This is a genomic window from Streptosporangium sp. NPDC002544, from assembly GCF_040295965.1.
Taxonomy (GTDB): Bacteria; Actinomycetota; Actinomycetes; order Streptosporangiales; family Streptosporangiaceae; genus Streptosporangium.
Map to the genome: position 1 here is coordinate 166,659 of NZ_JBEOWJ010000015.1, position 56,752 is coordinate 223,410.

At 70.3% G+C, this 56,752-nt stretch carries 54 protein-coding genes and 1 pseudogene (1 of these 55 running past the window's edge); 21 read left to right on the top strand and 34 right to left on the bottom strand.

The window, feature by feature from the left end; translation table 11 throughout:
- Positions 1–45: 45 nt before the first annotated feature.
- Genes ABT061_RS23660 through ABT061_RS23685 form a run of 6 tightly spaced genes read right to left on the bottom strand, consistent with a single transcriptional unit; the run spans position 46 to position 6,536 of the window.
- A complete protein-coding gene (locus tag ABT061_RS23660) occupies positions 46–1,830 on the bottom strand; it encodes a serine/threonine-protein kinase (RefSeq protein WP_350921498.1) in 1,785 nt (594 codons plus the stop codon).
- Positions 1,831–1,867: 37 nt separating this feature from the next.
- On the bottom strand, positions 1,868–2,563 hold the full coding sequence (locus ABT061_RS23665; RefSeq protein ID WP_350921501.1) for an HAD family hydrolase: 696 nt from the start codon (positions 2,561–2,563) through the stop codon (positions 1,868–1,870).
- On the bottom strand, positions 2,553–3,650 hold the full coding sequence (locus ABT061_RS23670; RefSeq protein WP_350921503.1) for an ABC transporter ATP-binding protein: 1,098 nt from the start codon (positions 3,648–3,650) through the stop codon (positions 2,553–2,555). Before ABT061_RS23670 ends, ABT061_RS23665 begins: the two co-directional genes overlap by 11 nt.
- Positions 3,647–4,504, bottom strand: a complete 858-nt coding sequence (locus ABT061_RS23675; RefSeq protein ID WP_350921505.1) for an ABC transporter permease — start codon at positions 4,502–4,504, stop codon at positions 3,647–3,649. The genes ABT061_RS23670 and ABT061_RS23675 overlap by 4 nt, the downstream gene beginning before the upstream one ends.
- Entirely contained in the window at positions 4,492–5,370 is an 879-nt protein-coding gene (locus tag ABT061_RS23680) for an ABC transporter permease (RefSeq protein ID WP_350921508.1), read from the bottom strand. The genes ABT061_RS23675 and ABT061_RS23680 overlap by 13 nt, the downstream gene beginning before the upstream one ends.
- Positions 5,367–6,536: an ABC transporter substrate-binding protein gene (locus ABT061_RS23685; protein WP_350921510.1), complete on the bottom strand. Its 1,170-nt coding sequence runs from the start codon at positions 6,534–6,536 to the stop codon at positions 5,367–5,369. The genes ABT061_RS23680 and ABT061_RS23685 overlap by 4 nt, the downstream gene beginning before the upstream one ends.
- Positions 6,537–6,956: 420 nt before the next feature.
- On the opposite strand from ABT061_RS23685, the gene ABT061_RS23690 reads away from it, so the two are divergent.
- Together ABT061_RS23690 and ABT061_RS23695 are read left to right on the top strand one after the other, a co-directional pair.
- Positions 6,957–7,712, top strand: coding sequence for a GntR family transcriptional regulator (locus ABT061_RS23690; RefSeq protein WP_350921513.1), 756 nt, complete (start codon positions 6,957–6,959; stop codon positions 7,710–7,712).
- 6 nt (positions 7,713–7,718) lie between these two features.
- Positions 7,719–8,051 carry a DUF6504 family protein gene (locus ABT061_RS23695; RefSeq protein ID WP_350921628.1) on the top strand — a complete coding sequence of 111 codons (333 nt, stop codon included), beginning with the start codon at positions 7,719–7,721 and terminating at the stop codon, positions 8,049–8,051.
- Between the two features lie 132 nt (positions 8,052–8,183).
- Here the strand turns inward: ABT061_RS23695 and ABT061_RS23700 are convergent.
- Both ABT061_RS23700 and ABT061_RS23705 read right to left on the bottom strand, forming a co-directional pair.
- Positions 8,184–8,759: pseudogene (locus tag ABT061_RS23700) on the bottom strand (DUF4328 domain-containing protein); the annotation flags it as partial.
- A 110-nt stretch (positions 8,760–8,869) separates the two neighbouring features.
- Positions 8,870–9,520, bottom strand: coding sequence for a response regulator transcription factor (locus tag ABT061_RS23705; protein ID WP_350921515.1), 651 nt, complete (start codon positions 9,518–9,520; stop codon positions 8,870–8,872).
- A 175-nt stretch (positions 9,521–9,695) separates the two neighbouring features.
- Here ABT061_RS23705 and ABT061_RS23710 point away from each other — a divergent pair, with 175 nt between their 5' ends.
- A complete protein-coding gene (locus tag ABT061_RS23710) occupies positions 9,696–10,199 on the top strand; it encodes an RNA polymerase sigma factor (RefSeq protein WP_350921517.1) in 504 nt (167 codons plus the stop codon).
- A complete protein-coding gene (locus tag ABT061_RS23715) occupies positions 10,196–11,257 on the top strand; it encodes a hypothetical protein (protein ID WP_350921520.1) in 1,062 nt (353 codons plus the stop codon). The genes ABT061_RS23710 and ABT061_RS23715 overlap by 4 nt, the downstream gene beginning before the upstream one ends.
- A 75-nt stretch (positions 11,258–11,332) precedes the next feature.
- On the opposite strand, the gene ABT061_RS23720 is transcribed toward ABT061_RS23715, so the two are convergent.
- Positions 11,333–12,352 carry an LLM class F420-dependent oxidoreductase gene (locus tag ABT061_RS23720; protein WP_350921522.1) on the bottom strand — a complete coding sequence of 340 codons (1,020 nt, stop codon included), beginning with the start codon at positions 12,350–12,352 and terminating at the stop codon, positions 11,333–11,335.
- A 110-nt stretch (positions 12,353–12,462) separates the two neighbouring features.
- Here ABT061_RS23720 and ABT061_RS23725 point away from each other — a divergent pair, with 110 nt between their 5' ends.
- Entirely contained in the window at positions 12,463–13,953 is a 1,491-nt protein-coding gene (locus ABT061_RS23725) for a sulfatase family protein (protein WP_350921524.1), read from the top strand.
- On the opposite strand, the gene ABT061_RS23730 is transcribed toward ABT061_RS23725, so the two are convergent.
- Entirely contained in the window at positions 13,885–14,637 is a 753-nt protein-coding gene (locus ABT061_RS23730; protein ID WP_350921527.1) for a FadR/GntR family transcriptional regulator, read from the bottom strand. The two genes, ABT061_RS23725 and ABT061_RS23730, sit on opposite strands and share 69 nt — an antisense overlap.
- Before the next feature lie 72 nt (positions 14,638–14,709).
- On the opposite strand from ABT061_RS23730, the gene ABT061_RS23735 reads away from it, so the two are divergent.
- The 12 genes from ABT061_RS23735 to ABT061_RS23790 all read left to right on the top strand — a co-directional run bounded on the left by ABT061_RS23735 (position 14,710) and on the right by ABT061_RS23790 (position 31,100).
- Complete coding sequence (locus ABT061_RS23735; protein WP_350921529.1) at positions 14,710–15,498, top strand: (Fe-S)-binding protein; 789 nt, start codon at positions 14,710–14,712, stop codon at positions 15,496–15,498.
- The gene (locus tag ABT061_RS23740) at positions 15,495–16,907 is read left to right on the top strand and encodes a lactate utilization protein B (RefSeq protein WP_350921531.1); all 1,413 of its coding nucleotides are present in this window, start codon (positions 15,495–15,497) and stop codon (positions 16,905–16,907) included. The genes ABT061_RS23735 and ABT061_RS23740 overlap by 4 nt, the downstream gene beginning before the upstream one ends.
- The gene (locus ABT061_RS23745; protein WP_350921534.1) at positions 16,904–17,524 is read left to right on the top strand and encodes a LutC/YkgG family protein; all 621 of its coding nucleotides are present in this window, start codon (positions 16,904–16,906) and stop codon (positions 17,522–17,524) included. The genes ABT061_RS23740 and ABT061_RS23745 overlap by 4 nt, the downstream gene beginning before the upstream one ends.
- 279 nt (positions 17,525–17,803) lie before the next feature.
- On the top strand, positions 17,804–18,631 hold the full coding sequence (locus ABT061_RS23750; RefSeq protein WP_350921536.1) for a sirohydrochlorin chelatase: 828 nt from the start codon (positions 17,804–17,806) through the stop codon (positions 18,629–18,631).
- A gap of 54 nt (positions 18,632–18,685) precedes the next feature.
- Positions 18,686–19,768 carry a nicotinate-nucleotide--dimethylbenzimidazole phosphoribosyltransferase gene (gene cobT, locus ABT061_RS23755; protein WP_350921539.1) on the top strand — a complete coding sequence of 361 codons (1,083 nt, stop codon included), beginning with the start codon at positions 18,686–18,688 and terminating at the stop codon, positions 19,766–19,768.
- Between the two features lie 155 nt (positions 19,769–19,923).
- Complete coding sequence (cobA, locus tag ABT061_RS23760) at positions 19,924–21,156, top strand: uroporphyrinogen-III C-methyltransferase (protein ID WP_350921630.1); 1,233 nt, start codon at positions 19,924–19,926, stop codon at positions 21,154–21,156.
- 1,031 nt (positions 21,157–22,187) lie between these two features.
- A complete protein-coding gene (locus ABT061_RS23765) occupies positions 22,188–24,293 on the top strand; it encodes a dynamin family protein (RefSeq protein ID WP_350921541.1) in 2,106 nt (701 codons plus the stop codon).
- The gene (locus tag ABT061_RS23770) at positions 24,290–25,930 is read left to right on the top strand and encodes a GTP-binding protein (RefSeq protein WP_350921544.1); all 1,641 of its coding nucleotides are present in this window, start codon (positions 24,290–24,292) and stop codon (positions 25,928–25,930) included. The genes ABT061_RS23765 and ABT061_RS23770 overlap by 4 nt, the downstream gene beginning before the upstream one ends.
- 138 nt (positions 25,931–26,068) lie before the next feature.
- A complete protein-coding gene (locus ABT061_RS23775; RefSeq protein WP_350921546.1) occupies positions 26,069–26,875 on the top strand; it encodes a single-stranded DNA-binding protein in 807 nt (268 codons plus the stop codon).
- Positions 26,876–27,496: 621 nt separating this feature from the next.
- Complete coding sequence (locus ABT061_RS23780) at positions 27,497–28,810, top strand: GGDEF domain-containing protein (RefSeq protein WP_350921548.1); 1,314 nt, start codon at positions 27,497–27,499, stop codon at positions 28,808–28,810.
- 55 nt (positions 28,811–28,865) lie between these two features.
- Positions 28,866–30,530 (top strand): energy-dependent translational throttle protein EttA, encoded by a 1,665-nt coding sequence (ettA, locus tag ABT061_RS23785; protein ID WP_350921551.1) that lies wholly within the window; start codon positions 28,866–28,868, stop codon positions 30,528–30,530.
- 129 nt (positions 30,531–30,659) lie between these two features.
- A complete protein-coding gene (locus tag ABT061_RS23790) occupies positions 30,660–31,100 on the top strand; it encodes an acyl-CoA thioesterase (RefSeq protein WP_350921553.1) in 441 nt (146 codons plus the stop codon).
- 75 nt (positions 31,101–31,175) lie between these two features.
- Here ABT061_RS23790 and ABT061_RS23795 read toward each other — a convergent pair whose 3' ends face one another.
- The 4 genes from ABT061_RS23795 to ABT061_RS23810 form a co-directional block, all read right to left on the bottom strand.
- Positions 31,176–32,711 (bottom strand): glycoside hydrolase family 13 protein, encoded by a 1,536-nt coding sequence (locus tag ABT061_RS23795; RefSeq protein WP_350921556.1) that lies wholly within the window; start codon positions 32,709–32,711, stop codon positions 31,176–31,178.
- 30 nt (positions 32,712–32,741) lie between these two features.
- Positions 32,742–33,140, bottom strand: a complete 399-nt coding sequence (locus ABT061_RS23800; RefSeq protein WP_350921557.1) for a globin — start codon at positions 33,138–33,140, stop codon at positions 32,742–32,744.
- Positions 33,141–33,159: 19 nt separating this feature from the next.
- Complete coding sequence (locus tag ABT061_RS23805) at positions 33,160–34,152, bottom strand: mechanosensitive ion channel family protein (RefSeq protein ID WP_350921559.1); 993 nt, start codon at positions 34,150–34,152, stop codon at positions 33,160–33,162.
- A 591-nt stretch (positions 34,153–34,743) separates the two neighbouring features.
- The gene (locus ABT061_RS23810; protein ID WP_350921562.1) at positions 34,744–35,028 is read right to left on the bottom strand and encodes a hypothetical protein; all 285 of its coding nucleotides are present in this window, start codon (positions 35,026–35,028) and stop codon (positions 34,744–34,746) included.
- A gap of 341 nt (positions 35,029–35,369) precedes the next feature.
- Between ABT061_RS23810 and ABT061_RS23815 the strand changes: the two genes are divergently transcribed.
- On the top strand, positions 35,370–36,941 hold the full coding sequence (locus ABT061_RS23815) for an NsdA family TPR-like regulatory protein (RefSeq protein WP_350921564.1): 1,572 nt from the start codon (positions 35,370–35,372) through the stop codon (positions 36,939–36,941).
- Entirely contained in the window at positions 36,938–37,432 is a 495-nt protein-coding gene (locus ABT061_RS23820) for a GNAT family N-acetyltransferase (RefSeq protein ID WP_350921566.1), read from the top strand. The genes ABT061_RS23815 and ABT061_RS23820 overlap by 4 nt, the downstream gene beginning before the upstream one ends.
- Positions 37,433–37,708: 276 nt before the next feature.
- Here ABT061_RS23820 and ABT061_RS23825 read toward each other — a convergent pair whose 3' ends face one another.
- Positions 37,709–38,167 carry an NUDIX hydrolase gene (locus ABT061_RS23825; RefSeq protein WP_350921569.1) on the bottom strand — a complete coding sequence of 153 codons (459 nt, stop codon included), beginning with the start codon at positions 38,165–38,167 and terminating at the stop codon, positions 37,709–37,711.
- 165 nt (positions 38,168–38,332) lie between these two features.
- On the opposite strand from ABT061_RS23825, the gene purU reads away from it, so the two are divergent.
- On the top strand, positions 38,333–39,187 hold the full coding sequence (purU, locus tag ABT061_RS23830) for a formyltetrahydrofolate deformylase (RefSeq protein ID WP_350921571.1): 855 nt from the start codon (positions 38,333–38,335) through the stop codon (positions 39,185–39,187).
- 192 nt (positions 39,188–39,379) lie between these two features.
- Here purU and ABT061_RS23835 read toward each other — a convergent pair whose 3' ends face one another.
- The 16 genes from ABT061_RS23835 to ABT061_RS23905 all read right to left on the bottom strand — a co-directional run bounded on the left by ABT061_RS23835 (position 39,380) and on the right by ABT061_RS23905 (position 51,287).
- A complete protein-coding gene (locus ABT061_RS23835) occupies positions 39,380–39,760 on the bottom strand; it encodes a hypothetical protein (protein ID WP_350921574.1) in 381 nt (126 codons plus the stop codon).
- A 29-nt stretch (positions 39,761–39,789) separates the two neighbouring features.
- Positions 39,790–40,929, bottom strand: a complete 1,140-nt coding sequence (gene hypE, locus ABT061_RS23840) for a hydrogenase expression/formation protein HypE (RefSeq protein ID WP_350921576.1) — start codon at positions 40,927–40,929, stop codon at positions 39,790–39,792.
- Entirely contained in the window at positions 40,926–42,053 is a 1,128-nt protein-coding gene (gene hypD, locus ABT061_RS23845) for a hydrogenase formation protein HypD (protein ID WP_350921578.1), read from the bottom strand. Before hypD ends, hypE begins: the two co-directional genes overlap by 4 nt.
- 6 nt (positions 42,054–42,059) lie before the next feature.
- Positions 42,060–42,311, bottom strand: coding sequence for a HypC/HybG/HupF family hydrogenase formation chaperone (locus ABT061_RS23850; RefSeq protein WP_350921581.1), 252 nt, complete (start codon positions 42,309–42,311; stop codon positions 42,060–42,062).
- Complete coding sequence (locus ABT061_RS23855) at positions 42,286–42,678, bottom strand: hydrogenase maturation nickel metallochaperone HypA/HybF (RefSeq protein WP_350921583.1); 393 nt, start codon at positions 42,676–42,678, stop codon at positions 42,286–42,288. The genes ABT061_RS23850 and ABT061_RS23855 overlap by 26 nt, the downstream gene beginning before the upstream one ends.
- A 30-nt stretch (positions 42,679–42,708) precedes the next feature.
- Positions 42,709–42,813, bottom strand: coding sequence for a DUF6893 family small protein (locus ABT061_RS48395; RefSeq protein WP_451955767.1), 105 nt, complete (start codon positions 42,811–42,813; stop codon positions 42,709–42,711).
- The gene (locus tag ABT061_RS23860; RefSeq protein ID WP_350921585.1) at positions 42,807–43,310 is read right to left on the bottom strand and encodes a hydrogenase maturation protease; all 504 of its coding nucleotides are present in this window, start codon (positions 43,308–43,310) and stop codon (positions 42,807–42,809) included. The genes ABT061_RS48395 and ABT061_RS23860 overlap by 7 nt, the downstream gene beginning before the upstream one ends.
- A complete protein-coding gene (locus ABT061_RS23865; RefSeq protein ID WP_350921588.1) occupies positions 43,307–44,794 on the bottom strand; it encodes a hypothetical protein in 1,488 nt (495 codons plus the stop codon). The genes ABT061_RS23860 and ABT061_RS23865 overlap by 4 nt, the downstream gene beginning before the upstream one ends.
- Entirely contained in the window at positions 44,791–45,423 is a 633-nt protein-coding gene (locus tag ABT061_RS23870) for a DUF6084 family protein (RefSeq protein ID WP_350921590.1), read from the bottom strand. Before ABT061_RS23870 ends, ABT061_RS23865 begins: the two co-directional genes overlap by 4 nt.
- A complete protein-coding gene (locus tag ABT061_RS23875; protein ID WP_350921592.1) occupies positions 45,416–46,090 on the bottom strand; it encodes a DUF5947 family protein in 675 nt (224 codons plus the stop codon). The genes ABT061_RS23870 and ABT061_RS23875 overlap by 8 nt, the downstream gene beginning before the upstream one ends.
- On the bottom strand, positions 46,087–46,677 hold the full coding sequence (locus ABT061_RS23880) for a NifU family protein (RefSeq protein WP_350921595.1): 591 nt from the start codon (positions 46,675–46,677) through the stop codon (positions 46,087–46,089). The genes ABT061_RS23875 and ABT061_RS23880 overlap by 4 nt, the downstream gene beginning before the upstream one ends.
- Positions 46,678–46,734: 57 nt before the next feature.
- Entirely contained in the window at positions 46,735–48,516 is a 1,782-nt protein-coding gene (locus tag ABT061_RS23885) for a nickel-dependent hydrogenase large subunit (RefSeq protein WP_350921597.1), read from the bottom strand.
- A 1-nt stretch (position 48,517) separates the two neighbouring features.
- Positions 48,518–49,594: an NADH-quinone oxidoreductase subunit B family protein gene (locus tag ABT061_RS23890; protein WP_350921599.1), complete on the bottom strand. Its 1,077-nt coding sequence runs from the start codon at positions 49,592–49,594 to the stop codon at positions 48,518–48,520.
- 64 nt (positions 49,595–49,658) lie between these two features.
- Complete coding sequence (locus tag ABT061_RS23895; RefSeq protein WP_350921602.1) at positions 49,659–50,384, bottom strand: D-sedoheptulose-7-phosphate isomerase; 726 nt, start codon at positions 50,382–50,384, stop codon at positions 49,659–49,661.
- Positions 50,371–50,619, bottom strand: coding sequence for a HypC/HybG/HupF family hydrogenase formation chaperone (locus ABT061_RS23900; protein WP_350921604.1), 249 nt, complete (start codon positions 50,617–50,619; stop codon positions 50,371–50,373). The genes ABT061_RS23895 and ABT061_RS23900 overlap by 14 nt, the downstream gene beginning before the upstream one ends.
- Entirely contained in the window at positions 50,616–51,287 is a 672-nt protein-coding gene (locus ABT061_RS23905) for a D-sedoheptulose-7-phosphate isomerase (RefSeq protein ID WP_350921606.1), read from the bottom strand. Before ABT061_RS23905 ends, ABT061_RS23900 begins: the two co-directional genes overlap by 4 nt.
- Before the next feature lie 169 nt (positions 51,288–51,456).
- Here ABT061_RS23905 and hypF point away from each other — a divergent pair, with 169 nt between their 5' ends.
- On the top strand, positions 51,457–53,751 hold the full coding sequence (gene hypF, locus ABT061_RS23910; RefSeq protein WP_350921609.1) for a carbamoyltransferase HypF: 2,295 nt from the start codon (positions 51,457–51,459) through the stop codon (positions 53,749–53,751).
- Between the two features lie 31 nt (positions 53,752–53,782).
- Here the strand turns inward: hypF and ABT061_RS23915 are convergent, their stop codons facing one another.
- From ABT061_RS23915 to ABT061_RS23925, 3 genes are all read right to left on the bottom strand, one after another.
- Positions 53,783–54,130 carry a VOC family protein gene (locus ABT061_RS23915; RefSeq protein ID WP_350921611.1) on the bottom strand — a complete coding sequence of 116 codons (348 nt, stop codon included), beginning with the start codon at positions 54,128–54,130 and terminating at the stop codon, positions 53,783–53,785.
- 74 nt (positions 54,131–54,204) lie between these two features.
- The gene (locus tag ABT061_RS23920) at positions 54,205–55,011 is read right to left on the bottom strand and encodes a helix-turn-helix domain-containing protein (protein WP_350921614.1); all 807 of its coding nucleotides are present in this window, start codon (positions 55,009–55,011) and stop codon (positions 54,205–54,207) included.
- A gap of 85 nt (positions 55,012–55,096) precedes the next feature.
- A protein-coding gene (locus ABT061_RS23925; protein WP_350921616.1) for a prolyl oligopeptidase family serine peptidase crosses the window boundary here: on the bottom strand, positions 55,097–56,752 show its 3' portion. It continues 417 nt past the right edge of the window; the window shows 1,656 of its 2,073 coding nt (coding positions 418–2,073); its start codon lies beyond the right edge, outside the window; the stop codon is at positions 55,097–55,099.

Here is a 56,752-nt window from a genome sequence, read left to right on the forward strand (position 1 = left end):
TCGATCTGTCAGTGTCCCGATCGTCCCCGACACCGGGCGGATCACTCAGGGCTGCCCGGTGACGGCGGGGCCGTGCAGGGTGAAATTGTCGAACGCGGTCCTGAGCACGGCGTCGCTGTTCTCGCCGACCCGGGCGATCACGCCCACCAGGCCGTTGGGCAGCGGGTTGGTGTCGAGGAAGGACTGCGTCCGATCGCCGTTGACCCACATGTTGAGCTGCACACCCCCGTCGACCCCGGTGCACTCGGCTTGAAGGCGGGCGGTCTTCCCCTTGGGCAGGTCGACCTTGACGGGTTTGGTGAGCTCGCCCCCGGCGCTCTTGACGGTCTTGCGGATGCGGGCGTTCCCCGCGGTGTCGAGCAGGAACTCGTACCGGGTCGCCTTGTTGTCGTCCTCGCCCCGGCAGAACAGTCCGTACTCGCCCATGCCGACGCTGCCGGAGCGGATCGTGATATCGGTGCCGAGCAGGATCCGGCTCGGCGTGACCGGTGTGGGGCTCGCTGTGGGGTCGGGGGTGGCGGGGGGTGTGGGCACGAAGGGGATCGGGGCCTGTTCCCGCTTGATGGGGGAGTAGCCGCTGACGTCGATGGCGTAGTAGCCGTCGGGGGCGTAGCCGTAGCCGTAGGTGTCGGCGAGCGGATTGTAGGTGCCGCCGCTCCAGCCGGTGCCGCTCTGGGTGAAGTCGTCCTGGTAGAGCAGGGTGAGATTCTCCGGGGGGCCACCGGGGGAGAGGGCCAGACTCAGGCCGAACGCGCCGGCCACCACCAGGGCCGCCGCGGCCGCTCCGATGACCAGCTTGCGGCGCTTGGCCGACTGTTCACGCGGAAAGATCCCGAGATCGCTCTGCGGACTCAGGAGCGTGTGGCCGGGGCCCGTCTGCGGGTTGCCGGAGAACGTGTAGCCGGGCTGGGAGGACATCGAGGTGGGGGTCCACCGGAGGTCGTCGGTCCCCGGGGCGTTCGCGGGCCCGGCCGGCTGCCCCTGCCAGGAGGCCTGAACCGAGTGGGCGGTCTGCTCGGGCGCGGCGGAGCGGCCCACCAGGTGGTCGAGGAGCTGCTGGGAGGTGGGCCGGTGCCGCGGGTCCTTGGCCAGGGCGTAGCCGACCAGCTCGCGCAGCGCGGGCTCCATGCCCTCCAGGGTGGGCTCGGTGTTGAGCACCTGGTACAGCACCGCGGGCAGCGCCTCGCCGCCGAACGGAGCTCGCCCGCTCGCGGCGAAGGCCATCAGGCAGCCCCACGAGAACACGTCGCAGGCGGCCGAAACCGGCTCGCCGCGGAGCACCTCGGGCGCCATGTAGCGGGGGGTGCCGAGGATCTCACCGGTCCCGGTCATCCCGCTGAGCGTGTCCAGCGCGCGGGCGATGCCGAAGTCGATCACGCGGGGGCCGACCGGGGAGAGCAGCACGTTGGAGGGCTTGAGGTCGCGGTGCACCACCCCGGCGGCGTGGATGGCGGTCAGCGCGGTCGCCACCCCGACGGCCAGCGCGTCCAGGCTGGAGCCGTGCAGCGGCCCGCCGGACTCCACCGCCTCCTCCAGGTTGGGGCCGGTGACGTACTCGGTGACGACGTAGAGCTGGTCGCCGTCGAGCGCCGCCTCGATGACCGCGGCCGTGCAGAACCTGCGGACCCGCTGCGCGGCGTCGGCCTCCCTGCGGAACCGCATCCGGAACCGCTCGTGCTGGCTGTACTCCGAGTTGATGACCTTGATGGCGACCTGTTGCCCGTCGGGGGACTCGCCGAGATAGACCGTGCCCATCCCGCCGCGGCCCAGCCTGCTGAGCAAGCGGTATCGGCCTATCTGTAGTGGTTCGTCGGGACTGAGGTTGTTCACCTTTGTACCTAACCGCGTACGCCATCACATGAGTGGTTCAGCCTATCGATCTCTGGCCGCTCGCCAGCTGTCGCAACAGCGGAAGGTCCACTTTTTCCAGGCCGTCCACGGCCAGCACGCCCTCCCGCGCCATGCCGCCGGTGACCGACACCACCCGGCATCCGGCCGCGCGGGCCGCCGCGAGCCCGGTCGGGCTGTCCTCCACCGCCACGCACTCGCCGGGGTCGACGCCCAGCTCGGCGGCCGCCCGCAGGTAGGGGTCCGGCAGCGGTTTGCCGCGCGCGGTGTCCTCGGCGGCCACGACCAGGGTGAACCGCTCGGCCCCGACGGTCTGGAGCACCATGTCCACGATGCGCCGGGGGGAGGCGCTGACCAGCGCCGCGGGTACGCCACCCGCGCCCAGGTCGTCCAGCAGCCGGATCGCACCGGGCAGCGGCGTCACCCCGCCCGCGATCCGCTCGGCGAAGGCGTCGGTGAGCCGCGCCCCCACCCGTTCGACGGTGTCCGCTCCACCGGGGAGCGCGGACGCGCCGGAAGCGGTGGACGAGGCGCGCCTTACCAGGTGGGCGGCCACGTACTCGACCGGGCGGCCGAGCACGTGGCCGGCGTCGGCCTCGGCCAGTTCCAGACCCGACTCCGCGGCGACCGCCGCGCACGCCTGCCACCACATTCCCTCGGTGTCCACGAGTGTGCCGTCCATGTCGAACAGGACGGCGCGGAGTTCACCCGACACCCGCGGGATCCTCCGACGCCTCGGACGCATCCGGCCCCGAGGGCTCCGGGAGAGCGGGAACGGTGCGCGCCGCGACGAGGACGGGCCGCTGCACGAGGGCGACGTCCACCCGCGTGCCCGGCGCCAGCCGCACCGCGTCGTGTCCCGGTACGTCGCTGAGGATCTCCAGCTCGCCCAGCCGCACCCGCAGCCGCGCGACCGAACCGCGGAAGGAGGAGGCCACGATCGTGGCACTTCCCTCGGGGGAGGGCGTGACCAGCACCGCCTCGGGGCGGACCAGCACGTCGACGTCGGAGGCGGAGGGCAGCGGGCCGTCCACCGGCATGAGCCGGCCCAGGACCGTGACCTCCTGACCGGACAGGTGGCCGGGGACGTGGTTCATCGTGCCGACGAACTCCGCGACGAACGGGGTGGCGGGCCGGTCGTAGACCTCGGCCGGGGGACCGCACTGCTCCAGCCGCCCGGCGCGCAGCACCGCGACCCGGTCGGCGACCGACAGGGCCTCCTCCTGGTCGTGGGTGACGAAGATGGTGGTGATGCCCAGTTCGAGCTGGAGCCGGCGGATCTCCTCGCGGAGCGTGACACGGACCTTGGCGTCCAGCGCGGACAGCGGCTCGTCGAGCAGCAGCACGCGCGGCTCCAGCGCCAGCGCCCTGGCCAGGGCGACGCGCTGCTGCTGGCCGCCGGAGAGCTCGTGCGGGTAGCGCTGGGCGTGCGTCGGCAGGCCGACCAGCTCCAGCAACTCGGCCGCCCGCGCGTGCCGTCTGGCGGTGGGCACCTTGCGGACCCGGAGCCCGAAGGCCACGTTGTCCCTGGCGTTGAGGTTGGGGAACAGGCTGTAGGACTGGAAGACCATGCCCGCGTCCCGCCGGTTGGCGGGGACCCGGGTGATGTCCTTGCCGTCCACCAGCACCGCCCCGGCGTCGGGGTGCTCGAACCCGGCGACGCAGCGCAGCGCCGTGGTCTTCCCGCAGCCCGACGGGCCGAGCAGGGCCATCAGCTCGCCCTGCTCCACGGTGAGGTCCAGGCCGTCCAGCGCGACCGTACGGCCGAACGCGCGGCGCAGTCCTCGGAACTCGACGGTCACGAACGCTTCCTTCCCGCACCCGAGAGGGTGAGCAGCAGCAGCCAGATGAGGAGCAGGCTGATGATCGACAGTGCCACGGAGAGCTGCCCGTCGTTCCCGGAGATGGTGACGATCCAGACCGGGAAGGTCTGGTAACCGAGCAGGGCGGCGACCGTGTACTCGCCGAGCACCAGCGCGAGGGTGAGGAACGAGGCGCTGGCGATGGCGGAGCGGATGTTGGGGATGATCACCCGGAACAGCACGTACGGCCACGAGGCGCCCAGGTTGCGGGCCGCCTCCACCAGGGTCCGCACGTCGATCGCGCGCAGCCCGGCGTCCAGCGACCGGTAGGCGAACGGCAGCGTCAGCACCACGTACGCCAGCACCAGGACGACCGGGAACCGCTCGTCCTGGATGGCGATCAGCGTCGCCCAGAGCGGTGTGGCGGCCAGCGCGTCGATGCCGCCGCGCAGCGCCGTGCTGATGCCGACCACGTAGGTGATCGGCGGCACGACCAGCGGGAGCGTGGCGATCAGCTCCAGCACCGGCCCCAGCCTCGACGCGCCGAGCCGTACGGCCAGCATCGCCGGAAGGGTCAGCAGCAGCACCGCGACGATGGTGGCGGCGGCCAGCCCGAGGGAGAGCAGCAGGCTGGACAGGAAGCCGGGCGCCGACAGGATCCGGCCGTAGGCGGCGAGCGAGAAGCCCTGCCCCTCGGAGTAGACGGTGAACCAGAACGACACGGCCATCGGCACGACGAAGTAGAGCGCCGCGACGACCAGCACGACCCCCCGCCAGGCCCGTCGCTGCCCGGGGCGGGCGGCGGGGCCCGGACCGCCGGGAGTGACGTCGGGCAGGGTGGCTACCGCAACCATCGGGAACTCCTCCTCTGCAGCGGCAGGTAGACCGCCATCACCAGCAGCGCGATGACGATCATGTCGAGGCTCAGGGCGAGCGCGATGTTCTCGTAGCCGATGAGGACGTCACCGGTGAGCGCGTCGGCGATCTGCAGGGTGACCAGCGGGACCGTGCTGCCGACCATGGCGGCGGCGGTGGCGTAGGCGGCGAACGCGCCGCCGAACAGCAGGACGACGCCGCCGAGCAGCGCGGGGGTCAGCACCGGGATGCCGACGTGGCGCCAGAACTGCCAGGTGGTGGCGCCGCTGTTCTGCGCCGCCTCCCGCCACTGCGGGCGCAGGCCGTCCAGCGCCGGGGTCACCACGAGCACCATCAGCGGCACCGAGAAGTACAGGTAGACCAGGGCCAGGCCCCAGAAGTTGTACAGCGTGCCGGGGCCGATGCCCAGCGCGGTGGTGAGCACCCCCGAGTTGCCCAGGGTGGCGATCCAGATGAAGGCCAGCGGCACGCCGCCGAAGTTGGCCAGCACGCCGGAGAAGGTCAGCACCGCCTCGCGCAGCGCCGTGAAGCGAGAGGTGATCACGGCCTGGGCCAGGAACGTCCCGAGGACCGCGGCGACCACCGCCACCACCGCCGACAGTTGCACGCTGCTGAGCAGCGCGTTGAGGTAGGCGCCCTGCAGGCTCCTGGACAGGTTGGCGGTGCCGATGGACGACACCCTGGTCGCCGGGTCCCTGACGGTGAACGCCCCGACGAGCAGGGTGACCGCCGGGATGCCGAACGCCACGGTCACCACGACCAGCAGCGGCAGGGCGCCCAGCCAGTTCTTGGATCGGCCGTGGCCGCCGCGCGGGGCGGCGGCCGTGACCGTGCTCTCCGTCATCCCGAGACCGCGGCGCCCCAGCCGTTCGCCAGGACCTCCTTGGCCTTGTTGACCTGTGCCTCGGACGGGAAGGTGGGCTCACCCTCGACCGGCGGGAGGTTGGCCTCGGCGGCCTTGTCGACCGTACCGTCGGCCTGCATGGCGGGCAGCAGGACCGGGCGGGCGAAGCCCCCGAGGTAGAGGTTCTGGCCCTCGGTGCTGTAGAGGAACTCCTGCCACAGGCGCGCGGCGGCCGGGTGCGGGGCGTCCTTGTTGATGGCCTGGGCGTACAGCTGGAAGTACTCGCCGTCGCTGGGGATGACGGTCTTCCAGTCGATGCCCTTCTCCGCCATCTTGGGGGCGTAGGCGGCGTTGTTGTAGTCCCAGTCGATGCTGATCTGGGTCTCGCCCTTCTCGATGGTGGCCGGGGTGGTCTCCACCGGGTTGAAGTTCCCGCTCTCCTTGAGCTTCTTGAAGAAGTCCAGGCCGGGCTGGATGTCGTCGAAGGAGCCGCCGTTCGCGAGGGCCGCCGCGTACACGCCCGCGAACGCCGAGCCGGACTTGGTCGGGTTGCCGTTCAGGGCGATCTTGCCCTTGTACTCGGGCTTGAGCAGGTCGGCGTAGGTCTCCGGGCACTTGTCGATCTTCTTGGCGTCGCAGCCGATGGAGATGTAGCCGCCGTAGTCGTTGAACCAGAGGCCGGAGGGCTCCTTCTGGTTCTCGGGGATCTTGTCCCACGTCTGGACCTTGTACGGCGCGAACAGGCCCTCGGCGGCGCCGCTGATCGCGAAGGACTGGCCGATGTCGAGAACGTCGGGGGCGCGGTCCTGGCCCTTGCGGGTCTTCACCGCGTTGATCTCGTCGGCGCTGGCGGCGTCGGGCGTCTCGCTCTCGATCTCGATGCCGTACTTCGTCTTGAACGCCTCGATGATCTTTCCGTAGTTGGCCCAGTCCGGCGGCAGGGCGATGACGTGGAGCTTGCCCTCCTTCTTGGCGGCCTCGACGAGCTTGTCCAGCCCGCCGAAGTCGGCCGCGGAGGTGGCGGTTCTGGCGTCCACGCCGGCCGCGGAGCCTCCGTCGGAGGCGGCTCCCGACGGGGTCGACGTGCCGGGGGCGGCCCCGCACGCGGTGGCTCCCACCAGGAGGAAAGCGGCCAGACCTGCAAGGCGAACTCGGGATGCGATCACTGTGTCTCCCAAGGGGGTGTCGCGCAATATTTCACGAAAGTAGACGAACTTGTACAAACAAGCTAGACCTCGTATGCCGTGAATAAGTTGCTGTTTGGTGAACGCATGGAGTACGTGGGTGAAATGCGAAAATCGCAGCTATGTGGGTGATTCAGGGGTGTTTAGGGTGGAGGTCGGTCTCGTCGGTCGGTGCGCGCAGCCAAGCATCGCACCCACCATCGGGAACAGGGGCGGAACAGGAGCGGGAACCGCGGTGGGAACAGAATCGGACGTCGGGCCGAATACGAGGGCGGTTCTGAGAGGCGAGGCGGGATTGCGTGGTAACCGGACGTTCGCGAGTGTCCTGAAGGGGGCGCGGGTGTTGGAAGGCGCACGGGAAGGAATCCCGTCGTTCGGGGGCTCGGGAGAAAGGAGCCGGGTGTGACCCCCCGTTACCTGGGCATCGCGGAGAGGCTGCGCGACGCGATCATGCGAGGCGAGTACGCCGTGGGGGCACAGTTGCCCTCGGAGGCCGATCTGGCCACCCGCTTCGCGGCCTCCCGGGGCACGATCCGCCAGGCCGTCGCGGTGCTCGCCACCGAGGGCCTGGTCGGCTCCCGGCAGGGGGCCAGGCGCATCGTGCTCGGCCGCGAGCGCAGCCAGAGCTTCGCCGAGCTGCACAGCTTCGCCCAGTGGGCGCGGGCGATGGGCTACCGGGTCAGCGGGCAGGTGCTGCAACAGCGTCGCAGGGGCGCCGACGCCACCGAGGCGGCCCGGCTGGCGCTCCAGCCGGGCGAACCGGTGCTGTCGGTGCTGCGGCTTCGTTCCCTGGAAGGCGAGCCGGTGATGCTGGAGCGCACGACCTACGCCGGGTGGATCGCCCCGGCCGTCGAGCGGATCGAACCCGGCTGCGAGTCGATCACCCGGGCCCTCTACGACAGCGTCGGCCTCGTCTTCGCCTACGGCGAGCACCTCATCGACGCGGTGGCCGCCGGCGTGCAGGACTCCAGGCTGCTGGCGGTGCGCAGGGGCAGCCCGCTGCTGCGTCAGCGCCGGGTCACCACCACCCACGAGGGCCGGCCCGTCGAGTGGTCCGACGACCGCTACCGCGCGGGCAGCGTGACCTTCAGCATCCGCAACTCGGTGGACGCCAACCCGCTGGTACGGCAGATGGGTGACTTGCGCCCGGCTCGATGAGAACGTATGTTCGATACGACAGGCCCGCCTTCCCCCGGGCACTCATCCGAAGCCGCGGGGAGAAGAGGCGTCTTGAACCGACTCTACGGCGACCCTGTCGAGGTGTGGACCCGCGAGGGACGGCCCGTCCAGTTCGTCTGGCGAGACCAGCTCTACACGGTCCACCGGATTCTCGACCACTGGGTTGTCGCGCGCGAGTGGTGGAAGGTCTCCGACAGTGATCCGGGCGAGCGCCGGTTCTGGCGAGCCGAGGCCGCCACCGGTGGCCAGGTCGGCACCTACGAGCTCCGCTTCGACACCGCGGGCGAGGGCTGGCTGCTGATCAGGGCCTGGGACTGACTCCCCGCCCCAGGCCGCGGCCACGCTCCAGGACCCCACCCCGCCCCGGCGTCCGGCAGGCTCCGGACGGTGCGCCGGGATCCGGCGCCGGTGCTTGGCGCCCGCGGTCTGGATCCCGGTGATCTGCCGGACCGTCGCCGCGCAGAGCAGTGCGGCGACCGTGACGGCGGTCAGCTCGGGCGGGCCGAAACCGGTCAGGCCGGTGCCCGCCCGGGACACGCCCGGCCAGAGCCGTACCAGCACCAGCGTGAGCGCGACCAGCCAGCTCAGCCACCAGGCGGCGAGCAGCACCCGCCAGCGCGGGCGGCGGTCGGCCGGCGGACGGGAGGCCCGCCACAACCGGTCGACCAGCACGACGGGGGCGACGAGGTTGACCACCGGCACGAACCAGCTCGCCAGGACGGTGGCCACCGCGGGCCGGTCGGCGCACCGCCGGGCACGGAGCAGCCAGTTCAGGTACGCGACGACGGCGGCGATCACGGCCGTGGCGAAGAAAATGATCAGGATGGCGAAGACCGTCACCGCGCCGAAGATCGCGTCGGCACCGGGGGCGTGGGGGTCGCCGCCGAGTTTCGAGATCTCCAGGACGAGGCGCCGGCCACGGGCCTGTTCGAACACCGCCAGGGCGGCGGTCGCGACCACCAGGGTGGTAAGGGTGAAGTAGACGGCCGAAGCCGACCTTTTCTGTAGAGATGGGATAGAGCGCATGTATATCTCCCCCCGCCATGCGCTGAGGACCTGCCCTTTTTCTATCCCGTCAGCCCTTTCGCTAATCAGCCCACTCGGACCACTCTGTCCACTTGGCCAACTCGGCTCGCTCAGCTCACGGTGCCCGACTCCCAGGCCCACGCGGCGATCTCCACCCGGTTCCTGGCGCCGAGCTTCGTCTGGATGCTTCCCAGGTGCGTCTTCACCGTCGACAGCGACACGAACAGCTCGGCGGCGACCTCCTGGTTGGTCCGTCCCCTGGCCACCAGGCGTACGACGTCCAGCTCGCGCTCGGTGAGGGGCTCGCGGGGCGGCCGGCGGGCACCGGCCCGCGGGTGGGCCAGGTGTTCGAGCAGGCGTACGGTCACCGAGGGCGACACCAGCGCGTCCCCCGCCGCCGCGGCCCGGATCGCCTCGATGAGCAGGGTCGGCCCGCTGTCCTTGAGCAGGAAGCCGGTCGCTCCGGCGCGCAGCGCCCCGTAGACGTACTCGTCCAGGTCGAAGGTCGTGACGATGACCACCTTCATCGGGTTGGGCACCCCCGGTCCCGCCAGGAGGCGGGTGGCCTCCAGGCCGTCCAGCTTGGGCATCCGGATGTCCAGCAGGCAGACGTCGGGCCGCAGCCTCCGCGCCAGCTCGACGGCCTCGGCTCCGTTGGCGGCCGTCGCCAGGACCTCCATGTCCTCCTGGGCGTCCAGAATCATCTGGAACCCGGTCCGCACCAGTTCCTGGTCGTCAGCGATGAGCACTCGAATCGTCACCTGACGGATTTTGCCAGTTCCAGACCAGGGTGAAATCGGCAGTCCGGTCAATGCGTCCCGGCCGACCACGGCCGGGGAGGGCGCCGGCGGGTCCGCGCGGCACCATGGAAGCGGGCGCATCGGACAATTTTTCGGCCGGCCGGTGATCGGAGCCCCGGGAAAGGCATTACTGGGTGTGGATGATCCAGAAGCGCGATTCACCGCGCTGTACGACCGGCACTATCGCAGCGTGCTCGGCTACGCGCTGCTGCGGGCCGAACGACAGGCGGCCGAGGACATCGCGAGCGAGACGTTCCTGATCGCCTGGCAGCAGCTGGAGCGGCTGCCGGAGGCGCCGCTGCCGTGGCTGCTCGGCATCGCCCGCAACCTGCTGCGCAAGCAGTGGCGTTCCGGGCTGCGACGGCAGGCGCTGGCGGACCGGCTGGCCGACCTCTCCCCCGAGGGAGACGTGGCCGAGCAGGTCACCGAGCGCGAGGCGGCGCTCGCGGCGCTCGCCGGGCTGTCCGAGCTGGACGCCGAGGCCGTGGTCCTGGCCAGTTGGTACGGCCTCGCCCCGGCCGAGGCCGCCAAGCTCGTGGGCTGCTCGGCCCGCGCGTTCACGGTCCGTCTGCACCGCGCTCGCCGCCGCCTGTCCCAGGCATTCGATTTCACCCCCATCACCCTGCAGGAGCAGTCATGAACGACGTTGACGAGCGCATCCGCGCGCTGCGCCCCGACGCCCTCACCGACGACGCCTACCGGCGTCGCCGCGAGGCCGACCTCGCCCGCGCCTTCGCGACGGCCAAGCCTCGCCTCCGCCCCGTGTCCCGCCTGCGTCTCAGGCCGCGGCTCGTGCTGACCGGCGCCCTCATCGGGCTGGCCGCCGCAGTGGCGGTACCGGCGGTCATGACGGGCACGATCGGGCTGCGGGGACCGGGGGGCGGCCGGAGCGAGGGGGCCGTTTCCTCCGTCGCAGCCCCAGACAGGTCCCCGGCGGAGAAATCCTCCGTGACGCTCGACGCCCGGTCGTTCCTGCTGGCGAGCGCGAAGACGGTGGCGAGCGAGAGCACCCCCGAGGGCCGGTACTGGTTCGACCGCACCCGGACCTTCGAGCCCGTCGGGGCCGGCGCGGTCGTCGCCCACACCGACGAGATCTGGTCCGACGGCCGAAAGGGGCGGAGCTCGTCCAATCAGGACGTCAAGATCACCTTCGAGACCTCCTCCGACGAGGCGGCGTGGAAGGCCAAGGGATCCCCGTCCCTGTGGCCCTCCCCTGAGACCAGTGACTTCGCCATGATCCTGCAAATAGGGCTCGGTGCCAAGACACTGACCGTGGGGAAGGAGCAGAAGCTGCCCGGCGACGTCGAGGGGCTTGAGCGCTGGCTCCGCTCGGCGCACCGCGAGGGGCCGTTCGCGGACTTCGCCTTCGATGCGGCGCGCCACCTGCTCTCCATGCCGACGAGCGCGGCCACGCGCGCCTCGATGCTGCGCATCCTGGCCGCCCAGCCGGGACTCGTCCTGAAGCAGGGCGTCCTCGACCCGCTCGGCCGCACGGGCACCGCGGTCACCACGGCCAACGGCCACCACACCCTGGTCATCGACGAGTCGGGGGCGCGCCTGCTGGCCTTCCTCTACGACGGCCCGGACGAGAAGCCCCGCGCCACCGACTCCCGCACCGTGTTCATCCCCGCTCGTAAGGGGCTCAAGGTCGCGTACGAGAGCTCCGGCTGGGTCAACGAACTCGGCGCCCGGAAGTGATCTCCCGCCCCGCCGCCCCGGAGGGGGGCGGCGGGGCACCCGGCGGGTCCGCCACCCCGGCGGGGGCGGGGTGGCTCAGCCGAGGACCAGGTCCCGGATCGTCTTCAGGGAGGTCTCGTCGCGGGGACCCATCACCAGGAGGTTGCTCACCGGGCTCTTGCGCCACAGCTCCAGGCGTTCGCGGATGCGGCCCACCGGGCCGACCAGGGAGATGCCGTCGGCCAGCTCGTCGGGGATCGCGTTGAACGCCTCGTCCCTGCGCCCGGCCAGGTAGAGCGCCTGGATCTCCTCGGCGGCCTCGGCGTAGCCCATCCTGCCGATGATGTCGGCGTGGAAGTTGCGGCTCTTGGCGCCCATGCCGCCGATGTAGAGGGTCAGCATCATCTTCACCCCGTCCAGCGCCGCCCTGACGTCGTCGGTGATCAGTGTCATGACCATGGCGGCGATGTCGAAGTCAGGCCCGGCGCCGGCGAGCGAGGGGCCGTACATCCGCTCGATCTTCTCGGGGAACACGAAGAGCGGCAGCCAGCCGTCGGCGATCTCGGTGGCGAGCGCGACGTTTTTCGGGCCCTCCGCGCCGAGATAGAGGGGGATCTCGCCGCGGAGCGGGTGGGTGATCAGCTTCAGCGGCTTGCCGAGGTTCGCGCCGCCCGGGTAGGGCAGGGGGTAGTGCTCGCCGTCGCTGGTCACCGGCTCCTCGCGGCGCCAGACCTTGCGCATGATCTCGACGTACTCGCGGGTGCGGGCGAGCGGCTTGGGGAACGGACGACCGTACCAGCCCTCGACCACCTGGGGGCCGGACGCGCCGATGCCGAGCAGCAGCCGCCCGCCGGTGAGATGATCGAGGGTCATCGCGGTCATCGCGGTCGCCGCCGGGGTCCTGGCGGAGATCTGCACCACCGATGTGCCCAGTTTGATGCGGGACGTCCGCGCGCCGTACCAGGCCAGCGGGGTGAAGGCGTCGCTACCGTAGGCTTCCGCGGTCCAGACGGACTCGTACCCCAGCCGTTCCGCGGCCTGGACGAGTTCGGTGGCGTCGTCGGCGTCGCGCTGCCAGTAGCCGAGGTTCAGGCCGAGTTTCAGGTCGGTACTCACCGGGTCTCCTCGCAACGTAAGGCCGGACACGCTCCGCAATTAGAACACGTTCTACATTGGTCGGTCGAGTGTGAGGTGTCGAAATTCGGTCTCCCGGGAAGCGTTCATCTGTGCTCTATGCAGCTCGCAAGCTCCTCTCCCTGATCTTTCTCCTTGCCCTCGCCGTCGCGGGAGCGATCCCGGCCGTGGCGCACGCGGCGGGGCGGCCCAACATCGTGCTGGTTCTCGTTGACGACCTGGATGCGGGGGATCTCCAGAAATTTCCCAACATCTCAAACCTCCTTGCCAGGGGTGGCACCAGCTTCGACCGGTTCTTCGTGCCGAACTCCTGGTGTTGCCCGTCGCGCGCGTCGATCATGCGCTCCCAGTACGTGCACAGCCACGGAGTGCTGACCAACACCGCTCCCGAGGGCGGCTTCACCAAGTACTACACAACCGGCCTGGAACGTTCCACGCTCGGGACCTGGATGAAGTCGGCCGGATACCGCACCGGCCTGATGGGCAAGTACCTCAACCACTACCCCGGCGGCGCCACCGCCGCCACCTACGTGCCGCCCGGCTGGGACGAGTGGGACGTGCCGGTGCGCAGGCTCTACGAGGAGTACGGCTACACGCTCAACGAGAACGGCGCGTTGCGGGCCTACGGCTTCGCGCCGGAGGACTACCTGGCCGACGTGCTCAGTGCGAAGGCGGGGGCGTTCGTCTCCCAGCCGGGCGCCGACCCGTTCTTCCTCTACCTCGCCCCGATCGCCCCGCACAACCCGGCCAACTACGCCCCCCGGCACGAGGCCGCCTTCGCCGGAGCGGTGGCCCCGCGCACCCCGTCCTTCAACCAGCCGGATGTCAGTGCCGAGCCACTCTGGCTCAGGTCGCTTCCGCAGTTCGACGCCAGGAAGGTCCAGAAGATCGACCGGCACTACCGCGACCGGCTCCGGGCGATGCTCGGCGTGGACGACATGGTGGGTGCCCTGATCGAGTCCCTCAGGGTCTCCGGCAAGCTGGATGAAACGTATATCTTTTTCGCCTCCGATAACGGGTTCCACCAGGGCCAGCACCGGCTCGCCCAGGGCAAGACCACCCCCTTCGACGAGTCGATCAAGGTGCCGCTCCTGGTCCGCGGCCCCGGTGTGCCGGCGGGCCACGTCATCGGCGACATGGCCTCCACGGTGGACCTGGCCCCGACGTTCGCCCAGCTGGCCGGTGTCACGCTCCCCGACTTCGTCGAGGGCCGCTCCCTGCTGCCGCTCCTGCAGGGCCGCACGCCGCCCTCGTGGCGCCAGAACGTGCTGCTGGAGTTCAACCGCCCGACGGACCCGGGCTCGGCCCGCCAGACTCCGGTCCCGGCCTACCAGGGCATGCGGACCGCCTGGCACACCTTCGTCCGCTACTCAACCGGCGAGTACCAGCTCTACGACCTCGTCGCGGATCCCTACCAGCTCCGCAACATCGCCGCCGAGACCCCGCTCTCCGTGATCGCCCAGTTCAACCAGCAACTCGACGCCCTGGTCTCCTGCTCGGGCGCCACCTGCAGGTCAGCCGACTCGGTCAAGCCGCCCGTGCTGCCCGTCAGGCCCCTCTTCCTCGGCCCGTGGGGACCGTGAGATGCCGGGGTAGGCCCGCAGCAGGTGGGCCTCGACGGCGGCGGCGGCCCCCGCCGCGTCCCCGGCGACGATGGCCCGGTGGATCCGATGGTGATCGGCCATCAGCCCTGCCGTGTCGCCGAGGCGCTCGACCGCGCCGACCGCGTAGCGGCGGAGCGAGTCACGCAGCGAGAGCATCATGGCGGTGGTCAGCCTGTTGCCCGACGCCTCGGCGATGGCCACGTGGAAGGCCGTGTCGTGCTCGACGAACTCCTCCGCGGTCGTCGAGGCGTCCATCCGCTCCAGCGCGGCGGTCAGGGCCGACAGGTCCGCCCCGTGTGCCGCGGCGTGCGCGGCGGACCACTTTTCGATCATCAGCCGGGCGTCGACGACCTCCGCCAGCGACAGGTTCGACAGCCCGAGGTGGAGTCTGAGCAGGTCGCTCAGGGCGTCCGCGGGCCTGGAGATGAGGCAGGCCCCCGCGTCCGGCCCCCGCCCGACCTGCGACGACACCACGCCCAGCGTCTCCAGAACCCGCATCGCCTCGCGTACGGACGACCGGCTCACCCGCAGTTGCTCGGCGAGTTGCCGCTCGCCGGGCAGGCGGTCGCCGACCGTGAGCCCGTCGTCCGCGATGCGCCGCTCGATCTGGGCGATCACGTCCTCGAACGCCCGGGTGCGCCGGACCGGCTGCCAACCGCTCAAGGGGGCCTCCTCTTGTGAGGGAATATGGTCAGACCATACTATGGTCTGACCATACGAGCGTAAAGGAGTGCCGTGCGCGTCGCCCTGTTCATCACCTGCGTGAACGACACGCTCTTTCCCGGCACCGGGCGAGCGGTCGTCACGCTGCTGCGCCGCCTCGGGTGTGACGTCGAGTTCCCGCGGGCGCAGACCTGCTGTGGCCAGATGCACGTCAACACGGGGTACCCCGAGGAGGGCAGCCGGCTCGCGCGGCACTTCGTGGACGTCTTCGCCGAGTACGACGCGGTCGTCGCGCCGTCCGGGTCGTGCGCCGCGATGGTCCGCGAGCAGTACCCGCGTCTCGCCCGCACCCCGGCCGCCGCCGGAGCCCCCGCGGGGGAGAGGCCCCCGCCCGGCTCGTTCGCCGCGGAGGTGGCCGAGACGGTGCCGAAGGTCTACGAGCTCTCGGAGTTCCTCGTCGACGTCCTCGGTGTCACCGACGTCGGCGCCTACTTCCCGCACCGGGTGACCTACCACCCGACCTGCCACTCGCTGCGCGGCCTCCGCTTGGGAGACCGGCCCACCCGCCTGCTTGAGCAGGTCAGGGGCCTGGAGCTGGTCCCGCTCCCCGGAGCGGACGAGTGCTGTGGTTTCGGCGGCACCTTCGCGGTGAAGAACCCGGCGATCTCCGCCGCCATGTGCGCGGACAAGGTGCACAATGTCGCGACCACCGGTGCCGAGGTGCTGTGCGCCGCCGACAACTCCTGCCTGATGCACATCGGCGGCACCCTCAGACGCCAGCGCACCGGTGTACGGATCATGCACCTCGCCGAGATCCTCGCCGCCACGGAGAGCGGCGACGGCAGGGCGGTGCGCGGATGAGCGGGGGCGCCACGTTCCTCGGCATGCCGGCCTTCCCCGCGAACGCCGCGGTCGCCGTGCAGGACTCACAGCTCAGGTACAACCTCCGCAAGGCCACCCACACGATCCGCGGCAAGCGGGCCGCCGTGGTCGGCGAGCTGCCCGACTGGGCCAAGCTCCGGCGGGCGGGCAAGGAGATCAAGGACCATACCCTGCGCAACCTGGAGCGCTACCTGGTGCGCATGGAGGAGGCGGTCACCGCGGCGGGCGGCCACGTTCACTGGGCGGCCGACGCCAAGGAGGCCAACCGGATCGTCGCCGACCTGGTCAAGGCCACCGGCGAGACCAGCGTGGTCAAGGTCAAGTCGATGGCGACCCAGGAGATCGGCCTCAACGAGGCTCTCGAACTGGAGGGCATCACCGCGTACGAGACCGACCTGGCCGAGCTGATCGTCCAGCTCGGCGACGACTGGCCCTCGCACATCCTGGTCCCGGCGATCCACCGCAACCGCGCGGAGATCCGCGAGATCTTCCGGGAGAAGATGGCCGACTGGGGGCGTGCCGCGCCGGCGGACCTGACGGACGACCCCCGCGCCCTCGCCGAGGCCGCCCGGCTCCACCTGCGCGAGCGCTTCCTTTCCACCAGGGTCGCGATCTCCGGCGCCAACTTCATGATCGCCGAGACCGGCACGCTGGTGGTGCTGGAGTCCGAGGGCAACGGGCGGATGTGCCTCACCCTGCCCGAGACGCTGATCAGCGTGGTCGGCATCGAGAAGCTGCTGCCCAGCTGGCAGGACCTGGAGGTCTTCCTCCAGCTGCTGCCCAGGAGCTCCACCGGCGAGCGGATGAACCCCTACACCTCCACCTGGACCGGCGCGGTCGAGGGGCAGGAGTTCCACCTGGTGCTGCTCGACAACGGCCGGACGAACGTGCTGGCGGACGAGATCGGCCGTCAGGCGCTGCGCTGCATCCGCTGCTCGGCCTGCCTGAACGTCTGCCCGGTCTACGAGCGGGCCGGAGGCCACGCGTACGGCTCGGTCTATCCGGGACCGATCGGGGCGATCCTCACCCCGCAACTGCGCGGCACCGCCTCGAAGCTGGACGCGTCGCTGCCGTACGCCTCGACCCTCTGCGGCGCCTGCCTCGACGCCTGCCCGGTCGCGATCGACATCCCCGAGGTCCTGGTCCACCTGCGTGGCAAGGTCCGCCACGCGCGCGTCGAGCGCCTGGGCATGCGTGCCGCCGGATGGGTGTTCAACCGCCCCGCGCGGCTGGCACGTGCTCAGCGGCTCGGCGGCCGCCTGCGCAGGTTCGTCCCCGGGCGCCTGCCGGGCCCGCTGTCGGCCTGGACCGACACGCGCGACATTCCCGATATTCCTCCCGAGTCATTCCGTGACTGGTGGGACCGTACAGACGGAGGCGTTCAATGACCGCTGCGGGCAGCAGGGAGCTGATCCTGTCGCGGATCCGCTCCGCGGTGGCCGGGGCCGGCGAGGTCGAGATCACCCGCGCCTACCGCACCTCACCGGACCCGGCCCGCGCGACGGGCCTGGTGGAACTGCTCGCCGAGCGGGTGGCCGACTACCGGGCCGTCGTGCACGTGGTGGACGAGGGGGAGGCGGCCGCGACGATCGCGGCGGCGCTGGCCCGCCGGGGCGCCACCCGGTTGGTCGTCCCCGAAGGACTGCCACCCGAGTGGGCCCCCGGAGAGCCGGTCACCGACGATCCGCCGCTGAGCGCGGCCGAGCTGGACGGGGTGGACGGGGTCGTCACCGGGTGCGCCGTGGCGATCGCGGAGACCGGCACGATCGTGCTGGACGCCGGCCCCGGGCAGGGGCGCCGGGCGCTGACCCTGGTACCGGACTACCACCTGTGCGTCGTGCGCGCCGGGCAGATCGTGGCCGGTGTTCCCGAGGCCGTCGGCAGGCTCGACCCGTCCAGGCCGCTGACCTGGATCAGCGGTCCCTCCGCGACCAGCGACATCGAGCTGAACCGGGTGGAGGGCGTGCACGGCCCGCGCGCGCTGGAGGTCGTCGTCATCCGCTGATCCGGCGGGGGGAGGCGCGTCGGGCGCGAAACACGGACGTGGCCGTGCTGGACGTCTACGGCATGCCCGGCTAGCGTGCCATGGCGTGTGATCCACAGGGCTCGGCCGGCGGACGGTTGTCGCCCGCCGGGGTCGATCCGATCCTCGCCGTCCATCAGGCCCGCAGGAGAAAAGGCGGAATTTACCGATCCGTTACCTGCCCACGTGGTGTCATTATCGGATATTGTCGCGAGTCGTTACTGCGTAACCCCAGGTCAAGGTCATTGGAGTCCTGTTTCCATGAAACCGCCGCTGCTGCTCATCGGGCAGGGCTCGCACGACGACAACGGATCCGCTGAATTCGGTAGGTTCATCCACCGGCTCCGCTGTCGCCTGGACCAGACGGCGGCCGACGTCTCCGGCGGCTACATCGCCAAGGCCAGGCCACGCCTCAGTGACTCCGTCGCATCGCTGGTCGCGCGCGGGCACCACCGGATGGTGGCCCAGCCCATGAGTCTCACCGGCGGTACGTGGCTCGGCACGGACATCCCCTCCGCGATAGCCCGCGAGCGGGAGAGACATCCCATGCTCACCTGCGACTACGGCCGTTCCCTGGGCTCCGACCCCCGTATCCTCGCGCTGCTCGCCGAGCGGCTGGCCGACGCCGCCGCCGAGGTCGCCAGTCTCCGGCTGGTCCCCGCCGCCGCCGGGCCGCTCGACGAGGAACCCGAGCACATCGAGATCGGCGAGACCGCCGTCGTCCTGGTCGGTGACGGCTCCACCAGCCCCGAGACCAACGCCGACGTGCACCGGGTCTCCCGGCTCTTCTGGGAGACCCACGCCCACGAGTACATGACCGTGGAGACGGCGTTCGTCTCCCTCACCCCGCCCGGCGTCCCCGGCGGCATCGAGCGCTGCCGCCGCCTCGGCGCCAAGCGCGTGATCGTCGTGCCCTACCTGCTCTTCGCCGGCGGCCTGCTCGACCGCGTCTGGGCTCAGGCCATGGCCTACGCCGCAGGCCACTCGAACCTGGACGTCCGCTGCGCCGACGTCATCGGTGACTGCGAGGGCCTGGCCGACGTGGTCATCGAGCGCTATGAGGAGGCGCTCAGCGGCATCGCCTGGTGATCCCGTGATGGTTTTGGTGTTTTTCCGACTGGTTTCTGGAGGAGACTGAAGCGCATGACCATCCTCGAGGAGACCATCGCGGCGATCCGTCCCGCCGACCCGGCGGCCGTCGCCGAGGCCCGAGCCCACCAGGACCGCCTGACCAAGCCCAGGGGCGCGCTGGGCGCGCTGGAGGACGTGGCGATACGGCTGGCCGGGGCCGCGGCGGTCAGCCCGCCGCCACTCCCGGTTCCCGCGGCTCTGGCGATCTTCGCCGCCGACCACGGTGTCCACGCCAGGGGCGTGACCCCGTGGCCGCAGGAGGTCACCCTGCAGATGGTCGGCAACTTCCTCGCGGGCGGCGCCGTGGCCAACGCCTTCGCCGCCCAGGTAGGCGCCTCGGTGACGGTCGTCGACGTCGGTGTGGCCGCCGACCTCGACCCCGCGCCAGGACTGACGATCAGTAAGGTCGCGTACGGTACGGCCGACCTGTCCCGCGGACCGGCGATGACCCCCGAGCAGGCGGTCGCGGCCCTGGAGGCCGGGATCGCCCATGCCCGCGATCTCGTCGACGGAGGCGCCCGCTGCCTGATCACCGGAGACATGGGCATCGCCAACACCACCGCCTCGGCCGCGTTGATCTGCGCGTTCACCGGGCACGAAGCGGCGGCCGTGACCGGCAGGGGCACCGGTATCGACGGCGAGACCCTGGAACGCAAGGTCGAGGTGGTCCGCGAGGCACTCCGGGTGAACGGCCTGGAGCGCGAGCCGGGTGCCGCCTCCTCGGTGTCCGCCCTGGAGACGCTGGCCGCGGTCGGCGGCCTGGAACACGCGGCGATCGCCGGATTCGTCCTCGCCGGGGCCGCTCTGCGGGTGCCGGTCATCCTGGACGGTGTCATCGCGGGGGCGGCGGTACTGGCGGCGGCGGCGATGGCGCCCGACGTCGTCGACCACTGCGTGGCCGGGCACCGCTCGGCCGAACCCGGTCACGCCGCAGCCCTGGATCACCTGGGCCTGCGCCCCCTGGTGGAGTTGGAACTCCGGCTCGGCGAGGGCACCGGCGGCCTGCTCGCCCACCCGCTCGTCTGCGCCGCGGCCAGGGTGATGCACGAGGTCGCGACCTTCGATTCCGCCGGTGTGACGGACAAGGAAGCCTGACCTGCGGAAGTCTTGAAGCCGACCGGTTGACAACAGTCAGCCGTCTCTTGACACCTGTTAACACAGGTGCAGCAAAGAGAGCGTCGTTAGCCGGTAGGTTTACCTCTTAAGCACGTCATGATTCACAATTCCTCGTGAACGGGAGATCGGTCGCCATGTCGCCCTACCTGCTCGGCTTGCGCCTCTCCGGGCGGCGGGTACTCGTCGTGGGCGGTGGACGCGTCGCCCAGCGGCGTGTGCCGGCGCTGCTCGACGCGGGCGCACTGGTCACCATCGTCTCGACGAGCGTCACGCACGCCCTCGACGATCTCATCGCGACAGGTCGCGTGACCTGGGAGGCCAGGCGCTACCAGGCCGGCGACGTCGACGGGGCCTGGCTGGTACAGGCCTGCACGGACAACCCCGAGGTGAACGCCGCCGTGGCCGAGGAGGCCGAGGCGAAGCGGATCTGGTGCGTGCGCGCCGACGACAAGGACGCCTCCGCGGCCTGGACCCCCGCCAGCGGCAAGGTGGACGAGATCAGTGTGGCGATCACCGCCGGAGGCGATCCCCGGCGCGCCGCCGGGATCAGGGACGCCGTCGTGGGCGCTCTCAGGGACGGTACGGTCGACGCCCGGCGCAACCGTACCAAGCTCGTGGGCGTCGCCCTGGTCGGTGGCGGTCCCGGCGACCCCGGCCTGATCACGGTCCGTGGACGGCAGTTGCTGGCCCAGGCCGACGTGGTCGTCGCCGACCGTCTCGCCCCGCAGGCCCTGCTCGACGAACTCTCCCCGGACGTCGAGCTGATCGACGCCGCGAAGATTCCCTACGGTCGCTACATGGCCCAGGAGAGGATCAACGAGCTGCTGATCGAGCACGCCAGGCAGGGCAAGTTCGTGGTCCGGCTCAAGGGAGGCGACCCGTTCGTCTTCGGCCGCGGTGGCGAGGAGTTGCTCGCCTGCGCCCGCGCGGGCATCCCGGTGGTCGTGGTCCCCGGCATCACCAGCCCGGTCGCGGTGCCGGCCGCCGCCAACGTGCCCGTGACGCATCGCGGCGTCAGCCAGGAATTCCATGTGATCTCCGTACACGTCCCGCCGGGCGACGAGAGGTCCACGGTCGACTGGCCCAATCTGGCCAGATCCGGCGGCACGTTGGTGCTTATGATGGCGGTCGAACGGATCGGGGTGATCGCCGAAACGCTGCTCCATAACGGACGTTCGCCGGAAACTCCCGTAATGGTGGTACAGGACGGTACCCTTCCGACCCAGCGCGCTCTTTACGCCACGCTCTCCACCGTGGCGGAGCGCGTAAGCGCGGCTGAGATTCGGCCCCCTGCGATCGTGATCGTCGGTGATGTCGTGAAGGTCGGCCAGGAGGTCGAGATGGTTCGAGCGGAGCGAGTACCGTGAAATCGGCTTCCAACAGGCCTCCCCATTCGGGTGGTGGCCGTGACCCTCGCCTCGCCGGCACCCCCCAGGAGCCATCTGGCGGCCCCCCGCCGGATGACCAGGAATCCCCCGGCGAGCAGACGGTGACCTTCGGCGCCATCCGTCCAGACGATGACGCCGCCTCCATCCGCGCCCGCCCCCAGCCCGCCGCCGGGGCGGCCGGTCCCGCCGCGCCCCCCGGCAGAACAGCGGGTCCCGCCACGCCTCCGGGCAGGAGGGCCGGTCCGGCCGCCCCGGGCGAGGCGGCCGATCCAGCCGCCCCGCCCGCTTCGGCGGAGGCGATGGCGGCCTTCCACGCCGCCGCGGCCGCCGCCCAGGCCACGATCGCCGCCATCACCACCTCCCGGGAGGTGGCCAAGCCCGCCTCCGCCGACGCCCCGGGCAGCCGTCCTCCGGGTGCCGCCCGCAGCGGCCCCGCCACGGCCTCGCCCGGTGCGGCCTCCGGTCCGAACGCCTCCCCGGCCGCTTCCCGCGGCGGTGCCCCCGCCCCGCAGCGGGCCCCCCGTGGTGGCGCTCCCGCCCCGCCGGGGGCGGCCCCGGGTCAGGGTGTCCCTCCTTCCCCCGGCGCTTCGCGTGGTGGTGGCCCTGCCACCACTTCTCCCGGTGTCCCTCCGAGGCCGGGTGTTCCCGCCTCCCAGGGGGGTTTTGCGGGAGCTGCTCGCGGGGACGGCCCCGCCGAGGGCTCTCGCGGTGCGGCTTTCCGTCCGGGGCCCGCTTTCCCGAGCGCTCCCCGTGCCGGTGGTGGCCCCGTCACACCTTCTCCCCAGGCCGGTCCCGGTGCGCTCTTTTGCCCAGGTGCCCCCGTTCCCCCGAGCGCTCCCCGCGCCGGTGCCCCCGCCACTCCCGCACCCGGCGCTTTCGGGGGTTCCGTCCCTGGAGAAGGTGCCGCAGGCTCCTCCCGTACGGCCGATGAGGGCTTCTCCCCCCGGGCCGAGGGGGGCGGGCCCGCCCCCGGAGTCCCCGGCACCGAGGCCGCCGCTCCGCCCCTTCGGGTGAGCAGACCCCAGGAGAAGCAGGAGGAGCCCGGGAAGGGCGCCGAGTCCGACGAGGTCGTCGTCCTCCTCGCGGATGACGGTGAGATCGGGGACGCGCGGCGGGAGGGGCGTCGCGAGGGGCCGGAAAACGAAGCGGAGAGCGACGCCGGGATGCCTGGCGCCGGCGGAGCCGAGGATGGCGGCGAGGCCGGAGAGCGGGCCCTGGCCGGCGACGGGGCTCAGCGCGACGCCGAGCCCGCCGAGATCGATGAGCAGGCTCCGCGGGAGGACGAGACCGATGAGACCGGCGAAGAGACCCAGCGCGACGGCGAGGCCGGCGCCGAGGTCCTGGACGGGGCCGGCGACGCGGACGGGAACGACGGGAACGAGAAGGCCGGAGGCGAGGAGGACGCGGGGTCGCCGGGCGACCGGATGCGGGAGACGCCGCTTCCCGAGGCCGTCTCCGAGGCCCTGAGCAGCGCGCTCACCGCCGTACGCACCGGTGTCACCGACCTCGGTTTCGGCCTGGACATCCCCGGGGCCGAGGAGGCCAGGCGGGTCCGGAGTGAGATCCTGGCTCAGCTCGACGACTACGTGATCCCCCGCGTCCACACGAGCACCGCGCCCGCCCTCGTCGTGGTCGCGGGCTCCACCGGCGCGGGCAAGTCCACTCTCCTCAACACGCTGGCCAACGCCAGGGTCAGCGCGACCGGCGTGCGCCGTCCGACGACCGGAACGCCTGTCCTGGCCTGCCACCCCGACGATCACGAGTGGTTCGCCAAGGGTGACCTGCTCGGTAGCCTCCGGCGGCTCAGCGAGCCCGACCCCGAGGCGGCCTCCGACGGCCTAGTGCTCGTCTCCACCGAGCGCCTACCTCCCGGTGTGGCACTGCTCGACACCCCCGACATCGACTCGGTGGTCGAGGAGCACCACGAGATCGCGCACCGCATGCTCGACGCGGCCGATCTGTGGATCTTCGTCACCACCGCCGCCCGCTACGCCGACGCCCCGGCCTGGCGGCTGCTCCGCCTGGCCAAGGAGCGCGGAGCCAAGCTGGCCATCGTGCTCTCCAGGGTGCCGCCCAAGTCCAGAGAGGTGATCACCAAGCACTTCGTCAGGATGCTCACCGAGTACGGTCTCGGCGAGGTCGACCGGTTCGTCGTCAACGAGGGCAAGGTCACCGACGGCATGCTCCCCGACCACGAGGTGAGCGAGCTGCGCCTCTGGCTGACCGAGCTGTCGGTTGACGAGCGGCGTCGCGAGCAGGCCGTGCGGGCCACCCTGGACGGGGTGCTGAACAGCTTCCGCACTCGTGTCCCCGCCCTGGCCAAGCAGCTGGAGATCCAGGTCGCCTTCCGCAGAGACCTCCGCGCCGACGTGGAGAGCGCCTATGCCCAGGCACTGGTCGAGATCGACGAGAGCACCGGCGACGGCTCGCTGCTCCAGGGTGAGGTCCTCGCCCGCTGGCAGGACTTCGCCGGTTCCGGCGATCTCATGCGTACCCTCCAGCTGCGCAAGCCCGGTCGTCTCGCGGGCAAGGCGAGCCATCAGGCACCCGAGCGGCTCAGCGCGCTGAGATCCGCGCTGCGGACGGGGTTGGAGTCGGTGGTCGTCTCGGCGGCGCAACGGGCCGCGGAGGAGGCCGCCTCGCGCTGGTCGAACCGTCCGGGCGCGCAGGAGGTCCTGGCGACGGCCGCCGAGCTCGGGCACGCGTCCGACGATCTCCCGCGCAGGGCCGGCCGGACCATCGCGGCCTGGCAGGAGCACATCACCGAGCTGATCCGCACCGAGGGGGTGACCAAGCGATCGGTGGCCAGGGTGATCTCGTTCGACGTCGAGTCCCTGTCGCTGATCCTGACCATCGGGCTGCTCGGTTACGGCGCCTCGGAGGCGCGGAACGGCGCCGGTGCGCTGCCGCAACGGCTGGTACACGCGCTGCTCGGCGCGGAGTCGCTGCGCAACATCGGGGTGAAGGCCCGAAGCGATCTCCGCGCCCGGATCGGCATGCTCTTCGACGACGAGACGGCGCGTTACATCCAGGCTCTCGATGGCGCCGGCATACCGGATGAATCCGCCGCCACCCGCCTTTACCAGGCAACGTACAACCTTGAGGTCGCCCGATGAGTGTTGGCACCACCCAGTCACGCCAAGGGCTCGGCAGCCGGCTCGCCGCGCTGGCTCGGATCGTGGAGCTGGGGCCGGGCAGGGTCGAGCCCAAGCTCCTCACCGATTCGGGGCAGCTGCTGCTGCGTGCCGGTGACAGGCTCAAGCTCTCCTCCGACCACACGGTGGTCGCGCTCGCGGGGGGCACGGGCAGCGGCAAGTCGACGCTGTTCAACTCGATCTCCGGCCTGGAGCTGTCGCCGACGGGAGTACGCCGCCCGACCACGGCCCGCACCCACGCCTGCGTCTGGGGCCTGGACGGCGCGGGCCCGCTGCTCGACTGGCTGCAGATCCAGTGGCGCCACCGCTTCGCGCGGGCCAGTGCCCTGGACCGCGGGGAGAGCCGACTGCACGGGCTGATCCTGCTCGACCTGCCCGACCACGACTCCATCCGGGCGCTGACCGACACCGAGGCCGACCGGCTGATCCAGGTCGCGGACCTCGTCGTGTGGGTGCTCGACCCGCAGAAGTACGCCGACGCCTCCACGCACCGGCGCTACGTGACCGACCTGGCCGGGCATGAGGCGGTGACGGTCTTCGTGCTCAACCAGTCCGACCGGCTCGACGAGGAGGAGCTGACCGAGTGCGTCGCGGACCTGGAGGACCTGCTGCACCGCGAGGGGGTCGAGCACCCCGTGGTCGTCACCACCTCGGCGATCACGGGTACGGGCGTGGACGACCTCAAGGCGGTCCTCGCCGAGACCGTGTCCAGGCGCAGGGCCGCCACCCAGCGCCTGGAGGCCGACCTCGACCGGCTGACGCTCCGCCTGGCGAAGGTCATGCCCGCCGACGGCACCCCGGCGTCGCCCTCCTCCATTGACGACGCCCGCCGGATCGGCCTCACCGACGCCCTCTGCGACGCGGCCGGAGTCCCCGCCGTCGGCGAGGCGATGGAGAACGTCTACGCCGCGAGGTCCGGTGAGTGGGTCGGCTGGCCCTACACCCGCTGGGCGGCCAAGCTTCGTCCTGATCCGCTGAACAGCCTGCGCCTGGGCGATCTGCGAGACGAGATCCGCGGCCTGACCGGTGGCTCGGTCAGCGCGCAGCCGGCCGAGGTGGACACCGCCGTCCACGCCCTGGCCGACGGCCTGACCTCCGGCATGCACGAGGCGTGGCAGAGCGGGATCAGGGACGCCGCGCGCTCCCGCTCGGCGCAGCTGCCCCAGGTGCTGTCGGAGGAGCTCTCAGAGGTCGCACCGCGCCTGGACAGGGTGCCCGGCTGGTGGCGGCTGCTTCTCGCCTGGCAGTACCTGCTGGTCCTGCTCTTCGTCGCGGGCCTCGCCTGGGTCGGTACGGCTCTGGTCTACGGCGTGTTCGGCACCGGGAAGCCGCCGGCGGGGCTGGAGGTGTTCGGCGACGCCGCCTCGCTGCCGTGGGTGGGGCTGATGATGCTCTCGGTACTCGGGCTCGGGTTGCTCACCGCGGTGGCCAGCCGCAACTTCATCGTGCTCGGCGCGGGCAACGAGCGTGACGCGCTGGAGCGCGAGATGCGCCGCAGGGTCGCCGGGCTCGCGGAGAGCATGGTGATCGAGCCGGTGGAGCGTGAGCTGACCCGCTACAACGAGTTCTACTCGGCCATGCGGAGCCTGCGAGGCTGATTCCCGGGGTTGTCCACAGCCTGGTCGAGTGTCCGGCGGTTGTCCCCAGAGCGCGATTCGGTGACTCGCGAGGGGTACGGCTCGGACCATCGTGTCTTTCACGCCGCCGGCACTCGGCCGGCTCTCATGGGAGGCACGATGAACGACATCTACGTCACGCTGACCGGTAACGTCGCGGCCACGCCGCGCCAGCACACCTTCCCCGACGGCTCCCGGGTCACCTCGCTCAAGATCGCCTCGACGAGTCGCTACTTCGATCGGGAGAACCAGCAGTGGCGCAACGGTGAGACGACCTACTTCGGAGTCCGCTGCTTCCGCGGGCTCGCCGACAACGTCGCCCAGTCGGTCCAGCTGGGCCAGCCCGTCGTCGTTCAGGGACGGTTGCGGATCCGCGAGTTCACCCACGAGGGTGAGCGCCGATTCATGCCCGAGGTGGAGGCCAACTCGCTCGGACACGACCTGCGCTGGGGGCTCGGGAGTTTCAGCAAGCCACAGCGCGGCGGCCCGGTCGCGGCCCTGGGCAGCGCGGAGCGGATCGAGCTCGATCGCGAGACGTCCGACTGGGCCATGAGCGGCGGTGCCCCCGTCGAGGCGGGGGCTCCCGGCGCCCTGCCCCCGCTGCGGGCCGGTCTCGACGACGAGCGGGTCGCGCCGGGCGGCGGGCCGGCCGAGGGGGGTGCGATTCACGGAGAGGCCGCAGAGGCCGCCTCGCGTGCGGTGGATCACGGCTCCGCCGGGGAGGAGCCGGCGATGGGAGAGGTCGTAACCAGGAGGAGGAAGGCGGCGAAGGGCACGACGAGGCGAGTGCAGGCGGTGGGTGCCGACGACCCGGCCGCGGGGGTCACCGGGGAGGAAACGGCCGGGGCCGTGCCGGGCGCGGTGAAGATCCACCCAGATGTGAGCGATGAGGCGCCCTGGCCGACACGGGAGCGCGTGGCGGCCTGAGCCGCCTCCCGTTGGGAGGCCCGGGCCGCGGGCCTCCCAACCCGATCGGCTGTTCGGAACCGGAGGGGTGGGTGGAGGAATCGTTCGAGGTGGACAGGGAGTCGAATTCGGGCAGGGGGATAGGCGCGGGTCCGCGCAGGGGAAGAACGCGGACAGCGGGATGGGGCGGATTCGAACACAAGACTTGGAACGGAAGATTCAGCGGAGAAGATTTCGGACGGGAGATGAGGACGGGCAGGCGTCCGGTGAAGTGCGGACTTCGCAGGGGCGGGATGTCTGACGGAAGTTCAAGGCCTCGCACGGTGATAGGGCCTGGTTCGGGCGGAGTGAGGGGGCATCGGCCGGACGCGGTCGGTGTCTCACCACGGAAGCGCGGGGACGCCGAGATAACCAGCCGATGGTCTTGCCCGTGTCAGATGCCCAGGACACCTGTTTAGGTCCAGGTCACGCCCCGCAGCATGGCTTGCTCCTTTCCCACACGGCCCGCTCGCGAGGGAGCGGTTTCCAAAACGTAGGTCAACCGGTGGGCTGGCCCACTCCGCCAAAGGTAGCGGTTCCCATCGCGCGTCGCACACTCCGCAACTATTGTGTTACACATCGTTAGTCGGAGAGGGGGACGACATGGCGGCTCCCAGCCACACCTCGGTCAAACCGCGCGACGGCATGACACCCTTGGCCGATCGCTGGCCCCTGCTTGGACAGCGTCGCCCGCTGGTCGGCTACCTCTGCGGGGTAGTAGCGCTGGATCTCGCCGCGATCGTGTTCTTCCTGGCATCCGGGGTCTTCCGCTGGTCCGATCTACTGACCTTCACAGCGCTGATGGCGTGTGGAGCCGTGTGCATCGAGGCGACCCGGAGGCTCGGCATGCCGGCCGGTGTCCACCGGGACCTGCTCTCCGCCTGGTGGCTGCCCGCCGCGCTGCTGCTCCCGCCGCTCTACGCGCTTCTGGCGCCCATTCCGCTCCAGTTCCTGCTGCAGAGGCGGGTGCGTGCGACGGTCGTCTACCGGCGGGTCTTCAGCTCGGCGGCGATCGGCCTGGCCGGATGTGCGGCCTCCCTGCTCTTCCATGCCGCGGTCGGTGACCTGAACGCGCTGACCAGGGGCGAGGGCGGGCCGATCCTGGTGGCCGTCGGCTGCGCGGTCCTGTTCACGGTGATCAACACCGCGTTGATCGCCATCGCGGCGCACACCGCCGATCCCGACAGCCGCTGGCGGGAGGTCCTGTGGAACCGGGAGAACCTGCTCCTCGACGTCGTCGAGCTCTGCCTCGGTGTCATCATCTCCATCACCTGCGGGCTCAATCCGGCTCTGCTGGTCCTGGCGCTGCCCCCGGTGGTGCTGCTCCAGCGCAGCCTGCTTCACGCCCAGCTTCAGGCCGCGGCCCGCACCGACCTCAAGACCGGCCTGCTGAACGCCGCGGCCTGGCAGCGAGAGGCCGACACCGAGATCGTCAGAGCGCGTCGCACAGGGGAGACACTCGCGCTTCTGATCGTCGACATCGACCACTTCAAGCGGGTCAACGACACCTATGGTCACCTGATCGGCGACCAGGTCCTCGTCGGGGTGGCCGACACCATCCGCAGCCAGCTGCGCGACTACGACGTGGTGGGCCGGTTCGGCGGTGAGGAGTTCGTCGTCCTGCTGCCCAGGGCCGACGTGACAGAGGCCCGCAGGGTTGCCGAGCGGCTGCGCTCCCGGGTGGGACGGATGGCGCTCCCGGCCGACGACAACATGATCACCGTGACCATCTCGGTCGGTGTCGCGATCATGAGTGTGCACGGGGACGACCTGATCGAACTGCTCGCCGCGGCCGACCTCGCCCTCTACCGTGCCAAGGAGCTCGGCCGCGACCGGATCTGCCTGTCGGCCACCATCGTGCCTCCGGCCCGCAGGCCCGGATCCGAGGCCGCCCCTAGATCGGCTTCTCAGCCCTGAAGGCCCGAGGTTCCTCGGAAGCACTGTTGAACTTTCCAGGCCCTAAACTAAAGGCATGCCGGAGTACATCTACACACTGCAGCGCGTGCGCAAGGCGCACGGCGACAAGGTCGTCCTCGACGACGTGACGCTGTCGTTCCTGCCGGGCGCCAAGATCGGTGTCCTGGGTCCCAACGGCACCGGAAAGTCGACGCTGCTGAAGATGATGGCGGGCCTGGAGCAGCCGTCCAACGGCGACGCCCGGCTCATGCCCGGCTTCACCGTCGGCATGCTCCAGCAGGAGCCCCCCCTCAACGAATCCAAGACCGTCCTCGGTAACGTCGAAGAGGGCGTCGCCGAGACCAAGGCGATGCTCGACCGCTTCAACGAGATCGCCGAGCTGATGGCCACCGACTACAGCGACGAGCTGCTCGACGAGATGGGCAAGCTCCAGGACGCCCTCGACCACCGCAACGGCTGGGATCTCGACAGCCAGCTGGAGCAGGCGATGGACGCCCTCCGCTGCCCCCCGCCGGACGCCGAGGTGACTCAGCTCTCCGGTGGAGAGCGCCGCCGGGTCGCCCTCTGCAAGCTGCTCCTGGAGCAGCCCGACCTGCTCCTGCTCGACGAGCCCACCAACCATCTCGACGCCGAGAGTGTCCAGTGGCTCGAGTCCCACCTGGAGAAGTACCCGGGCACCGTCCTGGCCGTCACCCACGACCGTTACTTCCTGGACAACGTGGCCAACTGGATCCTGGAGCTCGACCGCGGCCGTTGCCACGCGTACGAGGGAAACTACTCCACCTACCTGGAGGCCAAGACCGCGCGGCTCAGGCTCGAAGGTCAGAAGGACGCCAAGCGCAAGAAGCGCCTGGAGGAGGAGCTGGAGTGGGTCCGCTCCAACGCCAGGGCCCGCCAGACCAAGAGCCGGGCGCGCCTGCAGCGCTACGAGGAGATGGCCACCGAGGCCGACAAGTACCGCAAGCTCGACTTCGAGGAGATCCAGATCCCGCCGGGCCCGCGTCTGGGCACCACGGTGATCCGGGCCGAGAAGCTCACCAAGGGCTTCGAGGAGCGCGTCCTGATGGAGAGCCTCTCCTTCGACCTGCCGCGCAACGGCCTCGTCGGCATCATCGGTCCGAACGGTGTCGGCAAGACCACCCTGTTCCGGATGATCACCGGTAGCGAGACGCCGGACAGCGGTGAGATCGTCGTCGGTGACACCGTCAAGATCTCTTATGCCGACCAGAGCCGGGGCGGGATCGACCCGACGAAGAACGTCTGGGAGGTCGTCTCCGACGGGCTCGACTACATCAAGGTCGGCCAGGTCGAGATGCCGTCGCGCGCCTACATCGCCGCGTTCGGGTTCAAGGGCCCGGACCAGCAGAAGAAGGCGGGCATCCTGTCCGGCGGAGAGCGCAACCGGCTCAACCTGGCGCTCACCCTCAAGCAGGGCGGCAACGTGCTCCTGCTCGACGAGCCCACCAACGACCTCGACACCGAGACACTCTCCAGCCTGGAGAACGCGCTGCTGGAGTTCCCCGGCTGCGCGGTCATCACCTCGCACGACCGGTGGTTCCTGGACCGCATCGCGACCCACATCCTGGCCTGGGAAGAGGGCTCGAACTGGTTCTGGTTCGAGGGCAACTACGCCGACTACGAGAAGAACAAGATCGAGCGTCTGGGTGCCGACGCGGCCCGGCCGCACCGCGTCACCTATCGCAAGCTCACCCGCGACTGACCCCGGTTTCCGGGACGGGCAGGGGGCACCTGGCACGGGCCGTGTCAGGTGCTCTCCCGGTCGCGACCGAACGAGCCTCCGGGTGCCCCGCCGTACGACGGGCAGCGGGGGCTCGCTACGGTTCTGGGTGTGTTTGGACAGAGCGTCGCGGACGAGGTCGGCCATGGCCACCGACATGTGTTCCCCAGGACTGTCAGGTTCGCCGATATCGACTCGCTGGGTCATGTCAACAACGTGCGGTTCCTCGACTATCTGGAGGACGCGCGGATGGGGATGTTCCACATCGACCCCCATCACGAGGGGAACGCCCCTTTCGCCGGGCTGGTGATCGCCCGGCATGAGATCGACTACCGGCGCCCCCTCACCTTCCGTCCCGACCCGGTCCGGGTGGAGTCGTGGGTGACGGAGATCCGTCCGGTACGGTTCACCCTCGCGTACGAGATCCGCGACGATGACGAAATCTTCGTCAAGGCCCGCTCGGTGATCGTGGCCTATGACGTGGAGAGTGCCTCCCCCCGGCGGCTGAGCCAGGACGAGACCGCCTACCTGCGCAGGTTCGCGGCGGACTGAGGCCTTGTCCGGCCTCGGCAACCCGTACCCGGATCGACGGGCGGTGGACGCCCGTCCACCGCCCGCCGAAAGCCGTCAGACCTCGGGGGCGTACAGCCAGACCGCGCTGTCCGGCAGGAGCAGGTGGCCCTCCACCGGGGCGCTGCCGATCAGGACGCGGTCGTGCGGGGGCAGTCGCACCGGTTGGGAACCGCAATTGACGGCGCAGATCAGGGAACCCCGATTGAAGATGAGGGCCTCCTCGGCGCCCTCCTGCCAGCTGATCTCTTCGGGCAACGTGCCGCGGAGGTCGCGGCGGACCCGCAGGACCTCCTGGTAGAAGCTCAGCGTTGAGCCGGGGTCGTTCGACTGGCGCTCGGCGGAGAGCACGGCCCACTCGACGGGCTGGGGCAGCCAGGACCGTGTTCCATCGGGCGAGAAGCCGTACGGTTCGGCCATGCCGGACCAGGGGATGGGAACCCGGCAGCCGTCGCGGCCGGGCAGCTCTCCATTGGAACGGGCGAAGATGGGGTCCTGACGGGTCTGTGGGGGAAGATTCTTCACCTCGGGGAGGCCCAGTTCCTCCCCCTGGTAGAGATATGCGGAGCCCGGTAGGGCGAGCATGGCGAGCAGCGCCGCGCGGGCGCGGGCCAGGCCCGTGGTGGAGTTGGTCAGGCCGTCGCCGTACCGGGTCACATGGCGGACCACGTCGTGGTTGGAGAGCACCCAGGTGGGAGCGGTCACCGCGGCCAGTGTGTCATCGATGATCTTCTTGAACGCGGGCCCGGACCAGGGGGCCTCCAGCCAGGCGAAGTTGAAGCTCTGATGGAGCTCGTCGGGGCGGAGGTAGAGCGCGAGATCCTCGACGGAGTCGGTCCAGACCTCGCCGACCGCGACCCGCTCGCCGTCGTAGGAGTCGAGCACCTTGCGCCAGGCGCGGTAGACCTCGTGCACCTCGGGTCGTCCCCAGATCGGCGACTCGGCCTTGAACGCCTGATCCTGCGGCGGGGTGTCCGGCAGATCCTCGGCCTTGTACAGGCCCATCGCCACGTCGATCCTGAACCCGTCCACCCCCCGGTCGAGCCAGAACCGCAGCACGTCGAGGAACTCGGCGTGCACCTCGGGGTTGCGCCAGTTGAAGTCAGGTTGTTCCGCGGCGAAAAGGTGCAGGTACCACTGTCCGTCGGGGGTCCTGGTCCAGGCCGGGCCGCTGAAGGTCGACCGCCAGTTGTTGGGAGGCAGATCGCCGCCGTCACGGAAGATGTAGCGATCGCGTCCCTCACCGCGCAGCGCGGCCTGGAACCACTCGTGAGCCGAGGAGCTGTGGTTCGGGACGATGTCCACGATCACCCGGAGACCGAGCCGATGCGCCTCGGCGACGAGCTCGTCGAAGTCGGCGAGCGTGCCGAAGAGGGGGTCGACGTCACGGTAGTCGGCCACGTCGTAGCCGCCGTCGGCCATGGGGGAGCGGTAGAAGGGGGTCAGCCAGATCGCGTCCACACCGAGTTCGGCGAGGTACGGCAGGCGCTGCCGGATGCCGGGCAGATCGCCGACGCCGTCTCCGGAGGCGTCGGCGAAGCTGCGAACGTAGATCTCGTAGACGACGGCATCACGCCACCAGGGGGATTCCATATGCTGTGGACTGCCCCCGCTTGACGATGTTTATGCGTCAGGGGCGTTGATCATGCTGCTCGCCGCGTACACGAGATAGTCCCAGAGACGTTTCTCCAGGTCCTCGGGGAGCTTCAGGGAGAGCACCGCGTCGTGCATGTGCCTGAGCCAGGCGTCGTGCTCGACCGAGCGGATGACGAACGGGTTGTGCCGCATCCGCAGGCGCGGGTGGCCCCGCTGCGCGCTGTAGGTGTTGGGGCCGCCCCAGTACTGGATGAGGAACAGGCGCAGCCGCTCTTCGGCCCCGTCGAGGTCGTCTTCGGGATACAGCGGCCGTAGCACCGGATCGGCCGCCACTCCCTGGTAGAAGTGGTGCACGAGACGCCTGAAGGTCTCTTCGCCGCCGACGGCGTCGTAGAAGGATTGGGATTCCCCGGGGGTAACGGACACGGCTCCAGCCTAGTTGACGTCAGCCGGCGATCGGGATTTCGGCACGGTCGAGGGCGGCCTTGACCCGGACGCGGAGCTCGCGGGCGACCTCCGTCTGCCGGGAGGGGATGGTCTTGACGCTGATCCTGAACACGACGGCGGTGTCGGAGATCTGCTCGATACCCCAGACCTGTGGCTCCTCGACGATGACGGAGTCGCGGAAGGCGAGGTCGTTCCATATCTCGTCGGTGACCTGCTTGAGCAGGTCGCGGACCGCGGGGATGTCGGAGGCGTAGGCCACGGGCACGTCGACGGTGGCGCGAGACCAACCCTGGGACTCGTTGCCGACGCGGGTGATGGTGCCGTTACGGATGTACCAGACCCGGCCGTCGCCGTCACGCAGGCGGGTGATGCGCAGGGTGACGGCCTCCACGGTGCCGATCGCGGTGCCCGTGTCGATCACGTCGCCCACGCCGTACTGGTCCTCCAGGAGCATGAACATGCCCGCGATGAAGTCCTTGACGAGTTCCTGGGCGCCGAAGCCGACCGCCACGCCCAGAATGCCCACGCTGGTCAGCAGAGGGGCGATGGGGACGCCGATCCGCTCCAGGACGGTCAGTGCGGCGGTGCCCAGGATGATGATCGAGGCGACCGGCTTGAGCACGGAACCGATGGTCTCGGCCCGTTGTCTTCGCCGCTCGGCCACGATCGCGTCGAGGCCCTCCGGGGCCACCACCTCCCTGCCGCGCAGCCGCCCCGCCAGGGAGGCGCGCTCGGAGGATGCCTTCCGCACCACCCGGTTGATCAGCCGGTGTGCCACGTTGCGCAGAACCAGCGCGATGACCACGACCAGCGCGAGGGCGACCATGCCTGCGATCGCGGGAGCCGCCCAGCTCACGGGGACGATCATCTGCACGAAGTCGCAGATCACCCCTCCGCCGTTCCCGCATCCCTTTGTCAGACCCGCGCTCATGTCGAGAAGCTCCTCAACCACGAGTCCGGGGTCGGGGGTCGGGGTGACGCTGGGGGTCACGCTGGGAGTCAAACTGGGGGTGGGGCTGGGGACGGGCGTGGGGGAAAGCAGGAACACGGAGTGGATCCCTCTCGGATCGGATCGACGAGTCAGATGGGCGAGTCATGCGACTTACCCATATTGCCGATCGAACCGGCCTCCGTCACATCACGCCGGGGAAGACGGGGACATCCGGATCTGGGGCCGCGGAGGCGGACCCGGATGCCCCGGTGACGGGTGGCCCGGACGGGACACGCACCCGGAAGCGTGTCCCGTGCCGTTCCCGAGGGGGATCCCTCCGGTCACCGCCCGGACGAGAGACCAGGCGGCAGCCTTTGCCTTACGGCAGTTCGTGGGCTTCGGCTCGCGAGAGCCTCCGCGGTTTCACCGTTGGGAGTCCGCGCCTGTCCGGCCGGCGGTCCCTCATGGAGCGCGGCGCGGCCGGGCGGTCCGCTGATCCGGTTCGTGCGGACCGGTCCGGCCGGTCCGACGATTCGGAGCCGACGGGGTGACCAGCGTCCGAGGACGCTCCGCACCGGTCATCCCGTCGGCTCCGCCGGGCCGTGGTAGGTACGGCGCATCGGGCGGGTGAAGCCCTCCGCACCGCTCACCTCATTCCCCTACCGCGGCGAGTACGCGTGCGACCTTGGTCGCGGCACCGGCTGGGTCTTCCACCGTGTGCATCCGTTCACCCCAGGACCACCAGTAGTACCAATCCCGGTGGCTGGGGGTGGCGTGTGCTCGGCAGGTGACGTTCTCCGCGAGGCTGGTCGCCTTCGGGTTGATCACACGCACGAACGCACGACCGGAGTGGGTCCGCACCACACGGGCGTGCAGCCCGCGGCAGTCAAGCTCCGTCACCAGTCGTTCCAGGTGCCGGAAATCGTCTTCACCCACCTCGCCCCTCCTCGTGGTTTCGGTTTGCCGGCACCGAATCGTGTTCGCTCGATCACGCCTTCGGTGCTGCCCGCCAAAGATGACTCACGGCGGCCCTGTGGGTCAATTCAGGGAAAACCCAGTTCAGGGTGGGCGTTGTGCCAAGTAGGTTGAAAGAAACAGTCCGCCGGAGGACGATTCTTAGCCGATGGCTTTATTAGCGCGTTCCGGATGAGTCAAACGTGGTCCATCATTCTCGGTAGGCACAGTGCGACGAAGAGATCACAGTGTGTCAAGGGAGAGAGGACCGGTCGGGACTAAGTGTGCCAGCCAGCCCAGCTGGCCACGAGAGAGGGGCCGGTATGTCCGGCAGGCAGCACAGGGAGACAGAACTAGCACGGCAGGTCCGGGCCCGTGGCCTGGCCGCCGGGAAGTCCTCGGCGCAGATAGCCGAGGAAATCTACGAGAAATGCAATTCACAATTCGGGACTACACGGGTTAAAGGTCACCGCCTGGCACATGGTGTCGCCCTCGCGGACGTCATCGAACAGATACGGGCGCTGTTCGAACGCGACGGCAAGTCGGCCCCCGGCATCGGTGAGACGCTCCTGTCCGCGTACGAGAGCGGGCTGAAGCGGCCCGGTCCCGAGTATCTGCACTACCTGTGCTCCGCCTACCGAGTCGAGCCGGCCTCCCTCGGGTACGACGGCCCGTGCATCTGCGGTCACGGCCACAGGATGCCCAGTGTCGTCCGAGGCGATCTCCAGGACGGAAGACCCGACACATCCCCTGATCCGCGCGAGCTGCTGATCCAGCCGATCGGTTTGGACCTTTCCGCGGACGGGGGCGAGGAGGACGAGAACGTGTTACGGAGGACACTCTTACAACTCCTGGCCGGCAGCGGCATCGTGCTGGACGGACAGGTGCTTGGATCGGTGGAGAGCATCCGCAGAAGGATGGACGACACGCTGGTTTCGGCCACCGTCTCGCCCGCGATGCTCGACCAGTGGGAGGAAGCCACCATCGGCTTCGGCCGCCAGTACATGAACACCCCCCCGCTCAGGCTGCTGTGCGACGTGATGCTGGAGTTCAGCGCGGTGCGCAAGGCCATGGAACGGCGCCAGCCGGTCGACCTGCAGGAACGGTTGTGCCGCATGGCGGCCCAGCTGGCCGGCCTGAGCGGCATGATCATGGTCAATCTCGGCGACCACAGGCTCGCCCGATCCTTCTTCAGGACCGGCAGGACCGCCGCGGACGAGACCGGCGACCGCGCGCTGCGGGCGTGGGTCACGGCCAGGGAGGCTCTGGTCCCGCTCTACTACGGTGACCCGCGTGAGGCGCTCAACCTCGCGAAGAAGAGCCGGGACCTGGCAGGGCAGACGCCCTGCGCGGCCCAGGCCATGGCCCCGGTGGTCGAGGCCCGTGCACTGGCGATGATGTCGGGCGCGGGCAAGAAGGACGTGGTCGACCAGGCGAAGCGGGCGCTGTCCCGGGCCAGGGCGGCCTTCTCCCAGATGACCGCCGCGGACCAGGACGACGCGACCTTCGGTTACACCGAGCGCCAGCTCTACTTTCACCAGGGAGACGCCCTGGTCAAGCTCGGGCAGGCGATGGAGGCCGACCTCATCCTGGAACAGGCGCTCACCAAGTACGGCCCGACCGACTGGCTCGACCCGACCTTCATCAAGTTCGACCGTGCCCAGTGCAAGATCCTTGAGGGCGATGTGGACGAGGCGCTGGAGATCGCCCAGAGTACGATCTCGGGTCTCGACGAGGCGTGCAGGCCCGACATCCTCATGCAGCGCGCCCACGAGGTGGGCAGGCAGGCCGAGGTGAAGGCTCCCGGGCATCCCAAGCTCAAGGTCTACCTGGAATCGCTGCGCGGTCGCAGCGCGTGGACGGATGACGCGGTGGCCGACGGGGGTGGCAGTTGAGGCCGAGGCTTCGGCGTTATCGCTGGTCCGACATCGAATCCGTCTGGGCGCTCCACCAGATATGCCTCGCCCAGGTCGGTCTCGCGCCGGGAGACGGCGTCTACTACGAGGACGACTTCCCCAGGATCCACGAGATCTACCTCGCCGATCGGGGAGAGTTCCTCGTGGGTGAGACGCCTGACGGGCGTATTGTCACGATGGGTGGGCTCCGTCGTGTTGACGATCAGACCGCCGAGATGTGCCGCATGCGGGTTCATCCGGAGTTTCAGCGTCGCGGGTTCGGTGCCCAGATGGTCGTCGCGCTGGAGACGCGGGCGATTGAACTCGGCTACGTAAGGCTCCGTGGGGATACCACCCTGAGCCAGCCCGCGGCGATGGAGCTCTACCGCAAGTTCGGGTGGCGCGAGATCCGCAGGGAAGAGCGAGGGGGATCTGTGGTGGTTTATGGAGAAAAAGAGCTAATAGTCGCTATGTCCACACTAATGCAGTGACTCGAATTTAGACCGCTTTGCTATTTGGCATTGCCAATTTCGGAAATATCCGAATACTTGTTCTTCGTGGCTATCGCCGTCCTCGGGTGTGAGTGCGATGAAAAAGATCATTGTTCACAAATTTGGCGTCTCCAGGCTCGGTGGCATTGCCGGCGCCATCCACAAGGGGTGAGATTCTCCCCGCTCGGAAGAATCGTTCCCTGACGACCGCGGCCCTCGATCTTCGAGATCGAGGGCCGTGCCGCACGGGATTCCCGGGCGTGCTCGATGGCCGGCTCACCCCAGCCGGGTGACGCGGGAGACGACTTCCGGCAGGTCCGGGGGCTCCAGGTGGTCGGGGAGGTCGGCCATCTCCTCCGTTGAGAACCAGCCGGAGCCCAGGTAGGTGGTGTTCTCTTCGGCGCTGAACGACCCCGGGCCCACCTCGGGAGTGCTCTCGAACCTGGCCAGGTAGAACCGTTCGGTCTTGGCGTAGTGGACGCCGAGCCAGTGGAAATCACGACGTACCGGCACCCAGTGGTCCATGACCGCCTCGCCGGGCAGGCCCGTCTCCTCCGTCAGCTCCCGCCGTGCCGCGTCAAGGGGGGTCTCGCCCGGGTCAATGCCGCCGCCCGGCGGCTCCCACAGGCTCTGGCCGCTGACGGTGTCACGCCAGTGCATGAGAAGCACCCGGCCCAAGGAGTCCACACAGATCACCCGGGCGGCGGGCCGGTCGTTCGGCTGAGGGGCGTTCATGGATCAGGGACGCTATCACCGCCGGATCCGGGGCCGGGTGGCTCTCCGTACCTCCTGGCTCGCCGCGTGCCGGGCGACTGGGTGTGGCGCCGGGATTCGCTGTACTCTGCCCAGGTCAGGTGGAAGTACCTTACGATCCGACCTCTCCAGCTCAAGGGTGAAGGCATGAGTTCCAGGGCCGAGTTTGTGTTGACGCTGTCCTGCCCGGACCGTCCTGGCGTGGTGGCGGCGGTCTCCGGTCTCCTGGCCGGACGGGGCTGCAACATCATCGAGAGCCAGCAGTTCGGTGATGCCGTGACCGAGCGGTTCTTCATGCGGGTGCAGTTCGCCTCTCCGCTGCCCGACGGGGAGCTGCGCGAGGCCTTCGCGGCGCTCGCCCCCGAGTTCGGCATGGATTTCAAGCTGCGGGAGGCGTCCGTCAAGCCGCGCGTGCTGGTGATGGTCAGCAAGTTCGGCCACTGCCTGAACGACCTGCTCTACCGGATGCGTTCGGGTCTGCTCGACATCGAGATCGTCGCGGTCGTCTCCAACCACCCGGATCTGCGGCCGCTGACCCAGTCGTACGGCATCGACTACCACCACCTGCCGGTCACTCCCGAGACCAAGGCCAGGCAGGAGGCGGAGGTGCTGACCCTCGTCGATCACTACCGGGCCGACCTGGTGGTGCTCGCCCGCTACATGCAGGTGCTCTCCGAGGACCTCTGCGTCAAGCTCGCGGGCAACGTGATCAATATCCACCACTCGTTCCTGCCGTCGTTCAAGGGCGCCAAGCCCTACCACCAGGCGCACTCCCGCGGCGTGAAGCTGATCGGCGCGACCGCGCACTACGTGACCGCCGACCTCGACGAGGGGCCGATCATCGAGCAGGAGGTCGCCCGGGTCAACCACACCCACTCCGCGGACGACCTCGCCGCCATCGGCCGTGACGTCGAGTGCCAGGCCCTGGCCCGCGCCGTCCGCTGGCACACCGAGCAGCGCGTCCTGCTCGACGGCCACAAGACGATCGTCTTCCCCCGCTAGCGCGGTGACCGCGAGCCCTCGCCGGGTCGACGGCCACCCGGCCAGAGCACGCGCGAGCGAGGGGACTGCCGGGTTTACCCGGCAGGCGAATCGCCTCCTGCCATGGTTTCCGTGTTCGAAACGGTCAGGGCTTGGCCGTCGCCCCCTCGGCCGGGGGAGGCGGGAAACCGCTCCCATCGGGGAGCGGAGGAGTCACGGCTCGGGTTTCCGGGGGTTGACCCCGGTGGCGTCCTCGGGATGGGAGACGCCGTAGGGGCGTCCCTTCTTGCCGGTGCCGACCTTCTCGCGGCCCTTCTCGCCCTTGCGGGCGGCGATCTCCTCGGCGCCGCGCTGCTCGCCGGCGCCGACACCGCGGGCGGACCGGGCCTCGGTGTCGGTGGCGGGAACGCCCTCGCGTTCCTCGCCGGAGACCACGCGCCCGGGTCCCCTGTCGTCCGGCGGGCGTCCGAAGGCCAGGTTGCCGGATCGCACCACCTCCTCGCTCGCGTGGCTCACGCCGGAGGAGCGGCCGCGCTCCCTCGAGGTGTCCTTGTCCTGCCCGCCCGGGTGTTCGGGTTTGTTTTTCCTGCTCATGTCGTGAAACCTCATGGATTCGCTGGTGCTCAGCAGATTCTCGGTAGCGGGTCGCCGACCAGCAGGTCGACGATCCGGGTGCCCCCGAAGGAGGTCCTCAGCAGGACCAGCCCCGGTGGGTCGTCGTTGATCCGTCCGATGATCGCCGCCTCGGAGCCGAGCGGATGGGAGCGGAGAGCGGCCAGTGCCGCGTCGGCGAACTCTCCGGCCACCACCGCGACCATCCGGCCCTCGCAGGCGACGTAGAGCGGGTCGATCCCCAGCAACTCGCACGCCCCTCGCACCGCCGGGCGGACCGGTACGGCCTCCTCGTCGAGCACGACGGCGACCTGCGAGGCACCGGCTATCTCGTTGACGATCGTCGCCACCCCGCCGCGGGTCGCGTCGCGCAGGCACCGCACCGCGCCGTCCTCGCAGGCGTCCAGCAGCAGGTCGGTGAGGGCGTTGAGCGGTGCGGTGTCGGAGCGCAGGTCGGCTTCGATGTCGAGCCCTCCCCGGGCCAGCATCACGGTGATCCCGTGCTCGCCGATCGGCCCGGACACGATGACCGCGTCACCCGGCCGCGCGGCGGCGGCGCTCAGCCGGATGGGCCGCTCCAGCGTCCCGATGCCGGAGGTGGTCACGTAGCAGCCGTCGGCCTTGCCCCGCTGCACGACCTTGGTGTCGCCGGTGACGATCCACACACCCGCCGCCCGCGCCGCCTGGGCCATCGAGGCGGTGATGCGCCGCAGGTCGGCGACGGGGAAACCCTCTTCCAGGATGAATCCGGCCGACAGGTAGCGGGGGCGGGCCCCGCACATGGCCAGGTCGTTGACCGTGCCGTTCACCGCGAGGTCGCCGATGTCGCCCCCGGGGAAGAACAGCGGCGTCACCACGAACGAGTCGGTGGTGAAGGCGAGCCCGTCGGCGACCGCACCGTCCTCCAGGGGCTCCAGCATCGGGTTGCGGAACGATTCCAGGAACACCGCCTCGATCAGCGTGTGTGTGGCCTTGCCGCCCGCGCCGTGCGCCAGGGTGATGCGGTCCTCCCGGACGCGCGCCTTGCGGCGCCGCACCCGCTCGATCCGGTCCAGGACCTGCCGCTCCCGGTCGGATGTGTCCGGGCCGCCCGCCTCTCCCGTCCGTTCCAGGACCCGCTGTTCCCCGGTGTAACCCTCCCCGTCGTTCACCTCCGGGTCGCCTCCCTGACGCGCTCGCGCGAGAACCGGCCGAAGTTGTAGTACGCCGCGCAGGCGCCCTCGGACGAGACCATGCACGTGCCGATCGGTGTCTCCGGGGTGCACGCGGTGCCGAACACCTTGCACTCCCAGGGCTTGAGCACTCCCTTGAGCACCTCGCCGCACTGGCACGCCTTCGGGTCGGCCACCCGCCCGCCGGGGATCTGGAAGATCCGCTCGGCGTCGAAGGCGGCGTACCGTTCGGTGACCCTGAGGGCCGACTGGGAGATGAACCCCAGCCCGCGCCATTCAAAGTACGGTCGTAGCTCCATCACCTGGTTGATGACGTGCAGAGCCTTGGGGTTACCGTCCCACGGGACCACCCGGGAGTACTGGTTCTCCACCTCGGAGCGTCCCTCGGCCAGTTGCGCGAGGAGGCGGTAGACCGTGTGCAACAGGTCCAGCGGCTCGAAACCGGCCACCACCAAGGGCTTGCCGTAGCCACGTGAGATGAACCCGTACGGCCGGCAGCCGATCACGGTGGAGACGTGGCCGGGGCCGATGAACCCGTCCAGACGCAGGTCTGGGGAGTCCAGGATCGCCTTGATCGCGGGGATGATCGTCACGTGGTTGCAGAAGATCGAGAAGTTCTCGATCCCTTCGGCCTCGGCGCGCAGGACGGTCATCGCCGTCGAGGGCGCCGTGGTCTCGAACCCGATGGCCATGAAGACCACGCGCCTGCCGGGGTTCTGCCGGGCGATCTTCAGCGCGTCCAGCGGGGAGTAGACCAGCCGGATGTCGGCGCCCCGCGCCTTGGCGTCGAGGAAGGAGCCGTTCCCGCCGGGTACCCGCATCATGTCGCCGAACGACGTCATGATCACATCTGGCTGCTCGGCGATGTGGATGGCGTCGTCCATCCGTCCCATGGGGATGACGCAGACCGGGCAGCCGGGGCCGTGCACCAGCGTGACGGCCTCGGGCAGGTAGTCCTCCAGGCCGTGCTTGTAGATCGTGTGGGTGTGTCCGCCGCACACCTCCATGAACTTGTAGTCGCGGCCCGGCTCGCAGAGTGCGGCGATCCGCGCGGCGAGCATCCGGGCCTTCTCCGCGTCGCGGTACTCGTCGACGAAACGCATCAACCCTCACCCCTCTTCGATCATGGATTCTCGGAGGGCCGCGATCTCGTCCTCGTACGCCTGGCCGATGCTCTCCAGGAAGTCGAGCGCGGCCCTGGCCTCCACCTCGTCGATCTTCGACAGCGCGAACCCGACGTGGATGAGGATCCAGTCGCCGGGTACCACGAACTCGCCCTCCAGCAGGCCGATGTTGATGGCGCGCTTGACGCCGCTGACGTCGACCATGGCCAGATCAGGACGGTCGGACAGGATCTCCACGATCTCCCCGGGAATTCCCAGGCACATGAGCGGCCTCCGCCAGCTGGATGGATTCGAGGACGAGGTCGTCGCCGCCCTCGGTGTCGATATCGGTGCCGCCGCACCCCGCGCAGACGGCGAAGGGGTCGGCGGAGGTGGACGTGCTCCCGCAGGAGCGGCAGGTCATCCGCACCGGGACGATGACCAGGTCCACCTGGGCGCCCTCGGCCACGGAGCCGTCGGCGATCGCGGAGAACGCCTGGTTGATCACCGGTTCGGTGATGCGGAGCAGGGCACCCGCGTGCACTCGCGCCCGCCGTACCCTCCTGCCGTCCGCCCGTTTCTCCACAGCGGTGAGGATCGCCTCGGCGATCCCGAATTCGTGCACGGCTGTTCCCTCTCGTTCGAGCTCGGTGTGTCACATGCTGCGCATCCTCAGATAGCGCTTGATATCGGGAAGTGTCAGGTAGAGCAGTACGGCCGCTCCCGCCAGCACCGACCCGGCCAGAAGGCGTTTCAGCATGTTCGTTCCTCCTCGTGACCCGCGCTGGCGAGTGCCATCGCGATCTGTTGCCCGGCCAGTTCGACGACCAGGTCCGCCGCCCTGCCGACGGCCTCCGCGACCGGCGCGCTGAGCTCCATGCCCGGCGAGGTGTCGGCGGGCTGGCAGCCGACGAGCAGGACGCGGCCTGCTCCGCCACCGAGCGTGTTCACCAGCGACAGCACGGTCTCGGGTGTCATCGAGTGCGCGTCGGCGAAGGAACCCGGCCTCTCGCCCGCCGTCGGTTCGAGGACGTACAGGGTGCCGGGCGGGCCGTCGCGGGATACCGCGTCGATGAGGATCGTGCTGTCGTACCCGCCGCCGGTCAGCTCGTAGGCCAGGTGGATTCCCCGGATGCCGAAATCCCGCAGCTCGATCTCGTCGGGCAGGCCGATGTCCGCCAGGTGCCTGGCCACCGCGACCCCGAAGCCGTCGTCGCCGAGGAAGACGTTCCCCACACCGGCCACCAGGATCCTCATGCGCCGGCCTCCCCGTCGAGCGATCCCTCCGAGGCCGATCGGTGCTCGGCCGGCCCACCCGAGGCCGGCCCGCCCGGGGCCGAGCCGCCGGTGAGCGAGTCGTCCGGGAGCGGCTCGACCTCGTCGGGGGCGAAGTAGAGGAAGCGGCCGTGCGATCGGTGCAGGTCGGCGCCCGGGTCATCGTCGAGGGTGACGGCCAGGTGGTGAGCGCCGTCGAGATCGAGGAGCACCGCCTCGACGCGTGCGGTCCTGCCGGCCAGGAACATGTCGTGGGCGTCGGCGCGCCGCCTGCCGGGAACCAGCCGGACCCTGCTGCCCCTGGAGACGGCCACCCCGCAGACCGTCACGCTGTCGGTCTCCGGCGAGACCGTGGCATCGCCCGCGGGGTCCCACCAGGGCGTGGGAACCTCCGGCCGGTTCTGGAAGTCCCCCTCCTGCCACGCAGGCTCGCCGGGCCGCGGGTCCGTGGTCGCGTCCACCGAGCGGATCGCACCGTGCAGCCGCTCCACCAGCTCGGGCGGCATGCCGCTGACCATGTCGATGAGCTCGGCCACCCGGGGGTCGGTCGCCCGAGCCTCCCGCGTCTCCTCGTCGGTGAGGGTGAGCGTGCGGAGATGGAGCATCTCGTCGATCTCCGTGGAGTCGAACAGGGTGCCGGGGCTCTCCGGAGCGATGTCCGGGTGGTCGTAGAGGATGATCGGCGAGGAGAGCATCACGTCCCGGTGGCCGGGCTCGCCCACGAGTACGGGCCAGGTGTGCTCGTTGCGGCAGGTCTCCACGGCCGGCCGGGCCCATTCCGGCGGGTCGAGCAGGGAGACGAAGGCCCCGGCGGTCACCGCGATGAGCAGGTGCGCCGAGATCAGCGAGTGCCGCAGCGCCTGCTCGCGCGGCGCGCCCAGCGGTTTCCAGTCGTCGATGTTCGCCACCCGGGCGCGCAGCTTGACCAGCTCGTAGGGGCCGGGCACCAGTTCGGCGGAGACCTTGAGCTCGGCGTGGAGCGGCAGGTGTTCGGAGACGACGCGTCCCACCACCTCTCCGGACGATGCCACGATCGGCTCGATCACGCGGTCCCCGGGAATCCGTACCTCGATCACCCGCTCGGGGGCGTCGAGCAGGCCGGCGATGGGGAGCACCGTCTCCACCTCCCGCTCGGTCGCCTCGTCGAAGCTGAGGTAGGTCCGCTGGCCGTTCCGCAGCTGCTGGACCGGCCAGTAGCCGTCGTCCTCGGCGCGCTCGACGCTGCGCGTTCTGAGGTGGAGGAAGCGCAGGTTCAGGTGCGCCACGGCGTATGTGGCCCCCTCCAGGAGGCATTCGGTCACGCTGGCCGGGTGCTCGGCGGTCGCGGTGAACCCCGGCGGGACGAGCACCCCGAACTGCCAGCGCACCTGGTTCTTGGCCGCCGAGGCGCGGTAGGGATAGAGCAGGTAACCCTCGTACAGCACCGCGTCCGCCACCCGCCGGGCGATGTCCATCGGCACGCTCATCGTCGCGCCTCCTTGAGCAGTAGTTCCAGGGTCTCGTCCCAGGTGGCCAGGGCGCGGGTGGACTTGAAGCGGCTGAGTTCCCGAAGCGTGTCGCGCCGCAGCCGCAGCCACCCGGAATCCGGGAAGTAGTGGTCCATGAGCTCTCGCCACACCGCCACCGGCAGCCGGCGGCGGGCCTCGTGGTGCCAGGGCACCTGGCTCACCGAGAAGCCGCCCGGCGTCCTGGCGAACACGGTCCCGCTGAAGAGCATGAGCATCGGGATCTCGCCCTCGTCCAGCGCGGCGAAGTACCTGCCCGCGGCCACCTCCAGGTCGTAGCCGCAGGGCACCGGCAGGTCGACCTCGGTACTTCCGGTGAACGCCGGGACCATGACCGAGACGTTGGCGAACTGCAGGGGCTTCAGCGTGTCGCCCCACCGGGCCGGGTCACCGAACAGGTCGCCGAGCAGCTCCGCCTCGGCATCGCCGTAGCGCCTCAGATGCGGCTCCACCCGGATCTGGCAGCGGAGCGCGATGGTGTGCACCCCGTCGGGGGAGGGGTCGGTGACGCGCAGCCGGAAGACGAGCGTCGGGAAGGCGGCGTACGCCTCCGCCCGGACGCCCACGCAGTCGAACGCGAGCTCAGCCACGGTCGTCACAGCCACTTGGCCGAGAAGTACCGGACGCCTCGGGCGCGGGCGGTACGGTGCGACCGCGGCCGCGCAGGTCGGCGAAGAAGCCCTCCATGGCCTGCCGCGCCTCCTGGCCGCCGTCGAAGCCCTTCCAGTGCAACCGCACCAGGCCGACCAGCTCGTAGCAGGTGTCGATCGGCACCAGGTGGCAGGTGAAGCCGCCGTCGGGGCGGCGGTCCACCAGGAGCGCCTCCACATCGGGCTGGGCGTCGGCCATCGCCGGGTTGGCCATCAGGACGCGCTCCCACGTCTCCAGCGGCAGCAGCGACTCGGTGGCGCCCGCCGGGCTCGGGTAGAACGCGACCGTCCTGCCCAGTACGGAGTTGTGGAAGAAGAACGCCGTGCGGACCGGGATCTGCATCTCGTCCCAGTCGGCCGGGCTCAGCGGGAACCGCGGGTCGTGAAGGTAGCGTCGGGGGATGGCCCGGTAGCGTGCCCGGCCCCCCGTGCCGTGGCCGAACAGCAGGTGGCAGGCCCGGCAGGCGCACAGCAGTCCCCGGGTCTCGACGTTCACGACGTGGCCGTGGTCCTCGCCGGCAGGCTCCGCGCACAGCTCGCAGAGCGGCACCGGCGGACCGCCCCCGCTGGGCGGCTCGCGGAACCTGCGCAGCCCGGTGGCCGTCACGGCACCGGCCCCGAGACCGGTTCCGGCGCAGGCGTCCGCTCCGGCACCGGGCACGGGCCGGGCGCGCGGCGCTGGATCTGCAACAGTTCCGAGCGGTCGTCGGTCACCCCCTCGACCTCCACCCCGGACACCTCGGGAGCGGCCTGGCCGATGGCCCGCTCGATGGCGTCGGTCACGGTGAGCCGCGAGGACGGGCAGCCGTGGCAGGTGCCCTCCAGGCGGAGCCGCACGATCCCGTCCTCGCCCACGCCGAGCAGTTCCACGCCGCCCTCGTGCGACCCCAGATAGGGCCGTACGCCGTCCAGCGCCTCGCGAACGCGCTCGGCCGTGCTCAGCGGGTGCAGGTCGTGCAGCACCAGCAGGCCGGACACGAGCGGGTCGCCGACCAGGCGGCGCAGCACCTCGGCCGCCTCGGTCTCGGTGACGATCTCGACGACGCGCTCCAGACCGGCGCCGTACAGCTCGACGAGGGCCCGTACCAGGTCCTCGGCCTTGGCGCGGGTCACGGCGTCGCTCAGCGTGCCGAGGTCGGCGATCAGCGCCTCGACGCGATCGCCGGTCACCCGGATGTCATGGGCTTGCGGCATCTGCCCAGGCCCCCTTCCCGGTGCCGGGGAACGGTCGGCCCCCCGGCGGCCGCTGGATCAGGTGGTGTCGAAGGCGTGCGGGGTGTGCAGCCTGCGGAGCTCCTCGCCGCCGCCGAGGTACATGTGCACCCCGCACGGCAGGCACGGATCGAAGCTCCGCACGGTGCGCATGATGTCGATGCCCTTGAAGTCCGCGGGCGGGTTCTCCTCGAAGATCGGTGTGTTCTGCACCGCGTCCTCGTAGGGTCCCGGCGTGCCGTGTACGTCGCGGACGCTGGCGTTCCAGGGTGTCGGTGGATACGGGTGGTAGTTGGCGATCTTCCCGTCCCTGATCACCATGTGGTGGGACAGCAGGCCCCGCACGGCCTCGGTGAAGCCGCAGCTGATCGTCTCGTCGGGAACCGTGAACGGCGCCCAGGTCTGGGTGCGGCCCGCGCGCACCTCGGCCAGGCCCTGCTCGACGAAGTACAGCGCGCACGCCGCCGCGTAGGCCTGGAAGTAGGTGCGGGCCCGGTTGCGCTCCAGGGCGTTGGACAGCGGCTGGCCTTTGTACTCGGGGATCTTCCACTCGAACGTCTTCTCCGGTTTCAGCGCCGTCCGTGGCAGGTTGATCTCCACGCTGTGACCGGTGGACCTGACATAGCCGATGTCGACCTTGCCGGCCAGCGCCGTCGACCAGAGCCTGGCGATGGGCCCGCCGCCGGTGTCGAGTGCGAGCGTGTTCTCCCCGTCGAACCAGCGGGGCGACATGACCCAGCTGTACTTGTCGCTGAAGTCGCGTTTCTGTGGGTGCGGAATGGTGTGCTGGTTCCACGGGTGCCGGATGTCGACCGGGTTGCCCAGCGGGTCGTGGGTGACGAACGGCTCCTGCCCCTGCCAGTCGTCGTAGTAGGAGCTGCCCAGCAGGATCCGGATGCCGAGGTTGATGTCGACCAGGTCGTTGGTGACGAGCCTGCCGTCGACGATCACCCCCGGCGTGACGAACATCTCGCGACCCCAGTCGCTCATGTTGAGGTAGCTGTAGTCGCAGTGCGCGGGGTCCTGAAAGCTTCCCCAGCACCCCAGCAGCACGCGCCTGCGGCCGACCTCCTCGTAGCCGGGCAGCGCCTGGTAGAAGAAGTCGAACAGGTCGTCGTGCATGGGCACGACCCGCTTCATGAACTCCACGTAGCGCATCAGCCGGGTCAGGTAGTCGGTGAACAACTGCACCGTCGCGACCGTGCCGACCCCGCCGGGGTAGAGCGTGGAGGGGTGTACGTGCCTGCCCTCCATGAGGCAGAACATCTCCCGGGTGGTGCGGCTCACCGCCAGCGCCTCGCGGTAGAACTCGCCCTCCAGCGGGTTCAGCGAGCGCATGATGTCGGCGATGGTCTTGTAACCGTGATCGCCCGCGTGCGGTGCCTCGGTGCGCTCGGCCATCGCCAGCACGCCGGGGTTGGTCTCGCGGACCATCTTCTCGCAGTAGTCGACCCCCACCAGGTTCTCCTGGTAGATGTTGTGGTCGAACATGTACTCGGCGGCCTCGCCGAGGTTGACGATCCACTCGCCCAGGGCCGGGGGCCGCACCCCGTAGGCCATGTTCTGCGCGTAGACCGAGCAGGTCGCGTGGTTGTCGCCGCAGATCCCGCAGATGCGGCTGGTGATGAAGTGGGCGTCGCGCGGGTCCTTGCCCTTCATGAAGATGCTGTAGCCGCGGAAGATCGACGAGGTGCTGTAGCACTCGGCGACCTGCCGGTTCTTGAAATCGATCTTGCAGTAGATGCCGAGGCTCCCGACGATCCTGGTGATGGGGTCCCAGGCCATCTCCACGAGTTCCGGGTTCTGCTCCGATGTCGTCATGTCAGCTCCAGGGCGCCTTGTAGCCGGTCAGCAGCTCGCGCCCCTTGTGGCGCCATTTCGGTTCCTTCTCGACGGTCTTGGAGGTGATGCCGCGCAGGGTCCGGATGACCGTCCCGTACGCGCCGCTCACCGTCGAGGAGATGAGGGCGCCGGGAGGCTCGTCCATGAACGGCATGAACTTGTCGGGGAAGCCCGGCATCGTGCAGGCGATGCAGATGCCTCCCACGTTCGGGCAGCCGCCGATCCCGTTCATCCAGCCGCGCTTGGGGACGTTGCACCGGACGACCGGCCCCCAGCAGCCGATCTTCACCAGGCACTTCGGCGAGCCGTACTCGGTGGCGAACTGGCCCTGCTCGTAGTAGCCGCCGCGGTCGCAGCCCTCGTGGACGGTCTGGCCGAACAGCCACGTCGGCCGCAGCGCCTCGTCCAGCGGGATCATCGGCGCCTGCCCGGCGACCTGGTAGAGCAGGTAGAGGAGCGTCTCGGAGAGGTTGTCCGGCTGGATCGGGCAGCCGGGCACGTTGACGATCGGCAGGCCCGCCTTGGACCTCCAGTCCCAGCCCAGGTAGTCGGCGACGCCCATCGCCCCCGTCGGGTTCCCGGCCATCGCATGGATGCCGCCGTACGCCGAGCAGGTGCCCGCGCACACGATCGCGGTCGCCTTGGGGGCGAGCCGGTCCAGCCACTCGCTGGTCGTCATGGGCTGGCCGGTGTCGGGGTTGTTGCCGAAACCGCACCAGTAACCCTCCTGCTTGATCGCCTCGTTCGGGATCGAGCCCTCGACGACCAGCACGAACGGATCCAGTTCGCCGCGGTAGGCCTTGAAGAACCACTCGATGAAGACGTCCGCGCCCTGCATCGGCCCGGACTCGAAGTCGATCAGAGGCCAGTGCACGGCCACCTTGGGAAGCCCGGGAAGCGCGCCGAGCACGATCTCCTCGATGCTCGGCTGCGTCGCCGCGGTGAGCGCGACGGAGTCACCGTCGCAACTCATCCCGGCGTTGATCCACAGTATGTGGACGGTCGGTTCCTGCTGCTCCGGAGAGCTGCTACTTGCCGCGTCTGTCGGCGCTGCCATGACGTCTCCCCACTCCTGGTGGATGTCTTCTGTGGAACGTGAAGGGGGAGGGGAACGCCGGCTCTCAGCCGGGGTCGTGCGCCCGCGGGATCGGTGCCGGTCCGAGCGCGTGCTGGGTGAGCTCCCACAGGACGTGGTAGAGGGTGGTCTGTGCCTCCTGGATCCGGTGCACCGAGGAGGAGGGGACGACGAACAGGTGGGCCAGAACGCCCAGCTCGGACAGTTCGGTCAGCCTGCCGCCCCCTCCGCCGGCCAGCCCGACGGTGAGCATGTCCCGGCGGGCCGCCTCCTCGAACGCCCGGACGACGTTGGCGGAGCCGCCACTCGTGGACAGGCCGACGGCGATGTCCCCAGGCTGGCCAAGCGCCGCGAGCTGCCTGGAGAAGACCACCTCGAACCCGACGTCGTTGGAGAGCGCGGTGACCACGGCGACGTCACCGGTCAGGGAGAGCGCGGGCAGGGCCGGGCCGCGGTGGGGGTGCAGGAAGGCGGTGGCGACCTCCTGGGCGTCGGTGCTGCTCCCGCCGTTGCCGAAGCTGAACAGCCGGCCGCCGGAGGCGAACCTCGCCGCCATCTTCCCGGCGCACGCCGCCAGCTCCGCCGCCGACTCCGCACCCACCCACCGGCGCAGCCGCACGATCTCGCCGGCCTTCTCCACCGCCGACCGCCTGGCCTCGGTCTCCGCCTCCGCCGTGTCCGGAATCTGGTCCGCGTGCTCGTACTCGTACTCGTCGAGGAAGGGGTACAGCCCTCGGGTGCCCTCCGCGGGCGTTCCGTCAAGCGTGCTCATCGTCGTCCCCCCGCCTTTCGTTCCCGTGCGCGATCACGGCGATGGCCTCCCTGGCGTGTACGAGGACGGTGTCGCCCACCGCCGGGTCGATCAGTGCCACGCTCACCTCTTCGAGGACCCCGCCGGCGTCGACGATCGCCAGCTCCCCCTCCAGCAGCCTGACCACTCGCACCGGCAGTGCCTGGTCGGAGCAGGTGATGCAGACACCGGCGGTACAGTCCTCGGGCCCGTTCACCTGGACGCCCCTTGCACGGGTGGGCCGAGCCGGTCGAAGAACACATGGACCAGCTCCCACAGCAGGTGGTAGGCGGTGACATGGACCTCCTTGACCACGGCAGGGTCGTCGGACACGGCGACCAGGACGTGGTCGGCCCGTACCCGGTCGGCCACCTCGCCTTCATGCCCGTCCCCACGGCCTGCGCCGCCGGTCAGGGCGATGGTCAGCAGGCCCAGTTCCCCAGCGGTCCGCAAGCCTCGCGGGACGCTCACGCACCGGTCGTCGCGGGAGATTCCCAGGGCCATGTCGGAGGCGTCCGCCCAGTGGCGCACCTGGTGGGCGAAGACCTCGGCGGCGTCCCCGCCGCCCTCGCCGTCCCGGCCGGCCGTCGTCGCGTCGTTGCTCAGTGCCACCGCCGCGAGTGCCCTCTTGCCCACGATGACCGGGTGCATGAACTCGACCGCGACGTGTGCCGCGTCCGAGCCCGCGCCGCCGTCGCCGAAAACGATCAGCTTGCCGCCGAGGTGGAACCTGGCGGCCATGGCCCGGGCGGCACGCACGATGTGCTCCACGTCTCCCGCCAGGGCGCGCCCGGCGTGCTCCCGCCGTGCGAAGGCCGCGATGACCTCCGCCTCCGTGACCGGGGTGACGGCGGACGGTGCTTGGTTGCTCGGTGTGACAGGCATGTCAACGCTCCGTATTTTTCACGGTAGTCGCTACGTTACGGTTGGCCGTTTCAGGGCCGACACCCTTGGCTCGACAACCAACGGCAAAGCTCTGATCATCGATGTAACCTTCCCGTCCAGATCATGCGAGCCCTGAGGCGTTCCCGCCGGGCGCGGGAAGGATGGCGGGATGGGCACGGGGCGGGCGCGGGTCCGCGTCAGGATCAGGGTCGAAGGGATCGTGCAGGGGGTGGGCTTCCGCCCCCATGTCCACTCCCTGGCCCGGCGGCTGGAGCTGTCGGGATGGGTGGGCAACGACGGCCACGGCGTTTTCATCGAGGCCGAGGGGGTGCCCGGTGACGTCGCGCAGTTCCAGGAGGACCTGCGAGGTCAGGCCCCGCCGCTGGCGGTGATCCACCGCATGACGGCCACCGCGATACCGGCGCGCGGAGAGCGCGGATTCCGCATCGCGGCCAGCCGGGACGGAGACCAGCGGGTCACTCTTATCTCACCTGATGTCGCGACATGTGATGACTGCCTGGGCGAGCTGTTCGACCCCGCCGACCGGCGATACCGCCACCCTTTCGTCAACTGCACCAACTGCGGGCCGAGGTTCACCATCATCCGGGACCTCCCCTACGACCGGCCCGCCACCACGATGGCCGGATTCGCCATGTGCGGGGAGTGCGAGAGGGAGTACCTCGACCCCTCGGACCGCAGGTTCCACGCCCAGCCGATCTGCTGCCCGGCCTGCGGCCCGGTCCTGCGCCTGCTGGACGGCGGCGCTCCCCACGGCGGCGGTGACGATCCGATCGCGGCGGCGGCGGAGGTACTGCGGGCGGGCGGTGTCCTGGCGGTCAAAGGACTCGGCGGGTACCACCTGGCGGTCGACGCGGCCAACGAGGAGGCCGCCAGGACCCTCCGCTCCCGCAAGCGCCGCGAGGACAGACCGTTCGCGATCATGGTCCCCGACCTGCGCGCCGCCCACGCGCTCTGCGAACTGGACGACGAGAGCGAGCGGCTGCTCACCGGCCCGCGGCGCCCGATCGTGCTGCTGCCCCGCCGCTCCGGCGCCGCGCCGGCCGGAGCCGTGGCGCCGGGCGACCGCACCCTCGGCCTCATGCTGCCGTACACGCCGATCCACCACCTGCTCGCCGCCGATTTCGCCCGGCCGTACGTGCTCACCAGCGGGAACCTCTCCGATGAGCCCATAGTCCACCGCGACGGCGACGCGCTGGTCAGGCTCGCCGGGATCGCGGACGCCTTCCTGACCCATGACCGGCCGATCCACATCCGCGCCGACGACTCCGTGGTCCTCGTCGCGCGAGGGCGGGCACTGCCGCTGCGCAGGTCCCGGGGATACGCCCCGGAGCCACTGCGGCTCTCACCGCCCGCCCGGCGGCCGGTGCTCGCCTGCGGTGCCGAGCTGAAGAGCACGTTCTGCCTCGCCAGGCGGGGGTACGCCTTCGTCTCCCAGCACCTGGGCGATCTGGAGAACCACGAGACGCTGCGCTCCTTCACCGAGGGGATCGAACACCTCGGGCGCCTGCTCGGCATCACCCCCGGCCTCGTCGCGCACGACCTCCACCCCGAGTACCTGTCCACCAAGTACGCCCTCGATCTGGAGTCGGTGGAGCTGACCGGGGTGCAGCACCACCACGCGCACATCGCCTCCTGCCTGGCCGACAACGCCGAGAGCGGCCCGGTCATCGGGGTGGCCTTCGACGGTCTCGGTTACGGCACCGACGGCACGATCTGGGGCGGCGAGCTCCTGGTGGCCGACCTCGCCGGCTTCACCCGTGCCGGCCGCCTGGCGCCGGTGCCGATGCCCGGCGGTACCGCGGCCATCAGGCAGCCCTGGCGGATGGCGGCCGCCCACCTGGACGCGGCGTACGGTGCCGGGCTCCCCGAGGACCTGCCGGTCAGGGCACGCCACGGCACACGCTGGGACGAGGTGCTCGCCGTGGCCAGAGCGGGGACGAACTCCCCGCTCACCTCCAGCGCCGGTCGCCTGTTCGACGCGGTGGCGGCGATTCTCGGACTCCGCGACACCGTCGGATACGAGGGACAGGCCGCGATCGCCCTGGAGCAGCGGGCCGATCCCGCCGAGGGCGGCGCCTACCCGGCGCGGATCCTCGACGAGGGGCCGCTCGTGACGATCCAGGTCGCGGACCTGGTCCGCGCGGTCGTCGAGGAGACCCGCGCCGGGGTGGTCCCGGCGCTCGTCTCCGCCCGCTTCCACAACGGGCTCGCCGCCGTCACCGCCGCCGCGTGCGCCAGGGTCCGCGAGGGCACCGGGATCGGCACGGTCGCCCTGTCCGGCGGGGTCTTCCAGAACCGCCTGCTGCTCGACGGCCTCGCAGGAGCCCTCGGGCTCGGCGGCTTCCGGGTCCTGACCCACCGTGCCATACCTCCCAACGACGGCGGCATCAGCTTCGGCCAGGCCGCCGTGGCGGCGGCCCGCGACGCCCTCGGCCACCCCTGACCCGGGGGGCTGAGAGGGACGCCGGGAGAAGTCAGGGGCGATACGTCCCGAAGTGCCAGAGGTTGCCCTCCGGGTCCTTGCAGGCGTAATCGCGCGAGCCGTAGTCCTGGTCGGCCAGCTCTCTGGTGACCTCGGCTCCGGCCGCGACGGCCCTGTCGTGGTGGGCGTCGGGATCGTCCACGGCGATGTAGGTCCCCGGGCCGCCGGGCTCGCCCCTACCGGTCATGACCATCCCGGTGCCGACGATCAGCTCACCATGACCGACGCCTCCGTCGTCGGCCGTGACCAGCTCGTGAACCTCGAATCCGAATGCCTGGACCAGCCAGTCGACGGCCTTGGCGGGGTCGCGGTAGCGGACCATCGGATACACGGTTCGCATGTTTCCTCCTCCTGTTCGGTGACCACCACGATGTCACCGGCGGGAGGGACGAGGCTTGGAAAAATCTGACCTGGTCATCCGGGGACACGCGGCGGCGTCGCCAGCTCGCGGGGGGTGACCCCGGCCATGGCCCTGAAGTCGCGGTTCATATGGGCCTGGTCGTAGTAGCCGCAGACGGCCGCGGTGTCGGCCAGGGACATGCCGGACCTCAGCCGGCCGGTGGCGTGTTCGAAGCGCAGCACCCTGGCCGCGGCCTTCGGCGCCAGCCCGACCTGGTCGTGGAAGCGGGAGACCAGATGCCGGTGACTCCACCCCAGCTCGGCGGCCATCGAGGCCACGGACACCGCGCCACGGGTGGCGACCAGGCGGCTCCACGCCCAGCCGACGCGGCGGTCGGGGACCGGCGCGGAGTCGATCCGCTCGCTGAGCGCCTCGTCCAGCAGCGCGAGCCGGGCGGCCCGGCCGGAAGCCTGTGCCAACCGCTCGACCGTGGTCGTGGCCCACGGCCCGAGCACCTCCTCCAGCGACACCACCCGGTTGGTCAGCTCCCGCATGGGCACCCCGAGCAGCCGTCTGGCCCCGAGCGGTGTGAGGTTGACCTGCACCCCCTCGGCGGTTCCGGCCGTGGTGGTGTCGACGTAGGTGTCGTGCAGGCCGCCCGCGAACGACGCCAGCCGCCGGCCTCCCCGCGGCCCGTTCAGCGCGAGCGGCGCGCCGAAACCGAAGATCATCACGACGCCGGCGAACGGCGGCTGCCGCCGGGGCACGGGCTCGGCGTAACGCTCGGTGTAGGCCGACAGGTGCGTGACGTACGACCGAAGGAAGGCGCCGGGCTCGCCCTCGACGAAGGTCAGACCCTCGGCCACCGCTGCGTCGTCCACCCTCCGACCATAACCGCCGCCCACGACAATCCGGTGTCGCGGCCGTGCTGGGAGAGGGCGCCCCAGGAGGTGCCCTCTCCGCCTTTCAGGAGGTCAGCCCGGTGTGGTAGGCGAGGAAGGTCAGCTGGTCGGCGGCGAGCTCGATGGTCTTGCTCACCGAACGGGCCCCGTGGCCGGCCTCGATCTCGTTGCGGAGCAGGATCGGCCGGTCACAGGCCTGGGCGTGCTGCAGGGCCGCGCACATCTTCCAGGCATGCAGCGGATGGACCCGGGTGTCGGACTGGAAGACCGTGAACAACGTCGCCGGGTAGCACTCCCCCTCGCGCACATGGTGGTAGGGGGAGTAGGAGTGCAGCCAGGCGAACTCGTCGGGCTTCTCGGCGGAGCCGTACTCGACGTTCCACGTCGCGCCCAGGCCGAACAGCTCGTAGCGGATCATGTCGAGCAGCGGCGCCGAGCAGACCACCGCGGCGTACAGCTCCGGGCGCTGGGTCAGGGCCGCGCCGACCAGGAGGCCGCCGTTCGAGCCGCCGGAGATGGCCAGTTGCGAGGACGTGGTCACGCCGGTGGCGATCAGGTACTCGGCCGCCGCGTGCAGGTCGTCGAAGACGTTCTGCTTGTGGGAGAGCATCCCGGCCCGGTGCCACTCCTCGCCCTGCTCGCCGCCGCCGCGCAGCTGGGCGATGGCGTACGTGCCGCCCGCCTCGACCCAGCTCAGGATGGACGCCGAGTAGCCGGGGGTCATCGAGAGCCCGAAACCGCCGTAGCCGTACAGGACCGTGGGGCGCGGGCCCTCGGTGCCGGGGCGGGAGATCACCAGCATGTGGACCTCGCTGCCGTCGGCGGAGTGGTAGGTCACCTGCTCGGTGCTGACGGCGGGCACCTCGACGGCACCGGGGGAGGCCGCCCAGAGCGTCGTCTCGCCGGTGCGGGCGTCGTAGCGCTGGATGCTTGGCGGCGTGGTGTTGTCGGTGTAGCCGAACCACGCCTCGTGACCGCCCTCCGGGCGCTCGCTGATGCCGCCGATGGTGCCCAGGCCGGGCGTCGGCACATCTCCGACGCGCTCACCGGTGGCCAGGTCGTGTACCGAGATCTCGCTGATCGCGTGGCGGGTCCAGCCGACGAGCATGACCGGCCGGTCGAGCTCGTCGAGGATCGCGAAGTCCGTCAGCACGGCCTCGGGGTCCTGCGGGATGAGGTCACGCCAGTTCTCGAACCGAGGGTCGGACGGGTCGGTCACGCAGACACGGGCGCGCGGGGCGTCGCGGTCCGTGAAGACGTACAGGCGGCCGTCGCGGCCGAAGTGCAGGGCCGTCTGGGCGTCGACGTCCTGCTGGACGACGACCAGGTCCGGGGAGGAGGGGGAGGAGGCCTCCAGGTCGGCCACCCACAGGTCGTTGCGCGGCGCCGTGCCGCGGGAGGCGGAGATCTGCAGCCAGCGGCCGTCGCGGGAGACCGCCACGCCGTAGTAGTTGGTCTTCTCCAGGCCCTCACCGAAGATCAGGACATCCTCCTCGGTGGAGGTGCCGACCCTGTGCAGGTAGACCCGGCGGTGGAACTGCTCCTCCCCCTCGGGCACCTCGGTGGCGGGCAGTCTGCGCACGTAGTAGAAGGCCTCGCCACCGGGCAGCCACGCCACGGGGGAGTAGCGGCACCGGTCGATCGGTCCCTCGATGCGGTCGCCGAACGCGACGTCCATCAGGTAGAGGCTCGACTCCTCGTCGCCGCCCACCGAGACCTG

What these genes read in the sequence shown, in the direction of transcription:
- ABT061_RS23675 (WP_350921505.1), bottom strand. Translation starts at nt 4,504, where the DNA reads ATGGTTGCGGTAGCCACCCTGCCCGACGTCACTCCCGGCGGTCCGGGC.
- ABT061_RS23680 (WP_350921508.1), bottom strand. Translation starts at nt 5,370, where the DNA reads ATGACGGAGAGCACGGTCACGGCCGCCGCCCCGCGCGGCGGCCACGGC.
- ABT061_RS23695 (WP_350921628.1), top strand. Translation starts at nt 7,719, where the DNA reads ATGTTCGATACGACAGGCCCGCCTTCCCCCGGGCACTCATCCGAAGCC.
- ABT061_RS23715 (WP_350921520.1), top strand. Translation starts at nt 10,196, where the DNA reads ATGAACGACGTTGACGAGCGCATCCGCGCGCTGCGCCCCGACGCCCTC.
- ABT061_RS23740 (WP_350921531.1), top strand. Translation starts at nt 15,495, where the DNA reads ATGAGCGGGGGCGCCACGTTCCTCGGCATGCCGGCCTTCCCCGCGAAC.
- ABT061_RS23745 (WP_350921534.1), top strand. Translation starts at nt 16,904, where the DNA reads ATGACCGCTGCGGGCAGCAGGGAGCTGATCCTGTCGCGGATCCGCTCC.
- ABT061_RS23750 (WP_350921536.1), top strand. Translation starts at nt 17,804, where the DNA reads ATGAAACCGCCGCTGCTGCTCATCGGGCAGGGCTCGCACGACGACAAC.
- cobT (WP_350921539.1), top strand. Translation starts at nt 18,686, where the DNA reads ATGACCATCCTCGAGGAGACCATCGCGGCGATCCGTCCCGCCGACCCG.
- cobA (WP_350921630.1), top strand. Translation starts at nt 19,924, where the DNA reads ATGTCGCCCTACCTGCTCGGCTTGCGCCTCTCCGGGCGGCGGGTACTC.
- ABT061_RS23770 (WP_350921544.1), top strand. Translation starts at nt 24,290, where the DNA reads ATGAGTGTTGGCACCACCCAGTCACGCCAAGGGCTCGGCAGCCGGCTC.
- ABT061_RS23775 (WP_350921546.1), top strand. Translation starts at nt 26,069, where the DNA reads ATGAACGACATCTACGTCACGCTGACCGGTAACGTCGCGGCCACGCCG.
- ABT061_RS23780 (WP_350921548.1), top strand. Translation starts at nt 27,497, where the DNA reads ATGGCGGCTCCCAGCCACACCTCGGTCAAACCGCGCGACGGCATGACA.
- ettA (WP_350921551.1), top strand. Translation starts at nt 28,866, where the DNA reads ATGCCGGAGTACATCTACACACTGCAGCGCGTGCGCAAGGCGCACGGC.
- ABT061_RS23795 (WP_350921556.1), bottom strand. Translation starts at nt 32,711, where the DNA reads ATGGAATCCCCCTGGTGGCGTGATGCCGTCGTCTACGAGATCTACGTT.
- ABT061_RS23815 (WP_350921564.1), top strand. Translation starts at nt 35,370, where the DNA reads ATGTCCGGCAGGCAGCACAGGGAGACAGAACTAGCACGGCAGGTCCGG.
- ABT061_RS23825 (WP_350921569.1), bottom strand. Translation starts at nt 38,167, where the DNA reads ATGAACGCCCCTCAGCCGAACGACCGGCCCGCCGCCCGGGTGATCTGT.
- purU (WP_350921571.1), top strand. Translation starts at nt 38,333, where the DNA reads ATGAGTTCCAGGGCCGAGTTTGTGTTGACGCTGTCCTGCCCGGACCGT.
- ABT061_RS23835 (WP_350921574.1), bottom strand. Translation starts at nt 39,760, where the DNA reads ATGAGCAGGAAAAACAAACCCGAACACCCGGGCGGGCAGGACAAGGAC.
- hypD (WP_350921578.1), bottom strand. Translation starts at nt 42,053, where the DNA reads ATGCGTTTCGTCGACGAGTACCGCGACGCGGAGAAGGCCCGGATGCTC.
- ABT061_RS48395 (WP_451955767.1), bottom strand. Translation starts at nt 42,813, where the DNA reads ATGCTGAAACGCCTTCTGGCCGGGTCGGTGCTGGCGGGAGCGGCCGTA.
- ABT061_RS23860 (WP_350921585.1), bottom strand. Translation starts at nt 43,310, where the DNA reads ATGAGGATCCTGGTGGCCGGTGTGGGGAACGTCTTCCTCGGCGACGAC.
- ABT061_RS23865 (WP_350921588.1), bottom strand. Translation starts at nt 44,794, where the DNA reads ATGAGCGTGCCGATGGACATCGCCCGGCGGGTGGCGGACGCGGTGCTG.
- ABT061_RS23880 (WP_350921595.1), bottom strand. Translation starts at nt 46,677, where the DNA reads ATGCCGCAAGCCCATGACATCCGGGTGACCGGCGATCGCGTCGAGGCG.
- ABT061_RS23885 (WP_350921597.1), bottom strand. Translation starts at nt 48,516, where the DNA reads ATGACGACATCGGAGCAGAACCCGGAACTCGTGGAGATGGCCTGGGAC.
- ABT061_RS23890 (WP_350921599.1), bottom strand. Translation starts at nt 49,594, where the DNA reads ATGGCAGCGCCGACAGACGCGGCAAGTAGCAGCTCTCCGGAGCAGCAG.
- ABT061_RS23895 (WP_350921602.1), bottom strand. Translation starts at nt 50,384, where the DNA reads ATGAGCACGCTTGACGGAACGCCCGCGGAGGGCACCCGAGGGCTGTAC.
- ABT061_RS23905 (WP_350921606.1), bottom strand. Translation starts at nt 51,287, where the DNA reads ATGCCTGTCACACCGAGCAACCAAGCACCGTCCGCCGTCACCCCGGTC.
- hypF (WP_350921609.1), top strand. Translation starts at nt 51,457, where the DNA reads ATGGGCACGGGGCGGGCGCGGGTCCGCGTCAGGATCAGGGTCGAAGGG.
- ABT061_RS23915 (WP_350921611.1), bottom strand. Translation starts at nt 54,130, where the DNA reads ATGCGAACCGTGTATCCGATGGTCCGCTACCGCGACCCCGCCAAGGCC.